General features: G+C 66.1%; 51 protein-coding genes (2 of these 51 running past the window's edge). 26 read left to right on the top strand and 25 right to left on the bottom strand.

What is annotated here, in order from left to right; all coding sequences use genetic code 11:
- From J2T23_RS06790 to J2T23_RS06780, 3 genes are all read right to left on the bottom strand, one after another.
- A protein-coding gene (locus tag J2T23_RS06790) for an IclR family transcriptional regulator (RefSeq protein ID WP_307358337.1) crosses the window boundary here: on the bottom strand, nt 1-80 show its 5' end (the start). It extends 757 nt beyond the left edge of the window; only the first 80 of its 837 coding nucleotides appear in the window; the start codon lies at nt 78-80; its stop codon lies off the left edge, out of view.
- A gap of 73 nt (nt 81-153) precedes the next feature.
- Complete coding sequence (locus tag J2T23_RS06785) at nt 154-1410, bottom strand: aminopeptidase P family protein (RefSeq protein WP_141182509.1); 1257 nt, start codon at nt 1408-1410, stop codon at nt 154-156.
- Nucleotides 1411-1516: 106 nt separating this feature from the next.
- A complete protein-coding gene (locus tag J2T23_RS06780) occupies nt 1517-2887 on the bottom strand; it encodes an MFS transporter (protein ID WP_141159274.1) in 1371 nt (456 codons plus the stop codon).
- 346 nt (nt 2888-3233) lie between these two features.
- Between J2T23_RS06780 and J2T23_RS06775 the strand changes: the two genes are divergently transcribed.
- From J2T23_RS06775 to J2T23_RS06760, 4 genes are all read left to right on the top strand, one after another.
- The gene (locus tag J2T23_RS06775) at nt 3234-3713 is read left to right on the top strand and encodes an LpqB family beta-propeller domain-containing protein (protein ID WP_141159273.1); all 480 of its coding nucleotides are present in this window, start codon (nt 3234-3236) and stop codon (nt 3711-3713) included.
- Nucleotides 3710-5461, top strand: coding sequence for a DUF5671 domain-containing protein (locus J2T23_RS06770; protein WP_307358334.1), 1752 nt, complete (start codon nt 3710-3712; stop codon nt 5459-5461). The genes J2T23_RS06775 and J2T23_RS06770 overlap by 4 nt, the downstream gene beginning before the upstream one ends.
- A 50-nt stretch (nt 5462-5511) precedes the next feature.
- On the top strand, nt 5512-6960 hold the full coding sequence (locus tag J2T23_RS06765) for a hypothetical protein (RefSeq protein ID WP_307358332.1): 1449 nt from the start codon (nt 5512-5514) through the stop codon (nt 6958-6960).
- Between the two features lie 132 nt (nt 6961-7092).
- A complete protein-coding gene (locus J2T23_RS06760) occupies nt 7093-7257 on the top strand; it encodes a hypothetical protein (protein WP_307358330.1) in 165 nt (54 codons plus the stop codon).
- Nucleotides 7258-7278: 21 nt separating this feature from the next.
- Here J2T23_RS06760 and J2T23_RS06755 read toward each other — a convergent pair whose 3' ends face one another.
- From J2T23_RS06755 to J2T23_RS06740, 4 genes are all read right to left on the bottom strand, one after another.
- Nucleotides 7279-7527, bottom strand: a complete 249-nt coding sequence (locus J2T23_RS06755; protein WP_307358328.1) for a hypothetical protein — start codon at nt 7525-7527, stop codon at nt 7279-7281.
- Between the two features lie 65 nt (nt 7528-7592).
- Nucleotides 7593-9527: an ATP-binding protein gene (locus tag J2T23_RS06750; protein WP_307358326.1), complete on the bottom strand. Its 1935-nt coding sequence runs from the start codon at nt 9525-9527 to the stop codon at nt 7593-7595.
- Between the two features lie 91 nt (nt 9528-9618).
- Nucleotides 9619-10026 (bottom strand): SRPBCC family protein, encoded by a 408-nt coding sequence (locus tag J2T23_RS06745; protein WP_141182514.1) that lies wholly within the window; start codon nt 10024-10026, stop codon nt 9619-9621.
- Complete coding sequence (locus tag J2T23_RS06740) at nt 10019-10336, bottom strand: ArsR/SmtB family transcription factor (RefSeq protein WP_307358323.1); 318 nt, start codon at nt 10334-10336, stop codon at nt 10019-10021. The genes J2T23_RS06745 and J2T23_RS06740 overlap by 8 nt, the downstream gene beginning before the upstream one ends.
- A gap of 164 nt (nt 10337-10500) precedes the next feature.
- Here J2T23_RS06740 and J2T23_RS06735 point away from each other — a divergent pair, with 164 nt between their 5' ends.
- The 4 genes from J2T23_RS06735 to J2T23_RS06720 all read left to right on the top strand — a co-directional run bounded on the left by J2T23_RS06735 (nt 10501) and on the right by J2T23_RS06720 (nt 13371).
- Nucleotides 10501-11337 carry an alcohol dehydrogenase catalytic domain-containing protein gene (locus tag J2T23_RS06735; RefSeq protein WP_307358320.1) on the top strand — a complete coding sequence of 279 codons (837 nt, stop codon included), beginning with the start codon at nt 10501-10503 and terminating at the stop codon, nt 11335-11337.
- Nucleotides 11334-11456 carry a hypothetical protein gene (locus tag J2T23_RS06730; protein ID WP_307358317.1) on the top strand — a complete coding sequence of 41 codons (123 nt, stop codon included), beginning with the start codon at nt 11334-11336 and terminating at the stop codon, nt 11454-11456. Before J2T23_RS06735 ends, J2T23_RS06730 begins: the two co-directional genes overlap by 4 nt.
- A 166-nt stretch (nt 11457-11622) precedes the next feature.
- The gene (locus J2T23_RS06725) at nt 11623-11982 is read left to right on the top strand and encodes a VOC family protein (RefSeq protein WP_307358314.1); all 360 of its coding nucleotides are present in this window, start codon (nt 11623-11625) and stop codon (nt 11980-11982) included.
- A 153-nt stretch (nt 11983-12135) separates the two neighbouring features.
- Nucleotides 12136-13371: an NYN domain-containing protein gene (locus tag J2T23_RS06720; RefSeq protein WP_307358311.1), complete on the top strand. Its 1236-nt coding sequence runs from the start codon at nt 12136-12138 to the stop codon at nt 13369-13371.
- An 88-nt stretch (nt 13372-13459) separates the two neighbouring features.
- Here J2T23_RS06720 and J2T23_RS06715 read toward each other — a convergent pair whose 3' ends face one another.
- Entirely contained in the window at nt 13460-13804 is a 345-nt protein-coding gene (locus J2T23_RS06715) for a hypothetical protein (RefSeq protein WP_141182518.1), read from the bottom strand.
- Between the two features lie 194 nt (nt 13805-13998).
- Between J2T23_RS06715 and J2T23_RS06710 the strand changes: the two genes are divergently transcribed.
- Nucleotides 13999-14316 (top strand): hypothetical protein, encoded by a 318-nt coding sequence (locus J2T23_RS06710; RefSeq protein WP_307358309.1) that lies wholly within the window; start codon nt 13999-14001, stop codon nt 14314-14316.
- Here the strand turns inward: J2T23_RS06710 and J2T23_RS06705 are convergent.
- Nucleotides 14300-15223 (bottom strand): patatin-like phospholipase family protein, encoded by a 924-nt coding sequence (locus J2T23_RS06705; RefSeq protein ID WP_307358306.1) that lies wholly within the window; start codon nt 15221-15223, stop codon nt 14300-14302. The genes J2T23_RS06710 and J2T23_RS06705 overlap by 17 nt on opposite strands.
- A gap of 191 nt (nt 15224-15414) precedes the next feature.
- Here J2T23_RS06705 and J2T23_RS06700 point away from each other — a divergent pair, with 191 nt between their 5' ends.
- The gene (locus J2T23_RS06700; RefSeq protein WP_141182520.1) at nt 15415-15888 is read left to right on the top strand and encodes a GNAT family N-acetyltransferase; all 474 of its coding nucleotides are present in this window, start codon (nt 15415-15417) and stop codon (nt 15886-15888) included.
- A 64-nt stretch (nt 15889-15952) separates the two neighbouring features.
- On the opposite strand, the gene J2T23_RS06695 is transcribed toward J2T23_RS06700, so the two are convergent.
- The 3 genes from J2T23_RS06695 to J2T23_RS06685 all read right to left on the bottom strand — a co-directional run bounded on the left by J2T23_RS06695 (nt 15953) and on the right by J2T23_RS06685 (nt 19563).
- A complete protein-coding gene (locus tag J2T23_RS06695) occupies nt 15953-17008 on the bottom strand; it encodes a hypothetical protein (RefSeq protein WP_307358302.1) in 1056 nt (351 codons plus the stop codon).
- A gap of 38 nt (nt 17009-17046) precedes the next feature.
- On the bottom strand, nt 17047-17913 hold the full coding sequence (locus J2T23_RS06690; protein ID WP_307358299.1) for a phosphatidylinositol-specific phospholipase C/glycerophosphodiester phosphodiesterase family protein: 867 nt from the start codon (nt 17911-17913) through the stop codon (nt 17047-17049).
- A 210-nt stretch (nt 17914-18123) separates the two neighbouring features.
- Nucleotides 18124-19563, bottom strand: a complete 1440-nt coding sequence (locus J2T23_RS06685; RefSeq protein WP_307358296.1) for an HNH endonuclease signature motif containing protein — start codon at nt 19561-19563, stop codon at nt 18124-18126.
- A gap of 228 nt (nt 19564-19791) precedes the next feature.
- Here J2T23_RS06685 and J2T23_RS06680 point away from each other — a divergent pair, with 228 nt between their 5' ends.
- Entirely contained in the window at nt 19792-20883 is a 1092-nt protein-coding gene (locus tag J2T23_RS06680) for a type I restriction endonuclease (RefSeq protein ID WP_307358293.1), read from the top strand.
- Nucleotides 20884-21004: 121 nt separating this feature from the next.
- Here J2T23_RS06680 and J2T23_RS06675 read toward each other — a convergent pair whose 3' ends face one another.
- Together J2T23_RS06675 and J2T23_RS06670 are read right to left on the bottom strand one after the other, a co-directional pair.
- The gene (locus J2T23_RS06675) at nt 21005-23032 is read right to left on the bottom strand and encodes an ABC transporter ATP-binding protein (protein ID WP_141182525.1); all 2028 of its coding nucleotides are present in this window, start codon (nt 23030-23032) and stop codon (nt 21005-21007) included.
- Nucleotides 23029-24762, bottom strand: coding sequence for an ABC transporter ATP-binding protein (locus J2T23_RS06670; protein ID WP_307358290.1), 1734 nt, complete (start codon nt 24760-24762; stop codon nt 23029-23031). The genes J2T23_RS06675 and J2T23_RS06670 overlap by 4 nt, the downstream gene beginning before the upstream one ends.
- Before the next feature lie 231 nt (nt 24763-24993).
- On the opposite strand from J2T23_RS06670, the gene J2T23_RS06665 reads away from it, so the two are divergent.
- Nucleotides 24994-26229, top strand: coding sequence for an MFS transporter (locus tag J2T23_RS06665; RefSeq protein WP_307358287.1), 1236 nt, complete (start codon nt 24994-24996; stop codon nt 26227-26229).
- Here J2T23_RS06665 and J2T23_RS06660 read toward each other — a convergent pair.
- Entirely contained in the window at nt 26183-27286 is a 1104-nt protein-coding gene (locus tag J2T23_RS06660) for an SDR family oxidoreductase (RefSeq protein WP_307358284.1), read from the bottom strand. The genes J2T23_RS06665 and J2T23_RS06660 overlap by 47 nt on opposite strands.
- A gap of 328 nt (nt 27287-27614) precedes the next feature.
- Between J2T23_RS06660 and katG the strand changes: the two genes are divergently transcribed.
- Complete coding sequence (gene katG / locus J2T23_RS06655) at nt 27615-29909, top strand: catalase/peroxidase HPI (RefSeq protein ID WP_307358282.1); 2295 nt, start codon at nt 27615-27617, stop codon at nt 29907-29909.
- Nucleotides 29910-29980: 71 nt separating this feature from the next.
- On the opposite strand, the gene J2T23_RS06650 is transcribed toward katG, so the two are convergent.
- Nucleotides 29981-31219, bottom strand: a complete 1239-nt coding sequence (locus tag J2T23_RS06650; RefSeq protein ID WP_307358280.1) for a GAF domain-containing sensor histidine kinase — start codon at nt 31217-31219, stop codon at nt 29981-29983.
- A gap of 140 nt (nt 31220-31359) precedes the next feature.
- Here J2T23_RS06650 and J2T23_RS06645 point away from each other — a divergent pair, with 140 nt between their 5' ends.
- Complete coding sequence (locus J2T23_RS06645) at nt 31360-31878, top strand: GNAT family N-acetyltransferase (protein WP_307358278.1); 519 nt, start codon at nt 31360-31362, stop codon at nt 31876-31878.
- 307 nt (nt 31879-32185) lie between these two features.
- Here the strand turns inward: J2T23_RS06645 and J2T23_RS06640 are convergent, their stop codons facing one another.
- The 3 genes from J2T23_RS06640 to J2T23_RS06630 form a co-directional block, all read right to left on the bottom strand.
- On the bottom strand, nt 32186-33799 hold the full coding sequence (locus tag J2T23_RS06640; protein WP_307358276.1) for an AMP-binding protein: 1614 nt from the start codon (nt 33797-33799) through the stop codon (nt 32186-32188).
- A gap of 117 nt (nt 33800-33916) precedes the next feature.
- Nucleotides 33917-34576: a response regulator gene (locus tag J2T23_RS06635; RefSeq protein ID WP_307358275.1), complete on the bottom strand. Its 660-nt coding sequence runs from the start codon at nt 34574-34576 to the stop codon at nt 33917-33919.
- On the bottom strand, nt 34573-35883 hold the full coding sequence (locus tag J2T23_RS06630) for a sensor histidine kinase (RefSeq protein ID WP_307358272.1): 1311 nt from the start codon (nt 35881-35883) through the stop codon (nt 34573-34575). Before J2T23_RS06630 ends, J2T23_RS06635 begins: the two co-directional genes overlap by 4 nt.
- A 166-nt stretch (nt 35884-36049) precedes the next feature.
- Here J2T23_RS06630 and J2T23_RS06625 point away from each other — a divergent pair, with 166 nt between their 5' ends.
- Together J2T23_RS06625 and J2T23_RS06620 are read left to right on the top strand one after the other, a co-directional pair.
- The gene (locus J2T23_RS06625; protein WP_307358269.1) at nt 36050-37153 is read left to right on the top strand and encodes an ABC transporter permease; all 1104 of its coding nucleotides are present in this window, start codon (nt 36050-36052) and stop codon (nt 37151-37153) included.
- A 32-nt stretch (nt 37154-37185) separates the two neighbouring features.
- Nucleotides 37186-37884 (top strand): ABC transporter ATP-binding protein, encoded by a 699-nt coding sequence (locus J2T23_RS06620; protein ID WP_141159244.1) that lies wholly within the window; start codon nt 37186-37188, stop codon nt 37882-37884.
- Between the two features lie 30 nt (nt 37885-37914).
- Here J2T23_RS06620 and J2T23_RS06615 read toward each other — a convergent pair whose 3' ends face one another.
- Together J2T23_RS06615 and J2T23_RS06610 are read right to left on the bottom strand one after the other, a co-directional pair.
- Nucleotides 37915-38913, bottom strand: a complete 999-nt coding sequence (locus J2T23_RS06615; protein WP_307358266.1) for a GDSL-type esterase/lipase family protein — start codon at nt 38911-38913, stop codon at nt 37915-37917.
- 5 nt (nt 38914-38918) lie between these two features.
- A complete protein-coding gene (locus tag J2T23_RS06610) occupies nt 38919-41840 on the bottom strand; it encodes an exo-alpha-sialidase (RefSeq protein WP_307358264.1) in 2922 nt (973 codons plus the stop codon).
- 176 nt (nt 41841-42016) lie between these two features.
- On the opposite strand from J2T23_RS06610, the gene J2T23_RS06605 reads away from it, so the two are divergent.
- The gene (locus J2T23_RS06605) at nt 42017-43723 is read left to right on the top strand and encodes a sialidase family protein (protein ID WP_307358262.1); all 1707 of its coding nucleotides are present in this window, start codon (nt 42017-42019) and stop codon (nt 43721-43723) included.
- On the opposite strand, the gene J2T23_RS06600 is transcribed toward J2T23_RS06605, so the two are convergent.
- Nucleotides 43680-44585 (bottom strand): DUF4862 family protein, encoded by a 906-nt coding sequence (locus J2T23_RS06600; RefSeq protein ID WP_307358260.1) that lies wholly within the window; start codon nt 44583-44585, stop codon nt 43680-43682. The two genes, J2T23_RS06605 and J2T23_RS06600, sit on opposite strands and share 44 nt — an antisense overlap.
- 148 nt (nt 44586-44733) lie before the next feature.
- Between J2T23_RS06600 and J2T23_RS06595 the strand changes: the two genes are divergently transcribed.
- From J2T23_RS06595 to J2T23_RS06560, 8 genes are read left to right on the top strand one after another with little or no spacing between them, the layout of a single operon-like run.
- Complete coding sequence (locus J2T23_RS06595; RefSeq protein WP_307358258.1) at nt 44734-46374, top strand: ABC transporter substrate-binding protein; 1641 nt, start codon at nt 44734-44736, stop codon at nt 46372-46374.
- 21 nt (nt 46375-46395) lie between these two features.
- A complete protein-coding gene (locus J2T23_RS06590; RefSeq protein WP_141159229.1) occupies nt 46396-47352 on the top strand; it encodes an ABC transporter permease in 957 nt (318 codons plus the stop codon).
- 3 nt (nt 47353-47355) lie between these two features.
- Complete coding sequence (locus tag J2T23_RS06585; protein ID WP_307358255.1) at nt 47356-49494, top strand: dipeptide/oligopeptide/nickel ABC transporter permease/ATP-binding protein; 2139 nt, start codon at nt 47356-47358, stop codon at nt 49492-49494.
- Nucleotides 49491-50297, top strand: coding sequence for an ATP-binding cassette domain-containing protein (locus J2T23_RS06580; protein ID WP_141159227.1), 807 nt, complete (start codon nt 49491-49493; stop codon nt 50295-50297). The genes J2T23_RS06585 and J2T23_RS06580 overlap by 4 nt, the downstream gene beginning before the upstream one ends.
- 46 nt (nt 50298-50343) lie before the next feature.
- Nucleotides 50344-51273: a dihydrodipicolinate synthase family protein gene (locus tag J2T23_RS06575; protein ID WP_307358252.1), complete on the top strand. Its 930-nt coding sequence runs from the start codon at nt 50344-50346 to the stop codon at nt 51271-51273.
- 8 nt (nt 51274-51281) lie between these two features.
- On the top strand, nt 51282-52229 hold the full coding sequence (locus J2T23_RS06570; protein ID WP_307358250.1) for an ROK family protein: 948 nt from the start codon (nt 51282-51284) through the stop codon (nt 52227-52229).
- Nucleotides 52230-52280: 51 nt separating this feature from the next.
- Nucleotides 52281-52964, top strand: a complete 684-nt coding sequence (locus J2T23_RS06565; protein WP_307358247.1) for an N-acetylmannosamine-6-phosphate 2-epimerase — start codon at nt 52281-52283, stop codon at nt 52962-52964.
- On the top strand, nt 52961-54172 hold the full coding sequence (locus J2T23_RS06560; protein ID WP_307358244.1) for an N-acetylglucosamine-6-phosphate deacetylase: 1212 nt from the start codon (nt 52961-52963) through the stop codon (nt 54170-54172). Before J2T23_RS06565 ends, J2T23_RS06560 begins: the two co-directional genes overlap by 4 nt.
- Before the next feature lie 26 nt (nt 54173-54198).
- Here the strand turns inward: J2T23_RS06560 and J2T23_RS06555 are convergent, their stop codons facing one another.
- The 3 genes from J2T23_RS06555 to J2T23_RS06545 form a co-directional block, all read right to left on the bottom strand.
- Complete coding sequence (locus J2T23_RS06555; RefSeq protein WP_307358241.1) at nt 54199-54723, bottom strand: YbhB/YbcL family Raf kinase inhibitor-like protein; 525 nt, start codon at nt 54721-54723, stop codon at nt 54199-54201.
- A gap of 230 nt (nt 54724-54953) precedes the next feature.
- Entirely contained in the window at nt 54954-55721 is a 768-nt protein-coding gene (locus tag J2T23_RS06550; RefSeq protein ID WP_307358239.1) for a glucosamine-6-phosphate deaminase, read from the bottom strand.
- A gap of 115 nt (nt 55722-55836) precedes the next feature.
- On the bottom strand, nt 55837-56568 hold the full coding sequence (locus tag J2T23_RS06545; protein WP_141159220.1) for a FadR/GntR family transcriptional regulator: 732 nt from the start codon (nt 56566-56568) through the stop codon (nt 55837-55839).
- Between the two features lie 260 nt (nt 56569-56828).
- On the opposite strand from J2T23_RS06545, the gene J2T23_RS06540 reads away from it, so the two are divergent.
- Nucleotides 56829-56938 carry the start of a sensor histidine kinase gene (locus J2T23_RS06540; protein WP_141159219.1) on the top strand. Its footprint extends 367 nt past the window's final position, so 110 of the gene's 477 nt are visible here — the first part of the coding sequence; it begins with the start codon at nt 56829-56831; its stop codon lies off the right edge, out of view.

Below are 56938 nucleotides of genomic sequence, written 5' to 3'. Positions count from 1 at the left end.
TTGGCATCAGTCCCGCCATTGGTGCCGGCTCCGCTGGCGCTGGTGTCGGAGGTTTGTGCAGGAGTCATGGTGGAGACCATCTTTCCCTATCGTTGGCGGCAGACGCCGAAAGCGGCGCCGTGAAACACGGCGCCGCTTCGGCTGTTCAGTGGGTTATGCCTCGATGATGTTCTTCTCCGGGCCGAACGGGAACTTGGTGATGTTCTCCACCGAGTTGTCCTCGCCGATGACCAGGATGTCGTGCTCGCGGTAGCCGCCGGCTCCGGGCTGGCCGTCAGCCACGGTGATCATGGGCTCCATGGAGACCACCATGCCCGGCTCCAGGACGGTATCGATGTCCTCGCGCAGCTCCAGGCCGGCTTCGCGGCCGTAGTAGTGGCTGAGGACGCCGAAGGAGTGGCCGTAGCCGAAGGTGCGGTTGGCCAGCAGCCCGTTGCTGATGTAGATCTCGTTCAGTTCGGCGGCGATGTCCTTGCACACGGCGCCGGGCTTGATGAGTTCCAGGCCGCGCTTGTGCACCTCGACGTTGATGTTCCACAGCTCGAGGGAGCGTTCGTCCGGCTGGCCCAGGAAGAGGGTGCGCTCCAGGGCGGTGTAGTATCCGGAGGTCATGGGGAAGCAGTTGAGCGAGAGGATGTCGCCCTGCTGCAGCTTGCGGGTGGTGGCCCAGTTGTGGGCGCCGTCGGTGTTGATGCCGGACTGGAACCATACCCAGGTGTCGCGGACTTCCCGGTCCGGGAAGGTCTTGGCGATCTCGTGGACCATGGCTTCGGTGCCGATCAGGGCAACTTCGTACTCGGAGATGCCTTCACGGATGGCGTTGCGGATGGCTTCGCCGCCGAGGTCGCCGATGCGGGCACCGTGCTTGATGACTTCGATTTCCTCGGCGGACTTGATCATGCGCTGGCGCATGGCGTCCTGGGAGACGTCCAGCAGCTGGGCGCCGGGGAAGGCGGCGGCGATCTTCTCGCGGGTCAGGCCCGGGAGGAAGTCGTCCTCGACACCCAGCCGCGTGGCTTTGACGCCGCGCTGGCGCAGGGCTTCCTGGAGGCCGAAGAAGAAGTTGTCACGGCGCCAGTCGGTGTAGACGATATTCTCGCCGTAGGAGGTGCGCCACGGCATGCCGGCGTCGATGTTGGCGGTAACGGTGACCGAGTCGTCGGCGGTGACGACCAGGGCGTAGTTGCGGCCGAACGTGGTGTACAGGAAGTCGGAGTAGTACTTGATGCCGTGGTAGCTGGTGAGGATGACCGCATCCAGCTCCTTGGCGGCCATGATCTTGCGGAGGCCGCCGAGGCGGCGCTCGAATTCCGCGTCGGAGAACGTGAGCTTGCCCTTGGTGCCGTTGTGCAGGACCTTGAGGCGCTCGAGTTCGGCGATGGAGGAGGCGTTGTCGGCAGTGATAGTCACGGGTGGTGCCTTTCTAGTGGGTGCCAGCTGCTGTTGGTGCAGCTGGTGTTGGTGTGCGTAGTGAGGTTGGTCTGTGTACCCGGATGGGTTGCGGGCCCCTGGTTGGTCAGAGGTGCTTGAGGGGTTTCCGCGAGGTTTCGGCGGCAAACAGCACGGCCGTGAGGGACACGGCAGCTGCGGCCACGAGATACCAGCCGGGTGCCAGCTTGCTCTGCGTCAAGCCGATGAGCAGGGTGGCCATGAATGGTGCAGTGCCGCCGAACAGCGCGTTGGAAAGGTTGAAGCTGACGGCGAAGCCGCTGTACCGGACTTTGGTGGGGAAGAGTTCAGCCAGGAAGCTGGGCAGCGTTCCGTCGTTCAGGGTGAGCATGCCGCCCAGCAGGATCTGGACCAGGACAATCACCAGGAAGTTGCCGGTGTCCAGCAGCATGAAGGCCGGAACAGTCAGGAGCATGAACAGTACGGAAGCCGTGATCAGCATGCGCTTGCGACCGAACCGGTCCGAGGCGAGACCGGTCAGGAAGATGAAACCGATGTAGCTGGCGAGGGCGATGGTTGTCGCCAGGAAGGACTCAGTGGGACCGAAGCCCAGTTCCTCAGACAAGTAGGTGGGCATGTAGCTGAGGATGACGTAGAAACCGACGGCGTTGAGCAGCACGGCACCGCACGCGATCACCAGCTGTTTGCGGTAGGTCCGGAACATGTCCAGCGCAGGGGCCTTGGGAGCGGATTCCTCCTGGTCGGCCAGTGCACGGAAGGCCGGGGTGTCCTCCAGCTTGGTGCGGATGTAGCGCCCGATCAGTCCCATCGGGGCGGCCAGCAGGAACGGCAACCGCCATCCCCACTCGTGCAGTTGGTCGGTGCTGAGTACCGAGCTGAGGAGCGCCGCGATCAGTGAGCCGAGGAGCAAGCCTGCGGCGGTGCTGGCAGGCACGACGGCGGCATAGAGACCGCGTCGGTTGGCCGGGGCATATTCCACCAGGAAGGCTGATGCTCCGGCGTATTCGCCGGCTGCCGAGAAGCCTTGGACCACACGGACCAGCAGGAGCAGGACCGGGGCCAGCATGCCGATGGTTCCGTAGCCGGGAATGAGGGCGATGCAGAACGTGGAGACGGACATGATGACGATCGAGAGGGAGAGTGCCTTGCGCCTGCCCAGCTTGTCGCCGATGTGGCCCCAGAAGAAGCCGCCCAGGGGACGGACGAAGAAGGAGATCGCGAAGACGGCAAAGGTGGCCAGCAGCGCGGTCTGCCGGTCCGCTTCGGGGAAGAACACCGACGAGATGACGGCTGCGAGGTAGCCGTACACGGCGTAGTCGAACCACTCGACAAAGTTGCCGATGAAGCTCGCCGTGACCACCCGGCGTCGAACGCTCTTACCGGCGACGGCGTTGTCCATGCCGCCGCCAGCCCCGGCGGGAGCGTTGGCGTCAGCGGCAACCACTCCTGCCCGGGGTGAGTTTTGTTGGGTACTCATAAAACCACCAATGATGTTGGAGTTGCATTCCTTGCAACCTGGTTGTTTCAAGATAGGCCGTGATGTGAAGCACAGTCAAGGGGTATACGCAGCATTAATTTGAGGAAGCTCTACGTTGCTCCTGGCCCTGGTCCGCAGAGCACGCCTCTCCATCAGGAAAACTGTACGTTGCATTCAAAACAACACTGTTGCCTCAAAGCCTGCCTTTGCGACCGGAACGCGGCTTCGCGGGAATGACCGGTCCTTGAGCCGCTGCACTTACCGCTTCGCCGGAATCTGCCCAGACACGTCAAAGGCGGGCCCAAAGACTCGGGCGGAACGGCCTGCCCGGCCCCATACTTGCGTCATGGACGACACTGCCAGGGACCGCACTGCGCGAAGACCGGACCGTATCCTGCTCACCCTGGTAGGCGTTGTGGTTGTCCTGGTGGTGGTGGCACTGGCGGTGGTCTTCACCCGCGGCGAGCCTGCACCCCTGGATGGGGAAAGCCCCGCCGGAGTGGTCCAGCGGTACAGCAAGGCAGTGATCGACGGCGACAGCACCACGGCCCAGTCCTACCTCACGGACGCTGCCAAGAGCCGGTGCCGCGGCGCCTACTACGGCGAGCCGGCGCCCGCCCGCGTTGTCCTGGTCTCGACGACGGAACGCCCCGATTCAGCCACCGTGAAGGTTTCGATTGTCCGGTCGTCCCAGGGCGGACCCTTCGGGCCTTCGGAGTATGAGATGGAGGACTCCTTCGCGCTGCTCAAGGTGGCCGGGACATGGAAGATTGACCAGCCGCCGTATCCCCTGATGGCCTGCACCGACGTCCCGGTGAAGCAATGACGGACCCGGCAGCCCCGGTGGTCGCCGCTCCCTCGAGCGGCCTGGCAACCCTCCGCCGGCTGATCATGTACGTCCTGTTGTTTGCCCTGGTACTGATCTCGGCATCCGGTCTCCAGGGACTCCTGGAGCGGCTCTTCCGGACCGCATCCACCCTGGTGTCCGGTGATGTCGCAGGACTGGCCCTGTCCCTTGCCTTCACCCTGATCGGTGGCCCGCTCGCACTGCTGCTGTGGTGGTTTGTGTGGAGGCGCCTGGACGACGAATCCGAACGCAGGGCGCCCGGGTGGGGCCTCTACCTGACCGGGATGTATGCGGTCTCGCTGATCATCAGCACCACGTCGCTGCTGAACCTTGCCACCTCCTTCCTTGACACGCAGGAGAGCCAGTGGCCGTCGCCGCTGGCCAACGGCATCGTGTGGTCAGCCATTTGGTGGTGGCACCGGTGGATGTGGAGGCACCCCCGCAAACCGTCATCGCATCTCGAGGACGTTCGGGCCGTCGTCGGCTCCGTGTTTGGACTCCTCCTTGGCGCCGGCGCCGCCATTGCGGCGCTGGGCAGCCTGCTGGACGTGGCAATCCGCGGTTTCGCGGCAGCGGCTTCCTTTGAGCCGTGGTGGCTGCCCATCCTGAGGTCCGTGGTATGGGCTGCGGGCGGTGCGGCGGTGTGGTGGTGGCACTGGTTCCGGGATGGGGGCAGACGCTTCCAGACGGGACTGGTGGACGTCACCATCATTGCCGTGGGCATCTTCGTCGCCGGTATCACGGCGCTGGGTGGCCTGGGCGTCATCCTGTTTGTCCTCCTGCGGCTGGCGTTTGACCGGAGCGACCCCCTGGGCAACCTGCTCGAACCGCTCGCCCCGGCCATCGCAGCCGCAGCCATAGGCGCCCTGGTGTGGCGCTACCACCGCACCGCTTCCGTCGCGCGTTCCACCCGCACACGCCGGGCCAGCCTCCTGGTGACGTCCGCCGTGGCGCTTGCCGCGGCGGCGTCCGGCATCGGCGTCGTGGTCAACGCGCTGCTTGCCACAGCCGTGTCTCCGCTCGCCGGCGGGGCTACCCGCACGCTGCTCCTGGGCGGCCTGAGTTCCCTACTGGTGGGGGCACCGGTCTGGTGGCTGGCATGGAAACCGAGGCACCAGCCGGGCACCGCTGCGGACATTCCGCCCGGCCGGCGCGTCTACCTGGTGGCATTCTTCGGCGTCAGTGCCGTGGTGGCCCTCATCACGCTGCTGGTGATTGGCTACCGGCTCTTCGAGTTCCTGCTGGGCGACGTCACCGGCGGAGGCCTCCTGGACCGCATCCGCGCACCGCTGGGCCTCCTGGTGGCAGCCGGGCTCGTGGCCGGCTACCACTTCGCGCTGTGGCGTCATGACCGGGTCCTGTTTGCCGCCGCGGCACCCGCGCACAAGCACATGATCGAGCGGATCACACTCGTCAGCGGCTATCCACCCGCTTCCCCGGATTCCCAGGCATTGGCACGCGGCATCGCTGAAGCCACGGGAGGTGCCAAGGTGGCCACCTGGCTGAGGGCGGACGACGGCGGCGCGGTAGTTCCGCCGTCGTCCACCCCCGCTCCGGGGGTTGGGGAGGCCGTGCGACTGGTGGCAGCGGCCCTGGAGGGCGTCACGGCCCAGCACGTCCTGGTGATTGCGGGGCCGGACGACCGGCTGGAAGTGATTCCAATTGCTGCCGTCGGAAGCACTCCTGGCCTTGGGAGCACGGTGACTGATCGGGTCCTCCGGCCCTAGCGGGTCCGGCCGCCGGTCCCTAGCGTAGGAGCTGGCAAAGGAGGCCGGACATGGCTGCAGGGGGAAGCGCGAAGCCCGGTAGTGGTGCACCGGGACGAAGCAGCAGCCGCCGGGCCGGTGCCCTCGCCGCAGTCCTGCTCGCGTTGGCCGGGTGTTCCCCAGGCGGCACCCCTCCGGCCAGCAGCCCGCCAGCTCCTTCCCCCGCCTCCAGTTCCGCAACAGCGACCGCCACAGGGTCAGGGTCCGGCCCCTTCTCGGATGCGGAGCTCGCAGCCATCATCAACGGGGTGGGCAAGAGCCGCAACCTGCCTTACCCAGCAGGTGAGGATTCAACCCGCCTGCGCTCGGGCGCCGCCAGCGGGTCCTTCCCGCAAGCCCAGACGGTTACCACGCCGGGAGACTGCATAGCCCTGGTTCCCCAGGACCCGTTCACCCGCTGGGCAGACAAGGACATCTTTTTTGCGGAGGGCGGCATGCCTCCGGCAGGTGGTGAGTCCGGACCCACCACCACCATCTGGATCCTCCTCAGGAGCGCGGACCAGGCCGCAATCGCCGCCGCCGATTTCGGCTATGCGGATGACGTGTTGCAGCGCTGCAACCAGTTCGACCTTGCTTATACGGAGGCGGGCAGGACCTCCACCTCTGCCGTCCAGTTACTGGGCGCACCTTCCATCGGCGATAAACAGCACGCGTTTACCCAGGTCACCAAGCCCAAGGGGCCGGGAGACTTCGGCACCGTCGGGTTACGCGTCCTGCACGGCACCCTGTCCATCACCCTGACCCTTGCCGTTGCCGCACTGAATTCGGAGGCCGATGCCAAGCCGGCCCTGGATTCGATGGCGGAACTGGCGAAGGAGCTCATCAACGAAGCGGGTAAGCCCCAAGCACCAGCGGCACCAAGCGCTCCAAACTCACTCACGCCTGACCAGATGGTGGCGCTGTTCAAGGGGATGACCGGGCCGGCCGGGGAACCGGTACGCCTGCCACAGGCAACCGTGCTCGAGCCGCCTCGTGGCTCAACTCCCACCATTACGTCGCAGCCGCCCGCCACCCAATGCGTTTTCGACGACCAGGCGTACTTCGCGTCATTGGCCGGCTCTGTATACGGGCAGGGTCAGATCCAGGGGGCCGCGAAGATGGACAACGCCGACTTCACAGTCATCAGCATGCCCTCGGCCGCGATCCCGCCCTATCCTTTCGACAGTCGATCCGAACGCCTCCGCGGCTGCGCGACTGTGCAGGAAATCTCGGTGGAAGGCGGCGGCCGCACCTGGTCTACGGTTTCCACCCTGGCTACCACGATTTCCGCTGACGCCAGCTACGCTGTGGCCTACCAGCTCAGCGACGGCACAGGCGCCTGGCAGGTGCGGTGCGGGGCGCGCAGGAGAACATTCTCCATCGAGGCTTCCAGCACCGTATCGTCGCAGCCAGACACCCAGGCTAAAGCCGATTCCCTATCCGCCATTTTCACCGCTGTTTTGGCACGCGCAGGACAGTAAATGTGCCGCCGGCCCTCCCCGCCGGCAGCCTTCCTCAAGATTTGCGCAGTTTATCCGGCTGCTGGATTAACTCTCTTCCCTTGGCATCCGGCGGTGCCTAGTGTGGGCACACACGCGTTACTAGGGGGATAAGTGAACAGCTCAGTTGAAGATCTTCAAGACGCCACCAACCAGGATCCGCAGCAGGTCGCAGCGGCAGATCCGCTGGATGTCCAGCACAGGGTAGCGGAATGGACGTCGGACTGCCTTCTGACCCTGCCCAGTCCCGTCCGGTTCGCCCGCGCAGACTGGCCCTAGGGCCGGCCAGCGTCCGGGTCGCTAGCTGGACGCGTCCCGCTCTATTTCTTCAGCCAGGTCGTCCACTTCTTCGGGGCGGGCGTCGATGCCCGCGTCCTCGAACCGCTCCTGAAGGACGTGCGCTACGTCGTCCTGGACCTGGCCCAGCTGGATGTCATGGCGGACGTCATCGGCAATACTCTCGGGTGTCTCGGCATGCGCTGGCCCGGCTACGATGCCGTCATTGCCGTCGAAGGGATCGTTGGCGCCACCCGCTCCGGAATCAGTCATAATCCAGGGTTACCCATTCGAAGCCGCTGGTAAACGCCCGGCCCCGACGGTCCTGCCAACTGGCCTCAGCCCAGGAAGGTGCGGTGTACCTCGCTGCCGTAGCGGCCAATGATGGCCCGTTTGGCGTTCCGGAACGCTTCGAGGTCACCTCCCTGGCCATGCTGATCCACGCTGCGCCGTGCCAGCTCGTCCGAGATGACGTCAAGGAAGAGCTCGGCGAGCAGGAGCCGGGCGGAGTCGCGGAACCGCCCCCGGCCGTCGACGTAGAGCTGGACGGTGGGGGCTGCGGTGTTGATGATGACCTTCCGCTCCGCTTCGGAGTACACGGCACGGTCCGTGGTGTTGTGGAGGTTCCTGAAGTCGTAGCCGGTAAAAAGGTCCACGCCGTGGTCCCGGCTCGCGCGGTGGGCCTGGCGGCGCGGGGCCGGCAATGTTCCGGTGGCCCCGCGGTGCGGCGGCTGGTCTGCGGTGCGGCGGGAAGCGTGGTCGGCGATGACCACCTCGCAGAGCGCCCAGTAGTTCCCCGCCCGTGCGGTAATCTGCCCCTGGTCGCCGGCCTGCTCCCCCGCCGCAGTCCACTCAAGCCGTAAAGTCTCCGCGAGCGCGCCGACCGGAACAGGTGCAGGCAGCGGGTCCAGCCGGATCGTGGGCGGCAGGTCCAGATCGAACTCCAACATTTCCCCCCGGGGCAGCTGGTGTGGATCCAGCAGCAGGGCTACATGGAACGGATGCACGGGCGGACGGTAGTAGAAGGGCGTTGTGAACCGCAGCGCCGCCGCCAGTGGCGCCTCCGGTAGCTCCGCGCCGTTCCCATTCCGGCCCTCAGGTGCTGTTTCCAGGCCCAGGTCCCGGACGGCGGCCTCACTCATATGCTGCAGCAGGTGTTCGATCATCCCGGCCGTCCGGCCCGAGGTGGTGGCACGTTCCAAATGGGTGAGCTTTTCCTTTTCCGCCTGGACGGGTGCCGCGATCATCCGGCTTACCGCGTGCGAGAATGCTGCAACGAACGGGTCCTTGGTGTTCAGGCCCTCACGCTCGTCACTGATGATGGCTACGCCCCTGCCCAGCATGTCGGTCAGCGCCGGGCACCGGACCATTCCAAAGAGGTATTCGGTGCCCACCTGGTTCTCGAACTCGAACATCTGGCAGTCGAGCACGGCCATGCCGGACTCCACCACCAGGCCGGCGGTGCGCTCGTCGCCCTTCAGTGTCAGCTCGACACCCTCGGCCCGCTTCAGCGTGACGGTGAACGCATACTCGGTTCCGCCGACACTGAAGCTGCCGGGCGCATCAGGGCCAACAAGTGTTGCCGCCGGCGGCTCCCGGAAGCGGATGATGTCGCTGCCGTCGTCCCCGTTTCCGGGGTGTCCGTGCAGCAGTTCCACCGTGCGCCGGTCCAGCACTTCCCGCAGGTAGATGTTGTCCGCGAGGAGTTGAAGCAGCGTTGACTGCTGCGTGATGGTGGCGTGCGGGTTGTCGACGACGATGGTGACCTTGGTGCCGCTGCCACCGTAGGGTATCCCGAGCCGGGCGTAGTCCGCGGGGAATGCCTGCCTGTCAGCGCCGTCGTCGTCATACAAGTAGCCGCCATTGCTGCTGCGGAAGATATCGATCCGGGTAAGCCGGCCGGCCTGGATGGTTTCGATCCAGCCGTGGCCCAGGCCGAAGATGGCCTGCTTGAGTCCGCGGCCGAAGTAGCCGCGGCCTGCGCCCTCGCCGCGCGCCAGCGGGCTGTGGGCGCCGCCGTAGCTGAGGATGCGGCCGGCTTGCTGGAAGGACATGCCCTCTGCCTGGTCACTGACCGTCAGCACCGCACCGGAGTGGTGCCGCTCGTAGCCGACCAGGATCCTGCCCGTCACGTTGCCGCCCGCTCTTTCCACCCGCGCGTAACTGTCGTCGCTGTTGGTGATGAGCTCCACGAGCGCCTTCTCAACAGAGGCGAAGCGCCGGGAATCGATCCCGATCACGCGCTGGTCCACCTGGATCTGGGCAACCGTCATGGGTGCTTCCTTCGCTCAACATCCAAAGCTGATTCCCGGCCCTAAGCACAACGGCCGCCCGGCTACGTGGAGCGTAGCAGGAGGCTGGGAGTCAGGACACCCCGGCAAGGACCCCATCGATACGGGCCAGCAGGCCGGGCCAGCCGTTGCCCATGCCTTCGATGGCGTGGCGTCCCATAGGAGTGTCGAGCTGGAACCCGGCGTGCTCGAAGTGGAGGATGGTGCCGCCGTCCACCGGCTCAAGGCGCCAGGTGATGGTGGTATCCAGCTGGCCTTCGGAGAAGAGGAAGCTGATGGACGCGCCGGGGTCAACGGTGAGGACTTCACACTGCTGCCGGCCCCAGGCGTCCATGTCCATGGTGAAACGGTGGCCGACCACGGGTGCGATGTTGCCCTGGGCCCACCAACGGGCCAGGAGTTCCGGCGTCGTCAGCGCGGCCCACACAGCAGCGGCGGGGTGGGGGTAATGGCGTTCAAGCCTGATGGCATTTTCAGTCATTTGGTTTCTCCTCGTCCAGAAGGTCTGCCAGGGCGTCCAACCGCTGGTTCCAGTAGTGCTCGAAGTGCTTCACCCAGCCGCCGATCTCGGCGAGGCGGGCAGGCTGCAGGTGGTACACCCTGTTCCGTCCCTGCCGTTCCTCACGGACCAGCCCTGCGTCCCGGAGCACGGCCAAGTGTTCGGATGCCGCCGGACGGCTAAGGTCCAGCAGGCCGGTAAGTTCGCCGGCCGTCCTGGACCCTTGTCGCAGTTCGTCGAGGATGACGCGCCGCGCCGGGTTGGATACGGCGGCGAAAACATCGGGAAGCACCGCCTCAGTATATGTCGGAAATATCCGACGCATAGAACTCGGGGAACAAAATGTGCGGCATGTTCCCCGCATCACATCCGGGGCTACGCTCGGCCAAAACAGGCGTAGGCTGTAATTACATGCATATGCATGAACTTATCCAACGGATCCGAAGGAGATGCCCCGTGAAGGCATGGCAGTTCACCGGCACCAACAACCCCCTTACGCTGAACGAAGTGGCTGAACCCAGTGCAGGTCCGGGCCAGGTAGTGGTCAGCGTCAAGGCCGCCGGGGTGTGCCACTCCGACGTCACCGCCATCGACGACGCCGGTTGGATGCCGCTGTTCCCCGAGCTCCCGCGGACCATGGGTCACGAAAATGCGGGCGTCATCACCGAAGTGGGCGCTGGCATGGAGCACTGGAAGGTCGGCGACCGGGTTGGCCTCTCCCCCGTCATGAAGGACGGCGATGCGTTGGGTTATGGCAAGTGGGACGGCGGCTTCGGGCCCCAACTCCTCGCCACCGACGACAACCTGGTGAAGCTGCCGGACGAGGTCTCCTTCGAGCTGGGCGCGATGGCCACCGACGCAGGGCTGACCGCCTACCACGCGATCATGGCCGTGGGCGGGGCGAAACCGGGCATGAAGGTAGGCGTGATTGGCCTGGGCGGCCTGGGCTACATCGGCGCCCGGGTGGCAGCACTGTCAGGTGCGGAGGTCTATGGCGCCGAGGTAAACCCCGAGACGCAAAAGCTCGCCGGTGAGATCGGCCTCGCCGGAGTGGCCGAGTCCATTACGGCGTTCAGGGACAAGAACCTGGACCTCATCGTGGACTACGCCGGGTTCGGCACCACCACCTCCGCTGCGCTCGAGACCCTCGCCGAGTTCGGCACGCTGGTCCAGGTGGGCATGGGACGCCTCGAAGCGACCATCAACACCTACCCGCTGATCATCAACCAGCTGTCCATCAAGGGATCCAAGTCGGGCACCAAGGAAGACCTCGAAAACCTTATGCCCTCATGAAGTCCGGCGAGCTGAACCCGCCGATGAACCTCATCAAGCAGGCGGATATCCCCGGCGCCATCGACAAGCTGCGCAAGGGCGGCGTAGTGGGCCGTTTCATCGCGGTCTACGAGGACTAAGTCCGCCAGGCACCTTCCCAAGCGGACGACGGCGGGCGTGTGCCGGCGTCGTCCGCTTGCCGGAGCAGCGCGCCTACCTCCAGCCTTTGCTCCACTGCCGGCAGGATTGGACCGCCGGGCGGCAGGGCACCTACCCGGCCCGGCACTTCGGGTCTAGGCTGGCCGGATGTTGACTATCGGAACCATTGTCCTCGGCGTCAACGACGTCAACGCCGCCACGAAGTTCTGGAACGATGCCCTCGGCTATGTCCCCCGGGAGGCCGGTGACGATACGTGGGTGACCCTAGTGCCGTCGTCGGGCCCTGGCGCGGAACTGTCCCTCATGTTCAGCGAAACCCCGGTCCAGGACCACCCGCGGATCCACCTGGACCTGTATGCGGACGACCAGTCCGCGGAGGTGGAGCGGCTGGTCTCGCTCGGCGCGCGGCGCGTGGACTGGGACTCGTACCCGGAGGATCCGGACTTCGTCGTGCTGGAGGATCCGGACGGGAACCTGTTCTGCGTTATCGACCGGAGCCCGCGGTAGGACGTCCCGGAACGGGAACGCCGCGCGTGCCCAGGCGGCGGAAGCAGCGCCTGGTTCAGGCGGACGACGGCGGGTGCGCACCCGCCGTCGTCCGCTCGCGTGTCGCGGCAGTAACGCCGCCCCGGACCCCGGCGCGGCTGGCACACTTAGCCAATGAACAAGGCACCTGAACCTGCGCGCCGGCCTGGCATCCGTGCAGCGATGTTTGTCGATTTCGACAATGTTTTCACCGGCCTGCAGGCCTTGGACCCGGCCGCGGCGAGGCGCTTTGCCGAGGATCCCAGGCAGTGGGCCGATGCCCTGTCAGATGGCGGAGCCGCTGACGACTCCCGGAGGTTCCTGATCCGCAACTGCTACTTGAACCCCATGGTGTACTCCAAGTACCGCCCCTACTGGACGCGGGCTGGATTTCGCGTGATCGACTGCCCGTCGCTGACGCAGCGCGGAAAGAGCAGCACGGATATCAACCTGGTGCTCGATGCCATGGATGCGCTCTCCGGAAGCGTAGCCATCGAGGAGTTCTTCATCGCCTCGGCCGACGCCGATTTCACCTCCCTGATCCAGCGGTTCCGCGCAGCTGACCGGATGACCACCGTGATCGCCGCCGGCGCCGTTGCCTTCGCTTACCGGGAAATGGCGGACCACGTGGTCGAGTCACATGACTTCGTGGCCATTCTCAACGGCACCACCGCCGAACCCATCAATGCCGTGGCTTCGGCGAAGCTGCCGCCCGGCCCCGCAACAGCAAAGGCAAAGCCAAAAACGGGTTCCCCCGCGGTGGCTGAGGTACTGAAGTTTGTCCGGTCCGCGTCCGGCCCGGTGAAAGGAGCCTTGGTGGCGCACCGGGCCCTGAGTGCGGAGCCGTCCTTGAAGACGGACTGGGCCGGCCTTGGGCGGTTCGGAGCGTGGGTGGCCCAGATCGGCAAGGACATCGAATACTCACCGGCCAAGGGCGGCTGGGTGTGGGACGCCAAGCGCTTCTCCGCTGAGGACCTTCCCGCTCCCGCCGAAGTTCAGCCCGGCGTCGAGGAGCGGGTCACCCGGGTGACGGACGTCCCTGCCTTGTCGGCGGCCCAGTTTCGGCAGATCTTCACCTCCATGGAGGCCCGCCTCCGGGAACATCAGCTCAACCGGAATGAGCTGGCCCGGCAGGTGCGGGATGACTGTGTCAGTGCCGGCGAACCCGTCTCCCGCAATGCCGTGAACTTTGTGCTGCAGGGCTTGGCATACGCCGATTTCCAGCTGCGGGACGATGCGACCGCGGCCGAGATTGCTGCCGCATGGACGGCCAATGTGGAGGAACTCTGCCGGGTGGCGCTGCTGGAGTTCGATGCGTCTGAAAAGCTGGCGGTCCGGCGGTGGGCGAGCGGCGGGTTGCTGGAAAAGTAAGCAGGGCGGACGGCCGCGGATATTCATCCGCCGCCGTCCGCTCCCCCCAACAGTGTGGCCCGGCACGCGTCATCGAGCGCCGGACCGGCTACGCTGCGAGCGGCAGGTCGAACAGCTGCTCGGCGAGTCTGATGAGGTGGCGGGGAGCGTCACACTCGCCGTCCACCCTGTCGCGCCCCAGGAACAGGGCAGTCCCCTGGATGGTCCCGTCGAGTTCGATGCCGGCCTCGCGGATGAGCACTTCGGCGCGCGGATTCGTGGTTGGGCTGGCGGCAGAGCTGTCCAGATAGACGTGCCAGTCAGTGCCGGCGAGGAGGCCGACGCCGCCTGACGCGATTTTCTGCAAGGCCGTCTCGTCCAGGTCGATCGGCCGGATGTGCACCGGCTGGGTGAGCCGGGTGGGAACGACGAGGGCGTTGCGGGAGGTCATCATGGTGGTGTCCTTTGGCTGATCCCCCGGCTATGGGTGCGGTGGGGCTTGCCGGGGTGGTGCGGGCGGCCGCGGGCTAGGAGTCCCGGGCGGCCGCCCGCTGGCATGGTCAGCGCTGGTTTTTGCGCGGTTTTATAAAACTGAGCTCACTGTTTTCGCTTTTAGCTCTCTTTTCGGCACGTTTCTCCAGGATTGACTTGCCGACCTTTTTAGCGGCGCCGCTTTTGGGGGATTTTCCGGACATCGGAATCACGCCTTTCTTTGCTTTGCGTTACCGGATACCATACCTGCTTTTATTTTTTTATCCAGTTCTGCAGGGGCGCAGCGCGAGGCGCCTGATGCCCCGCCGGCGGTGCGGGAAGGCCGCGGCCAAGGCCGCCGGGATAATTTTTGAAATTGGTTGCATCGCCAAGGTTTCCGTTTCTTTTATTTTGTCCAACAAAAGCCGCCGGAAACTCCGTCCAGGCCAAGAAAACGACCCTAAATTCGCATTTTCCACTACTGCCAGAATTTAGTTAGTTTCCCGGCGAGGTCTTTGCCCTGGTTGTATCCGGCGTGAGCCGCGGCCGGACGGAGTGAGGGGTCCATGGCGTTGGCGCCGAACATGTGCTCGGCCCCGCTGCCAGGGGAGATCACTTCGACTCTGCTGCCATGCGCTTGGAGCTCCTCCACCTGCGCGGCGAGCTGCATGCCCCACTCAAGCGGCATGCGCGTCCTGCCACCGAAGGGTGACAGGACCAGGACCCTGCCACACCCGGTGGCCAGGTCGGCGTTTTCATTTCGCCGGTAGCCGCCGTCGATGTAGCTCCTGTCTCCAATCCGGTAGGCGGAGCCGCTGGAACAACTGGCGGCGACCGCGTCGACCAGGTCGATGCCGCCGGACCGGTCGAACACTGCCGGTTCACCGGTACTGGCATCCACCGCTGGGATCAGCAGTTCATGCTCCGGCCATTCCTGTGTCGTCAGCCGGGCCGCCACGGTGGCCCGCCACCGTCCGGAATGGTCGTAGTCCTCCGCCATGTCGATGGCGGCCGCGCCCATCCTCCGACGCATGTCCGCCGCAGTTGCGGAACGGGCGATGATCCTGCCGGTCCGCTCCAGGTGGTTGGGGACCGGACTGCCGGCCGACGAAGTTCCGGCGGCCCGCAGCCGCTGTGGAAGCGGCGCGTCCATGACGGCGGCGTACAGCTCCGCCGGACTGGCGCCGGCGATCTGCGCAGCGGCCGTGGATCCCGCCGATGTTCCGATGACCCGGTGGGCGCCGGTCACGTCCAGCCCGGCGTCTGCCAGTCCGGCGAGAACGCCGATCAGCCAAGCGTTTCCTGTGGAGCCCCCGCCACCGAGGACCAGGGCGCGCCCGGAAGTAACCGAGGGAACGGGGTGCGGGACGGGGTGCGGGATGGGAGAAGGTGTTGTGTTCATGGGAGTCGCCTTTCGCGAATTTGCCTGTGCGGCGCTCCCTGTGGACGGCTGGGTCAGCCGCGGATCGTGGGCTGCGGGGGAGCACCCATTACGGATACAGCGTTCATGGGTCTCACCTCCTGGAGTCGGTTCACGATCAGGGGAATCTTGGCATACGGGTACCGCTGTGCGCAACGGGTAAGTTTGAGGCGATGATTTCGATAGACCGGGACAGCCCCGCGCGCGACGACGTCCACCTGCTCCTCAGCGAGCACCTCGCCGACATGTTCGCCACCTCGCCGGCCGAGAGCGTGCACGCCCTGGACCATTCGGCCCTGTCCGCCCCGTCCGTCACGTTCTGGACGGCCCGCGAGGACGGCAACCTTTTGGGGTGCGGCGCTCTTAAGCTTCTGGACTCCCCCGCCGGTCCGCAGAGGCATGGCGAGATCAAGTCCATGCGCACCACGGCAACCGCCCGGGGCCGGGGCGTGGCCGCCCTCATACTGGGACATATCCTTGATGACGCCCGTACGCGGAACCTTGAGCGGGTCTATCTGGAGACCGGAACCGAGGACTACTTCGCGGCCGCGCGGCGGCTGTACGCCCGGCACGGTTTCACGGTGTGCGAGCCCTTCGCCGCCTACGTGTTGGACCCCCACAGCGTCTTCATGGAGCTCCGACTGTAGCTCCCACAGGGAAAGCGGACGACGGCGGGTGGGCGCCCGCCGTCGTCCGCTCTCCTTTGCGCTGCTACTTGCTGAAGGGGACCTTTTCCCAACTCAGCACGTCGGCGCCTTTGGCGCTGTTTCCGGCCACCGTGAAGCGGACGTAGTCCACGGCGTTGTTGGCGCCGTCCACCGTGATGCGCTGCAGGTTGTCGGCGGCGGGTGAGCCGTAGATGTCCAGCCAAGGTGAGCCCGCGGCAAGGGGCTGGTTCTCAGCGAAGACGTGGCTGTCGCCGTTGACCAGGTAGACAGGAGCGTCGAAGTTGTTGGTCTCCTCCACCATGGCCTGGACGACCTCGCGGAAGCCGGATACCGTTGCCGGGTTTGCGGTGGCGTCGGCCAGCAGCGACGGGTCGAACATGTCGGCCTGCTGCATGAGCACCACGGCGCGGTCGTTACTGCGCCTGGCTTCGGCGAAGGTCTGGTGGATCTGGGCGATCACGGCGTCCGTACGGTGTTCCACCTCGGCGAGCTGCTCCGGCGTGGGTTCAGTCTTGCCCAGCCCGCTCCACGGCAGGAGGGAGTTGTTGCTGCCCTGGACGTTCAGGACGGAGAAAGCCACCCGGTTCTTTTCGAAGCGGACGTCCTCCGGCAAACCCAGGCTCTCCTGCGACTTCACCGGCATGGTGGCGCCCAGGGTCTTGCCGGGCTGGTTGAAGAAGACCTCCCGGATCTTGTCCAGGCGCTCCAGGGGGTTGTAGGCCCCGTTGTTGGTGCGGTGGCAGTCCACCCACTCGTTGTCGCCGGGCGTGTAGACCAGCGGGTGCGTGAAGGTGTCGAACTGTGTGCGGATGTAAGAGAAGTACTCGTCTGAGCAGACGGAGGAGCCGTTCTTTATGTCGCCCACGTGTGCTACAAACTTCAGTTCCTTGTCCGCGTTGAGATCCTGGACGCGGGACGGGAACTTGGCGATCTCGGCGGCACCGTAGGGGATGTCACCGATGGCAGCGAAGGTGAAGGCTTGGTTGCCGTCGCTGGTGCTGTCCGCCTCTGCTGTTTCGGCGAAAGCGGGCTGGGACGCCAGGAGGCCGAATGCCAAGGTGAGCGCCGCCGTCGTGATTGTCAAAGTCTTTGAAAGCATGGGGTGGTCCTGTTTCTGTTGTTGGCCTGAGTGGGGGCTCAGGCGCCGCGGGCGGTGAGGAATTGCTGGAGGCCGGCGAGGTCGTCGGTGTTGATGTGGTCCACGCCGGCATCGGCAAGTTCGGTCCAGACGGCGTCGCGGGCGCTACCGGGCTGGTCCGGGGTGGCCCAGAAGCGGACGCGGTAGCCGTTGGCGTGTGCGGTGGCCACGAAGGCGCCCAGCTTGGCGCGCTCGGCCTCCGGCATGGGGCCGACGCCCTGCCAGGTGAAGAGCTTGGTCCAGTTGTCGCTGACCAGCGGCATCAGGGCAGCGGGCAGGCCGGAGGTGAGGTCGGTGGAGCGTCCGTCGTAGAAGCTGAAGCGCTTGTCCTGGGCCTGCATGGTGGCCAGCGGACGGTTGCCGCTGATGACGGCGGTGACCGGGCCGGTCTTGACGTTGCCGTTGGTGTAGCGGCTCATGATGTCGCGGTGCTCGGCCAGTTCCTGCTCGATGGCGGCGTAGGTGGCCTCGCCATCGCTCTTGATGTCGATCAGGAGCTGCAGGCTGCCGTCCCACTTGGGGTAGACGCTGTGGCCGGGGGTGCTGCGGACCAGGTCCTGGAGTGGGTCGAGGTAAAGGCTTTCGAGCGTGACGCCCTGTTTGGCGTCAGCGAGGTCGTGGGCCACGCGCAGCTCACCGTCAACCAGCCATACGTCCGCTTCGACGCTGGTGAAACCGTGCCCCAGTGCGTCGAACAGGGGACGGTCATGCTCATAGTCGTTGTGGGCATGGGTGCCGGCGAGGGGTTGGCCGACGACGACGGGCGCCGGATTGGGTGCCTCGGCCCCGGCTTGGGCAGGGGCTACGGCTGTCCCGGCCAGTGAGGCGAGGACGGCGACGGCGGCGAGGGTGCTTTTCACGAACACGGGAGTACTCCTGGTACCTCGGGGATGTCCGCCCGGTGATGGGGTGTTCCGGGCTTGAGGGTGCTTGAAAAGCCTGCTGGGCCTGGCGAAACGATTCAGGGCGCCTTGGTTGCATCATGGTGAACGTCGGGGAACATCAACATCGGGGGATGAGTTCTCAGCCGTGAAGGGGCAGGCGGGTGTGTCCTCCGCGCAGCCAACTAACGCTGGTTACGAGATCGCGAGATAATCCACTATCAGTACCTCCAGCGCGCTGGCCTCTCCCGGCAGGCAGCCCGGTGGCCAGATTGTCGGTTCCCGGTCCGGTTGTTCGGCGTTGTAGTGGCGACCGCTGGGAGAAGTCCAGCCCGGTGGCTCATTCTTGGAAGCCGTACCCGGACTCCAGCCGGTCCGATGTTTGAGCCGGTGGTGCTTGGGGCACAACTGTCCCAGGTTGCTGATTCCGGTGGCGCCTCCATGCTCCCAGGCCGTGAGGTGGTCAGCCTCGTTGTCCTGGCTGTGGTTGCTGCACGCCGGGAAAGTGCATTTCCCATCCCGCATCCTCAACCACCGTTTGAGTGACTCCGTGAGCCGGTAGTTGGTGCGGCCAAGTTCCAGCGGGGCTCCGTCGCGGGGGTCCACCAAAACCCGATAGAAAGAGCCGGCACCTTCCGTGACGAGTCTGCGTGCCATGGACGCGGGGATGGGCCCGTAGTTGTCCAGGTCTGCTGGCTCGTCCGTAGCACCGAGGAGGGAAAGGATTGGCACCGTGACCAGCACATCGGCTTTGAGCGACGGCCCGGGTCCGGCCAGGTCCGTGGCGCCACCGAGGAGCAATTTGGCGGCAAGGTCTGCCTTGAGCTGGGGAAGGGTCCTCGCCTCGTCCGGTCCTTGCAGTCCACGTGCCAGGGCGGAGGTCCTGTTCCAGATGGCACAGGCCTTATCAGCAGCCAGGTAGACCGAAACCCAGGCCATGCCGTCCCGGTCCGGCGAGTATTCCATCCGTCGATCCGACACGGACTTAACGTGCCGGGTTTCCAGGGACTCGGGATGATGGCGTTCCCGCCAGGCACGTGCCTTCCGCCGGAAACGGCCCGGCACAAGCTCTCCGGCAGATGCACCCCGGGCCGCGTTAGGCGCCTCCGGGTCCAGGAAGTGGGCTTCCAAGGCTGCTGCGGCTGCCGAGTCCAGGCCGCTGGTTTCATCGACCATAATCTGGGCATGCCGCCAAGAAATGGCTCCAGCCTCCATGGCCTTGAGCGTAGCCGGAAGAGAGGTGGTGAGCGCATGGGCGTCCTGCAACAGCGCGGACGCGGCTCCCTCGCCGATGGTGAGCGTGCAGGCGACTTCGGCGACGATACTCATCTCCCTGGCCGCCGACTCGAAGGCGCTTTCCGCCGGCGCTTCCATGGCGGCTGCGGCCTCCGAATGTTCTGCGAGCAGCCGGACTTTCACCGCTGCAGTAGCAGCTTCGACCCGGGCCACAATGCCCAGGCTGTCCAGGCAGGACTCTGAAAGTTCATGCAGTGGGTCGTGACCATCCGTGCGGCCCACAGCCTCGGCAGAGGTGTTCACAACTCCCGCTAGCTCGTCCACCAACCCGGTAAGGGATGCGACGGCACCGGCCAGTCCAGCCATGCCTTTCGCATCCACAACCGCTCCGCTTTCCATAAGCAAAGACTGTCACGGGGGTCTGACATTCTGAGTTGCCTTCGGCACACACTGTCTTGGCGGAAGCTTTGCTCACCGGATTTCGGCGCAGCGGATGGCAACATAACGGCAGCATCAACCGGTTGCGTGTAAATGTCACCCGTGCCATGTAAGTTTTTGCTTCATCAGCTTGAAACTGCCACCGGACACGAAGCTGTGTCCGGGTAAGAGCATTACTGGGGGTAAGACATGGAATTTGCGGAGAAACTTTCAGCGCTGGCAACGAAAGTGCGGCAGCAGAGGGGTGTAATTCAGACCGAGGAGGCAACGAAGAACGCGTTCGTCATGCCGTTCATTTCGACGATTCTTGGCTACGACGTCTTCAATCCTTTGGAGGTGGTCCCGGAGTTCATCGCGGATGTAGGGCTCAAAAAGGGCGAGAAGATCGACTACGCGATCGTCAAGGACGGTGAGGTCCAGATTCTGATCGAGTGCAAGAAGTCGACAGAGCCTGTGAAAATCGAGCACGCCTCTCAGCTCTTCCGCTACTTTGCCGTCACAAACGCTCGTATAGCGATCCTGACCAACGGTGAGGTCTACCAGTTCTTCACAGACCTGGATGCACCGAACCGCATGGATGCCAAGCCGTTCCTCGTGCTCGACCTGAACGACATTGACCAGATGCTGATCCCCGAGTTACAGAAGTTGTCCAAGGATGTCTTTGACTTGGATTCAATCATCAGCGCGGCCGGCGAATTGAAGTACATCGGCGAGTTGAAGAGAACACTGGCTGCACAGTTCAGGGAGCCTGAAGACGAATGGGTCAAGTTCCTGACAGCCAGGGTTTACTCCGGGCCGTATACACAGAAGGTACGGGATCAATTCACCACGCTGGTTGGGAAGGCCACAAAACAATTCCTCAATGACCAGGTCAACGAACGGCTGAAGAAAGCTCTGGGGAATCCTGGATTCCCGCAATCGGAGGACACGACTGTACCCACCGCTGTCACCAGTGCGCCCGTCGCGGAGGCAGACCTCGCCGAAGCTGACGGCCTGGAGACGACGCTTGAAGAAATCGAGGGCTACCAGATTGTGCGTGCAATCGTCTGCAGCGAGGTCAAGCCGATTCGCGTCGCCCAACGCGATGCAAAGTCCTACTTTGCCGTACTGCTTGATGACAACAACCGCAAGCCTATTGCTCGGCTGCACTTCAACCGAACCCAGAAGTACATCGGCATCTTCAACGACAGCAAAGAAGAAACGCGTGTGGCCATCAACTCGCTTGAGGAGATTTACGAACACACCGAGGCCCTCCGGGCGACCGTCAAGAGCTACCTGTGACCCCTGTTAGCAATCGAATGGCGATCATTCAGCGAGGATAGACGGCGTCGCGACAAAGATCGCGATGCCGTCTGCCTGGGACAACTCAGGACGCCGAGCGATATCCTCCAGGATGGCCTCCCTACACCTCCGCCACCGGTGCCGCGAACTGGGCCTCGTACAGCCGCGCGTAGGCCCCACCGGCAGCCAGCAGGGACGCGTGCGTCCCCTGTTCCACAATCTGGCCGGCCTCCATCACCAGGATGAGGTCGGCGTCGCGGATCGTGGACAGCCGGTGCGCGATCACAAAGGACGTCCGGTCGGACCGCAGCGCACTCATGGCCTTCTGCACCAGCACCTCGGTCCGGGTATCCACGGACGAGGTCGCCTCATCCAGGATCAACACAGAAGGCGAAGCCAGGAATGCCCGGGCAATGGTCAGCAGCTGCTTCTCGCCGGCGGACACGTTGGAGCCTTCATCGTCCAGCACGGTGTCGTACCCCTCGGGCAACGAGCGCACGAACCGGTCCACATACGTTGCCCGTGCCGCCTCCAAAACCTCAGAAGAAGACGCAGCAGGCCGCCCGTACGCGATGTTGTCGCGAATGGTGCCGCCGAACAGCCACGTATCCTGCAGCACCATCCCCATCCGGGAGCGCAGGTCGTGCCGGCTCATGGTGGTGATGTCCACCCCGTCCAAGGTGATCCGCCCGCCGTCGAGCTCGTAGAACCGCATCATCAGGTTCACCAGCGTGGTCTTGCCCGCCCCCGTCGGCCCCACAATGGCCACCGTCTGGCCCGGCTCCGCCACCAGGGACAACCCATGGATCAGCGGCTTGTCCGGCGAGTAGGAGAAGGAGACGTCCTCAAACACCAGCCGCCCGCGCGCAGCACCATCAGGGCTCTGCAAGGCAGCCCCCACAGGATCGGCGGACTGCTCCTCCGTATCAAGCAGCTCAAACACCCGCTCGGCAGACGCCACACCGGACTGCAGCAGGTTGGCCATGGAGCCGAGCTGCGCCAATGGCTGGGTGAACTGCCGCGAGTACTGGATGAACGCCTGAACATCGCCCAGCTGCATCGCCCCGGACGCCACCTGCAGGCCACCCACCACGGCAATGCCCACGTACACCAGGTTCCCGATGAACGTCATGGCCGGCATGATCAGACCGGAAATGAACTGCGCCCCGAAGCTCGCCTCATACAGTTCGGCGTTCTTCTGCCGGAACCGCTCCCCCACCTCGCGCTGCCGGCCGAACACCTTCACCAGCGCATGCCCGGTGTAGGTCTCCTCGATCTGCCCGTTCAGCTCGCCCGTGTTCTTCCACTGCTGGACGAACAGCTTCTGCGACCGCTTGGCAATCAGCGCCGTGATCCCCAGCGTCAGCGGAATGGTCACCAGGGCGATCAGCGCCAGCGTGGGCGACAGGATAAACATCATCACCAGCACGCCCAGCACCGTCAGCACGGACGTCACGGCCTGGCTGATGGACTGCTGCAGGCTCTGCGAAATGTTGTCCACGTCGTTGGTCACCCGGCTGAGCAATTCACCGCGCTGGATCGAATCGAAATACCGCAGCGGCAGCCGGTTGATTTTGGCCTCGATCTGCTCGCGGAGCCCGAACACCGTCCGCTGTACCACGCCGTTCAGCACATACGCCTGCCCCCACATGAAGGCCGACCCCAGAACATACAGCACCAGCGCCCACGTCAGCACGTTGGCAAGCGCGCCGAAGTCGATCCCGGCACCCGGGGTCAGCGTCATGGCGCTGAGCATGTCCGCCTTCTGGTTGTCCCCGGCCGCCCGCAGCGCCGCTATCAGCTGCGCCTGCGTCATCCCCGGCGGCAACTGCTTGGACACCACGCCGGAGAAGATCAGGTTGGTGCCCTCGCCCAGCAGCCGGGGCCCGATCACCTGCAGCACCACGCCGGCCACGGCCATGGCCAACACCAGTACCAGCCAGAGCCGTTCCGGCCGGAGCGTGCCCAGCAGGCGTTTGGCGGAGCCGGCGAAGTTCATCGCCTTCTCCGCCGGCACGTTCATCCCGGCGAAGGGTCCGCCACGTCCGGGTCCGCCGGCGGGACGGGGAATGCGTACGACGTCGGCCTGGCCGGGTCCCGAAGCGGAGGCACCTTTTGTGCCGCGTGCGGATGTGGGTCCCTGGCTCATACCGTCTCCTCCGCTGCCAGCTGGGACGAGACGATCTCGCGGTACGTATCCGAAGTCTCCAGCAACTCTTGGTGCGTGCCCTGCGCAACGATCCTGCCGTCGTCGAGCACCAGGATCTGGTCCGCATCAACAATGCTGGACACGCGCTGGGCGATGATCACCATGGTGGCCCCCGCAATGTTGCGCTTCAGCGCCTGGCGCAGCCGGGCATCGGTCCCGGTATCAAGGGATGAGAACGAATCGTCGAAAATGTACAGTTCGGGCCGCTTCACCAGTGCCCGGGCGATCGCCAACCGCTGCCGCTGCCCGCCGGAGACATTGGTGCCGCCCTGCGAGATGGGCGCGTCCAGCGTTTCGTCCATCTGCTCCACGAAATCCCGCGCCTGGGCGATCTCCAGCGCGCTCCAGAGCTCGTCCTCGGTGGCGTCCGGGTTGCCGTACAGCAGGTTGCTGCGCACCGTGCCGGAAAAGAGGTAGGGCTTCTGCGGCACCAGCCCGATGTGCCCCCACAACAGGTCCGGGTCCAGGTCCCTGACGTCCACGCCGTCCATCAGCACCGCCCCGGAGGTGGCGTCGAACAGCCGCGGCATCAGGTTCACCAGGGTTGTCTTGCCCGAGCCGGTGCTGCCGATGATCGCCGTGGTCTGCCCCGCACGCGCCGTAAAGCTGATCCCGGAAAGGACAGGCTGGTCGGCACCCGGGTAGGCGAACCCGACGTCGCGCATTTCCAGCTCACCGCGCCGAACCGCGCTGGTGGCCGGCTGCTCCGGCGGCAGGACGCTGGAATTGGTGCCCAGCACCTCACCGATCCGGTCCGCGGACACCGACGCACGCGGAATCATCACCGCCATGAACGTGGCCATCATGACTGACATCAGGATCTGCATCAGGTAGCTCAGGAACGCGATCAGGGTGCCCACCTGCATGGACCCGTCCTCGATCCGGAACGCACCGAACCAGATCACCGCCACGCTGGAAACGTTCAGGACCAGCATCACCACGGGGAACATCAGGGCCATCAGCCGTCCGGCACGGAGCGCAACATCGGTAACGTCCGCGTTGGCACCGGCGAACCGTTCCGTTTCCATGTCCTCGCGCACGAACGCCCGCACCACCCGGATGCCGGTGAGCTGCTCGCGGAGCACCCGGTTCACGGTGTCGATCCGTGCCTGCATCTTGCGGAACAGCGGCACCATCCGGGTGACGATCAGTCCGACGGCGATCAGCAGCACCGGGACGCAGACGGCAATCAGCCAGGACAGTTGGGCGTCCTGCCGGATGGCCATGATCACGCCGCCAATGCTGAGCATGGGCGCGGCCACCATGAGCGTGGCGGACATCAGCACCAGCTGCTGGACCTGCTGGACATCGTTGGTGGAGCGGGTGATGAGGCTGGGCGCACCGAACTTGGTGACTTCCTGTTCGGAGAACTCACCCACCCGTTCGAAGATGGCGCCGCGCAGGTCCCGGCCCAGGCCCATCGCCGCCTTGGCGCCGAAGTACACGGCGATGACGGCACACACGATCTGCACCAGCGTGATGAGCAGCATGAAGCTGCCGGTGGACAGGATGTAGCCGGTATCGCCCCGCGCCACGCCCTGGTCAATGATGTCTGCGTTCAGCGTGGGCAGGTACAGCGACGCGATGGACTGCGCCAGCTGGAAAACCACGACGGCGGCCAGCAGCGGCCGGTGCGGCCGCAGGTATTCGACGAGCAACTTCCAGAGCATACGAAATAGGCCCTCACCTGACGGAGTGTCCACAAAACGTGGTGCGAAGGTCAGTGTACGTCCGTGGAGAGCGGATGATCCTCACAGTTGGCTGGGAAAATGGCAGGTTCTCCCACGGCGTATTCGCCGGACGCGCCGGGGATCCGGCAGCACCGGTGGGTACTTCAGTATGAGAGAACTGGATGGGCGCCATAAGCCCGCCACCCCGCCAAAGGATGGAAGAAACAACGAATGCTTGCCGGCACACGGAACCCTTCCCAGCGCACTGCCAGGTTCGGAGCTGCCTTCATCGGCGTCCTGCTCATCGCAGTCAACCTTCGGGTGTCCTTTGTCAGCGTCGGACCGGTGCTGGTCAACATCAGCAGCGACTTGGGATTGTCCAGTGCCGCAGCGGGATTCCTCACCGGCCTCCCGCTCATCGCCTTCGCAGTCTTCTCACCCCTGGCCCCCGGATTTGCTGCCCGGCTGAGCCTGGACCGGGCACTGTGGATGTCCTTGCTGATCCTCGGATCGGGCATCGTGCTCCGCTCACTGCCGGTGCCCGGCTTCATCTGGGCCGGGACGGTACTGATCGGCGTGGCCATCGCGTTCCTCAATGTCCTGGTTCCCTCCCTCGTGAAGCGGGACTTCCCTTTGCGGGTCAGCCAGGTCACCGGCAGCTACACCGCCGCCCAGGCTGCGTTCGCAGCGGTGGGGGCCGCCGTCGTCGTTCCCGTGGCGCAGACCTCCCCGGCGGGGTGGCGGCTGGCCCTGGGAGCCTGGGTGGGGCTGGCCCTCATTGCCATGGCCGTGCTCCTGTCCTGGCTGCGCCGGCACGGGACAAGCGCCGTGCACGCCAAAAAGCAGGAACCGGCACACCGGTCGCCCTGGGGCTCAGCGCTGGGCTGGCAGGTGACTGCGTTCATGGGGCTGCAATCGATCGCCTTCTACGTCCTGATGGCGTGGCTGCCCACCATTGAGCAAAGCCGCGGGGTCCCCGCCGCCACTGCCGGCGTGCACCTGTCCGCCTTCCTGTTGATCAGCGTGTTCGCTAGCCTGGGGGCAGGCGCAGTCCTGCACCGGGGACCGGACCAGCGGCTGGTGTCCTTCACAAGCGGTGCGTTGGTGTTCGTCACCTTCCTGGGCCTGGCGCTCGCGCCTGACCTCATCCTCCTGTGGGTCCTGCTGGGCGCCGTCGGATGCGGAAGCCTCATTGTCATCGCCCTGTCGTTGTTCAGCCTCCGGACCGTGAACCATCCGCAGGCAGCATCGCTGTCCGGCATGGCCCAGTCCGTGGGCTACGGCCTGGCCGCGGTGGGCCCGGTGGCCTTTGGTGCACTCCGGGATGCCAGCGGGGACTGGACCCTTCCGCTGCTCGGCACCGCCGGAGCCATGGCCATCCTGGCGCTGGCGGGTCTGTTCGCCGGACGCGACCGCGTCATTACGGAATCAGCCGGTCGGCCCGGTATCGGTCAAAGAGCAAGGTAAAGGCATCCAGCGTCCGGCGATACCCCGTAAAGCCCGCATCCCGGCTCTTGCCCATGTCCGTCACTACCTCGATGCCGCGCCCCAGGTCTCCGTCCGTGTGCCACCAGCTCGCCACGCGGCCCAGGTCGGGTTCGCTGAGGTTGTTCTCCGCGGCGATCCGCCGCCACTGGTCCTCCCGGCCTGCCATGGACTGCCCAAGGGGACGCGGCGCGTCCTGGTAGCCCTCCCATTCCACACCGAAGTACGCGGCAAGCTTCGGCCACATCCAGCGCCAGCGGAACACATCGCCGTTGACGATGTTGAAGGGCTCGTTGGCGGCTGCAGGGGTAGTTGAAGCCCAGAGCATGTGCTCGGCCAACAGGCCGGCGTCTGTCATGTCGGTGAGGCCGTCCCACTGCGTTTTGGATCCGGGAAAGACAAACGGTTCCCCGCTGTCCCGGCAGAGGGTGGCCTGCGCCGCGAGTGTGAGGCCCATGTTCATGGCGTTGCCAACGGCGTGCCCAATAACCGTGTGGGCGCGGTGTACGGACCAGGTGAACCCCTGCTCGCCCGCCGCGGCCCACAGTTCGTCTTCCTGTGCGTAATAGAAGTTCCGCACCGGCAGGCGGGGCTCCTCCTCATGGAACGGCGTGTCCGGCATTTCCCCGGCGGCGTAGGCCTCAAACGGTCCCAGGTAGTGCTTGAGCCCGGTCATCAGGGCAACATGTGCCACCCCTTTGCCCCGCAGTGCCCCAAGCAGGTCGCGCACCATGCCCGCGTTGACGGCGATGTTCTCTTCCTCGGTGTCCCGGCGGGACCAGGCAGTAAAGAACACGTGGGAGGGATTTTCCGGAGCAAGCGCGGCGGCCAGCGACTCAGCGGAGGTCAAGTCTGCGGAAAGCCATCTGACGCCTGGCCGCCCGGGACCGGGCCTGCGGGACAAGGCAAGGACTTCCCAGCCTTCGCCGGCCAAGGTATCCACGAGCGCGGAGCCTGCAATGCCGGTGGCCCCTGCCACCAGGGCGGTCCGTCCGTTGCCCGCTGCTGTTCCTGATGCTGTTCCTGATCCGATGGTCATAGCGCTCCTCTTGGTAGGTGCTTGGTTTGCATCCGCGCCTCAGCGCGGCCTCACGCGTGGGCGGAGGCCCGCGCGCTGCGGTACGCCGGGACAATGGGCCACCATGGACCCTCTGGCGACAAGTCGGAGCGTCAGTCAGATATTCCAGCGCCGGCAAGCGGCGGACAGGAGGTGCCGAACAAATTGCGAGGGACGGGGCAATGACAGGCCGGGTTTCACCCATGGCCCGGGCGGGTCTCCAGCAGTCCCCGGTCCATGTTCAAATAGGAGGGTTGCACCGGCTGCCCGAGTCCAACCGCGGCCTCGGCCCAACGGAAGGAATAAGCACATGACCGATCCCCAAGACCATCCCCCGGTCCCCACTCCCGGGAGCGCACAGGGCCTGGACCAGAAGGTTGAGGGCGGGTGCCCGGTGGCCCATGGCAGTGCCACCGCCCAGGGCAGTGAAAGCGAAAACCCTGCGATCGATTCGCCGGCCCCCAAGGGACACCGGCCGCGAACCAACCAGGACTGGTGGCCCAACCAGCTGGACCTCTCCGTGCTGCACACGCACGGCCAGGCGAGCAACCCGCTTGGCCCGTCCTTCAGCTACCGCGAGGAATTCCAGAAGCTCGACGTCGAAGCCCTCAAGCAGGACATCAGCCAGGTCCTGACCACTTCCCAGGACTGGTGGCCGGCGGACTTCGGCCACTACGGCGGACTGATGATCCGCCTGAGCTGGCACGCTGCCGGCACCTACCGCGTCCACGACGGCCGCGGCGGCGCGGGCGACGGCAGCCAGCGGTTCGCCCCGCTGAACAGCTGGCCGGACAACGCCAACCTGGACAAGGCCCGCCGCCTGCTGTGGCCCGTGAAGCAGAAGTACGGCCAGAAGCTGTCCTGGGCGGACCTCCTGGTCCTCGCCGGCAACGTGGCCCTTGAGTCCATGGGCTTCAAGACCTTCGGCTTCGCCTTTGGCCGCGAGGACGTCTGGGAGCCCGAACAGATCTTCTGGGGTCCCGAGGACGCCTGGCTCGGAGATGAGCGGTACACCGGTGAGGGAACCATGGCGGACAACGTCGGTTCCACCGAAATGGGCCTCATCTACGTCAACCCCGAAGGCCCCATGGGCAACCCGGATCCCGTGGCTGCTGCCGCGTTTATCCGTGAGACCTTCAAGCGCATGGCCATGAACGACGAAGAGACCTTCGCACTGATCGCCGGCGGCCACACATTCGGCAAGACCCACGGTGCCGGCCCCGCAGACGCACACGTTGGCCCGGAACCGGAGGGTGCAGACCTTGAGGCGCAGGGCCTTGGCTGGCTCAGCACCTACGGCAGCGGCAAGGGCGGCGACACCATCACCTCCGGCCTTGAAGTCACTTGGACGGACAAGCCTACGCAGTGGAGCAACCGCTTCCTGGAGATCCTCTTCGAGTACGAGTGGGAACTCGTCAAGAGCCCCGGGGGCGCCCACCAGTGGATCGCCAAGGACGCTCCAGAGATCATCCCGGACGCGCACGACCCCAACAAGAAGCACCGGCCCACCATGCTGACCACGGACCTGTCGCTGCGCTTCGACCCCACCTACGAGCAGATCGGCCGGCGGTTCCTGGAGAACCCGGACCAGTTCGCCTTGGCCTTCGCCAAGGCCTGGTACAAGCTGCTGCACCGCGACATGGGACCGGTGGGCCCGCACATGCTGGGCCCGTGGGTTCCGGAGGCACAGCTGTGGCAGGATCCGGTCCCCGCCGTCGACCATGAACTGATCGATGAGCAGGACATCGCCGGGCTCAAGGCCAAACTCCTTGACGCCGGACTGACCATCCCGCAACTGGCGGGCACGGCCTGGGCGTCGGCTGCAACGTACCGCAAGACGGACCGGCGCGGTGGGGCCAACGGCGCCCGGATCCGGCTGGAGCCGCAGCGCGGCTGGGAAGCCCACGAACCGGAGCAGCTCGATACCGTGCTTCCCGTCCTTGAGCGCGTGCAGGAGGAGTTCAACTCGGCACAGTCCGGCGGCAAGAAGGTCTCGCTCGCGGACCTGATCGTCCTGGGCGGCGCCGCCGCGGTGGAGAAGGCAGCAGCCGACGCCGGGTTCCCCGTCACAGTGCCGTTCCGTCCGGGCCGGACGGACGCCTCACAGGAACAGACCGACGTCGAATCCTTCCAGTACCTGGAGCCGCGGGCCGACGGCTTCCGCAACTACCTGCGCCCCGGTGCGAAGATCCAGCCCGAGACCCTCCTGCTGGACAAGGCGTACATGCTGGACCTCTCCGCGCCGGAGATGACGGCGCTCTTGGGCGGCATGCGGGCCCTGGGCACCAACGTGGGCGGTTCCGGCCACGGTGTGCTGACGGACAAGCCGCAGGTCCTGACGAACGACTTCTTCGTCAACCTGCTCTCGCCGGGCACCAAATGGAAGGCCTCCGAGGCCGAGGAAAACGTCTACGAAATCACCGACGTTGCCACCGGCGAGCTGAAGTGGACGGCCACCCCGGTGGATCTGGTCTTCGGCTCGAACTCGCAGCTGCGGGCGCTGTCCGAGGTCTACGCGAGCGAGGACGCCAAGGAGAAGTTCGTGCACGACTTCGTAGCCGCCTGGGCGAAGGTCATGGAACTGGACCGCTTCGACCTGAACTGACCGGGATGACCTGACCCGGGGGTCCGGGCCGGCTGCATCACGCAGCCGGCCCGGACCTGCCTGAGAGCGGCCTACTGATCGGTCGGGAAGCTGATGACTGCCGTGGTTCCGCCGCCGGGTGACTCTTTCAGGCTCAATTCGCCGCCGTGCGCCTCGGCAATGCGGCGGCAGATGGCCAGCCCAAGGCCGGAACCGTGCCCGTCCCCCTGTCGGTGCAGCCGGACCAGTGGTTCAAGCACGCGCTGCCGGTCCGCCTGCGCAATGCCCTTGCCGTTGTCCGCCACCAGCACAGTGATGCCGTGGTAATTCGAAATGCCGCTGATCCGCACGTTGAGGTCCCGTTCCGGGCTCCGGTAGTTCATGGCATTGGCCACCAGGTTCTGCAGCAGGGTTCGCAACTGCCCCGGGTCCACGTCGAGCTTCATCTCCTCGCTGTCCAGGACGGCTCCGGGCCCGAAGGACAGGCCCAAATCCCTCGCCACCTCGGCCGCCACTTCCTGGAGGGATACGCGCTGCCGCTGGAGGACTCCGCCCATCCGTGAGTAGGTCAGGACGTCCTCGAGCATGGCCAGCATCCGGTGGCCGCTGGCGCTGATGATCTGCAGGTACTCGGCCGCCGGGTGGTCGCCCTCCACTTCGTCTTCCGCCATCTCCACGTAGCCCAGCGTGGTGGTGAGCGGCCCGCGCAGGTCGTGGCTGACGCGCCCGGCAAACTCCGCCAGCTTGGCATTGCTTTCCCGCACCTCGGTGAGGGCGCGGTTCAGCTGCAGCGTGCGCCGCTGCAGTTCGAGCAGCTGCACGGCCTGGCGGGACAGGATTTCCAGCATGTCCAGCTGGCCGGCATCCGGAGCCGCCGGTGAATCCGAGAAGACGCACAGTGACCCCAGCACGAACCCTGACGACATTTCCAGGGGCACGGAGGCGTAGAACCGGACGGCGGCGATCTCCCCTGTCACGAACGGGTTGGTCGCAAAACGCGGATCCAGCGAGGCGTCCCGGACAACGGTCATTTCCCCGGAGTGGAAGACTTTCGAGCACATGGAGTCCTCGCGGGAACAGACGCCGGCGTCAATCCCCACGGCAGCCACCTGGCGTTGCTCATCGGAGGTGAGGACGTTAATGACCCCGAACGGGACTCCACAGAGTTTGGCGGCCAGCTCCACCAGATTCTCGAGCGGCTCGGTGGACAGCTCGGCCTCGGTGGCCGAAGCGCCGTTCCCGGCGGGGAAGGCGAACCCGTACTCCTGCAGCAATTCGTCCCTGCCCAGCGGATCGCTGGGCGCTGCGGCCGTCGAGTGAGCACCAGCCATTACCGTCCCCTTCCAGACCGCAAAAGGGTCCCCGGGGAGATAGTACAGGGCAGCAGCGGCGTCCCGGGAATACGTCTCCCCGCTCCCCTGCCGCGGGCCGGGATCCCGCATTGCTCCGGCAGGCGGCATAGGATCCAGTCATGGCCCAACTCATCGTCCCGGACCCAACCCTCCACTCTTCCTGGCTGGAAGGAACTGCGGAGTTCCAAGGTGCCCACCTGGACGGTGCAGGCGCGGAGGGCTGGTCGCTGGACGATCTCCGGGACCCCGCCGTCTTTGGCCGCTTCGTCGATATCCTCATCAAAGACGCGCTGCCGGAGACGGTGCGAAAGCCTGGCTACGTGCCCTGCACCTACCTGTGGATTGCCGACGGCGGCACGTTCCTTGGGTCCTTGGCCATCAGGCACGGGTTGAACGACTACCTCCTCAACGAAGGTGGGCATATCGGCTACAGCGTCCGGCCCTCCGCAAGGCGCCGCGGCCATGCCGCGAAAGCACTTGCCGATGCGCTGCCCCTGGCACGGGCGCTCCGAATCGCGCGGGTTCTCCTGACGTGCGACGAGGACAACGCTGGCTCGCGTGCAACCATCGAGAAGAACGGCGGCCAATACGAGGACACGCGTAACGGCAAGCGCCGCTACTGGATCGACACCGAATAGCCGGCGAACGCGTGCGTGGGGTTCCGGGGCTCACCCATGTACCAGCAGTGGCGTTCCCGGCGGCCCCGTTTCTGCGAGCGTTTCCGGTAGTGGAACACTTCCACCCGGTGGAGCGAACGGAATAGGACTCCGTGGCTTGGGGAAAGCCCCCGCGCGAGTCTCGCTCCAGCGCGGGGGCTCCTTGCTTCCTGCCGGGGAACTGGCGATGGAAACAGTTATAAATTACCGGCCGGTAGTTTGTGCCAATCACAAATTGCCGCGGCTTTGGCCAATCTTGATCGAACTTTGAGGGTGGCTTCCCTGCGCCCTAATCGACGGGGATCCCTGCCCGCTGCTGCCTCAGGATGTAGCGCTGCAGCTTTCCCGACGGCGTCTTGGGCAGGTCCGCGACGAAGTGGATGCGGCGCGGGTAGGCGTGGGCGGCGAACTGCGTCTTGACCATGGTCTGGAGTTCAACCACCAGGTCATCACTGGCGGCGGTGCCCTCGGCCAGGACCACGTAGGCCTCGAGGACTTCACCGCGCAGTTCGTCGGGAGCGCCCACCACGGCACTTTCCAGCACCGCCGGATGCGTGGCCAGGACGCTTTCCACGTCGAACGGGCCAATCCGGTAGCCGGCCATGATGATCACGTCGTCATCCCGGGAGGAGAAGAAGTAGTAACCGTCCTGGTCCACCATGCCCGCGTCACCGGTCAGGTACCACTTGCCGTCCGCGCTGAACCTTTCCGCGGTCTTCTCCGGCGCATCCTGGTACCCGGTGAACCACATCATGGGACTTTCCGCCACGTTGACGGCGACGCGGCCCAGTTCGCCGGGGGCGGCCGGCCCGTCAGCGTTGTCCTTAAGGACCGCGCAGCTCCAGCCCGGCAGGGGGCGGCCCATGGAACCGGGCCTGAGCTCCGTCCTCACGTCGTCATGCCAGGCGTTGATGATCATCATCCCGTGTTCGGTCTGTCCGTAGTGGTCCCGCACCGGGACGCCCAGCACCTCCCGGGCCCAGCTGATCACCTCCGGGGTCAGCGGTTCGCCGGCGGAGGAGGCGCGCCGAAGTCGAAAGGGTCCAGTGCCGGCGTCGGCCTTGGCGCGCATGGTGCGGTAGACCGTGGGAGCTGCCGCGAAGTTGGTAACGGCAAGTGCCTCCAACACCTTGAAGCTGAGTTCCGGGGAGAACCCGGGGCGCAGCAGCAGGTTCCGCCGTCCCGCCGCCATGGGGCCGAGAATCCCGTAGTACAGTCCGTAGGCCCAGCCGGGGTCCGCGGCGTTCCAGAAGACGTCCTCTTCACTGACGTCCAGGCCAAGTTCGATGTACTGGCGGAACGCGGCCAATGCCCGGAGGGGCACCGGTACGCCTTTGGGCGCGCCCGTGGTTCCGGACGTGAAGATCAGCACCAGGGCACCGTCACCGCCTACGACCTCTGAAACGATCCCCGGCTGCTGCCTGGCCAGGAGGGGCGTGAGTGCCAGGTCCGGCTGGGAAGCTTCCGCGCCGGCGACGAGCACGGCGGCAGAGGTCTGCTGGATCTTCACCCGCTGGTCGGGATCCGTGATGACGGCCTTTGCCCCGGAGGCAGTCAGCCGTAATTCGATAGCCGGCCATGCGAAGGCCGTGAACAGTGGCACATGGACCGCTCCGCGCCGCCAGATGGCCAGGAGCATGACCACCAGGTCTGCCGACTTGCCCATCAGGGTGGCCACGGCATCTCCAGGACCAATGCCCAGCTCCGCGAGGGCGGCGGCTCCCCGCTCCGAGCGTTCCCGGAGCTCGCCATAGGTGATGTCCTCCGCGGAAAGATCAGCTGCCACCACTGTGAAGGCAACAGCGTTGGGATCGTGACTGTCGCACAGGAGACCGGCCGCGCAGGCATCGGCCGCACCGTAGGTGGCAAGAAGGGCATCAACCGAGGGAACCGGACGGGACATTCGTTCTCCTTCGAACAACGTGGCCTGGAAACAACGGCACCTGTAAACACCGTGGAACAAACCTACTGCACCGGAATGACCGGGACGTGGCAGGTTTCGCGATCCTGCGCCGACAGGTCAGCCCTTGGCGCCGGGCGGCCGGATGATCCGCCGCTGTGTGGCGGCAGCGATCGCTGCCGTGCGGTTATCCACGCCGAGCTTGCCGTAGATGTGCACCAGGTGCGTCTTCACGGTCGCTTCCGAAATGAACACCTGCTTGGCGATGGCGCGGTTGGACAGGCCCGTGGCCAGCAGTTCCAGCAACTGCACTTCGCGCGGGGTCAGCGAGGTGCCCGGGTTGCTGATCCGGTCCATCAGCAGTGCCGCGGCCCGGGGCGCCAGGACCGTGCCGCCCGCGGCCGCCTGCAGTACCGCCTGCCGCAACTGCTCCGGCGGAGCGTCCTTCAGCATGTAGCCGCTGGCCCCCGCCTCCACCGCGGCGAGGATATCCGCGTCCGTGTCGTAGGTGGTGAGGATGAGTACCGGCGGCGGTGCGTCGAGTTTCCGGATCTCGGCGGTGGCCGTAACGCCGTCCATTCCTTCCCCCATCTGCAAATCCATCAGGACCACATCGGGTGCCTCGTTCAAGGCAGTAAGCCGCGCCAGTTCCCTCAGCGCCGCCTTGCCGTCAGAAGCCTCGGCGGCAATGGCGATGCCCTCGGACCCGGTGAGCATGGCACGCAGCCCGGCGCGGACCACCGGATGGTCGTCAACCAACAGGACGCGGACCCCACTCACGGTTCCTCCACCGGGAGCCGGATGGCCACAACCGTGCCCTCGCCCGGCGCCGATTCCACCGCCAGGGTCCCGTTCAGGGCGGCCACGCGTTCCCGCAGCGAGCGCAGCCCGAAGCCGCTGCCGTCCGCTGCGCCCGCGGCACCACCCGCAGCCCCGGGATCGAAGCCCCGGCCGTCGTCGTACACGTCCATGGTCACCTCGTTGCCCAGGAAGGCAACGCTGACGACGGCGGTACTTGCCCGGGCGTGTTCGCGGACGTTCGCAAGGCTCGCCTGCGCGGCGCGCAGCAGGGCCACGCGGGCAGGCTGGGGCAGGTCCTGCGGTTCCCCATCCACCTCCAGCCGACAGCGCAGGGATACCCCCGCAGCCGCAGCGTCGGTCTCGGTCCTGCCGCACAACCTGTCCAGGGCCTCCACCAGCGTGGTCCCCTCCAGCTGGGGTGAAGACAGTCCACGGACAAAGCTGCGGGCCTCGGAGAGGTTGTCCGCCGCGGTCTGCTGCACCAATGCCAGCCGGGCGGCAGCAGTGGCGGAGTCACCTTCCGCCAGCGACTGCCCGGCGGCCCGCCCCAGCAGCACGATGCTGGATAGGCCCTGCGCCAGCGTGTCGTGGATTTCCCGGGCCAGCCGCTCCCGCTCGGCGAGGACCCCGGCCTCGTGCTGGGACCGGGCCAGCTCCTCACGCGTCCGCCGCAGTTCATCGGCTGCGCGCCGCTGGTTTTCGGCCTCGCGGTAAAGGGCCGCGTAAGCCAGGCCGGTAATCACGGAAAAAATTGCACCCAGGACAGGCCCCACCACCGCCGCCGCGTGTGGAACCGGGGAGCCGCTGGCGGCCCATTGGGAGCCGATCACCGCCGCCGTCATCAGCCCGATGGCCAGGAGTGCGCCACGCCGCGGGAGCAAATGAAGGTGCAGGAAAAAGATGGGGAAAGCAAGCCAGGCGAAGTCGGCGCTGCCGGCGAGCAGGAACGCCCACAAGGCCGTCACAAGGCCGAGCCACAGCACGCTGTACCGGCGGGGATCCACCACGGTCCGTCCCTCGGCATGGCGCTTTTCCAGGACCGTGCCGGCCAGGTAGAGGGCAGCAAGAACGACGGCGGCGGCGGCCCACACCCAGCGAAGGGCGCCTCCCGACATCAGCATCCGGACCAGGCCGACGGCCAGCAGCAGCGCGAACCCCGTGTGTAGTGTGACCCGCAGGACCCGCAGGATTGCCGCCGACGACGCGTTTTCCAGGGCGTTCAATGGCCCACGTTTGGGGATACCGCCGCGCACTTCCGGTGGTTGCGGCAGGGGCGTGGCAGGCATTTCACCAGCTTATGCCGGGAACCCGTGCCGGGAATCAACCAAAAGGTTGACTCCCGTATCAACCGTTCCATTCCCGCAGATCAACCATCCCCGCGATTCCCATGCAGGCTCCGGCCGGGAGAGTGGAACTACAGAACAATCCACCCCTGCAGAGAGAAGAACCAACGTGTTCCTGGCAATCCGCGATATCCGCTTCGCCAAAGGCCGGTTCGCCATGATGGGCGGCGTCGTAGCCCTGATCACCCTGTTGCTGGTCATGCTGTCCGGCCTGACGGCCGGGCTCGCCGAGCAATCCACCTCCGCCATCGCCAGGCTGGGGGCAACTGCCGCGAGGCCGGTGGACGCCATCGCCTTCGGCGCCCCCGGTTCAGGCTCACCCAAGGCGTCCTATACCGAGAGCTCCGTGACCGCCGCCCAGGTGGACAGCTGGCAAAGCCGGCCGGGTGTCCAGTCCGCCGAGCCGCTGGGCATTACGCAGACAAGGGCGCAGGCCGCGGACGGCTCGGGAACCGCAAATGTAGCGGTGTTCGGCGTCTCGCCGGGCAGCCCGCTGGCGCCCGTGGACGTATCTGCCGGGACGGCCGCCGTGGGCGCCTCAGTGGCGGAAGCCCTGGCGGTGGGCCAGGGGGACAAGGTGTCCCTGGGCGGCGTGGAGCTGTCCGTCGCCGCCGTGGTGCCGGACCAGTGGTACGCGCACACCAGCGTGGTGTGGACGGCCCTGCCGGCATGGGGCAAGGCTGCGCACGTGTCCGACGCCGGACAGTTGGCCACGGTCGTCGCCGTCACCTACGCGGACGGGGCCACGGTGGATGAGGCCGCGGCGAACGGCGCGGCACACACGGTGAGCGAATCCCGCACGGGATCTTTCCAGGCCCTGGGCTCCTTCAAGAGCGAGAACGGTTCGCTGACGCTGATGCAGGCATTCCTGTACGGCATCTCGGCACTGGTGATCGTGGCCTTTCTGAGCGTCTGGACCATCCAGCGCACCAGGGACATCGCTGTGCTGAAAGCCATGGGCGCACCCAGTTCCTACATCCTTCGCGACGCCATGACCCAGGCCGCCATCGTGCTGCTGGCAGGCGCCGGAGTCGGCGGAGCCGTGGGTGTTGGCGCCGGCTTGTTCGCTGCCCAGGCAGCCCCCTTCCAGCTGAACCTGGCCACCTCGGTGGTTCCCGTCGTCGGGATCGTTGCCCTGGGCCTGGCAGGTGCGGCACTGGCCGTCCGGCGCGTCACCAAGGTCGATGCGCTCCTGGCGCTCGGCGGAAACTAATCCCTTCTTCCCTCCTTTGAAAGGAACCCATCATGACCACAACCGCTCCCCTGACCCTGGTCAACGTCACCCTCGAATATCCCGACGGCGGCGGCACCACCACCGCCCTGGACCGTGTCAGCCTCACCGCGGAAGCCGGCCAACTCGTGGCACTCGTGGGCCCCTCGGGGTCCGGTAAGTCCAGCCTGCTGGCCGCCGCCGCCACCCTGGTCCGCCCCACAAGCGGCCAAGTCATTATCGACGGCACCGACACCATGGGCCTGGGGGACAAGGAACTGACAGCCCTGCGGCGCGGGAAAGTGGGCATCATCTTCCAGCAGCCCAACCTGCTCCCGTCGCTCACCGCCGTCGAACAGCTCGTCATCAGCGACCACCTGCGCGGAAAGTCCGCCAAAGCCGCCACGGCGCGGGCCGCCGAACTGCTGGACGTCGTCGGGCTGTCCGCCAGTGCGGGGAAACTTCCGCACCAGCTCTCCGGCGGCCAGCGCCAGCGCGTGAACATCGCGCGGGCGCTGATGGGCAGCCCCAGGGTGCTGCTGGTGGACGAGCCGACGGCGGCACTGGACCACGAACGGAGCGCCTCCATCATCGCCCTCCTGCGGCAGGTGACCAACGAATTCTCGGTGGCAACGGTGATGGTCACCCATGACACCGAGTTCGTGCCGCTGACCGACGTGGTGGCCACCATGCGGGACGGCAAACTGACAACCCCGGTCCTGGCAGGCGCCTAGGAGGCCACGACGCCGGCCGGGACCGGTTGTCTAGTCCTTCGGACCGTTGGCTGCCGCGGCGGCAAGGCGCGGGCCCAGCCTTTCGGCCATAAGCCGGTACCCTGCATTGTCCGGATGGAGGGTGTCCGGCATGTGGGCCAGCGCCTCGGCTTCCGTCAGCACCGCCCCGCCGTCCACCAGGTGGATCCGTGCTTCCCCGGACTGCCGCTGCAGGTGGGCGACCACTCCGGCTGTGGCCTCCCGGTAGTCGGCCAGGGTGGCACCGACCGCATTGGGTGTAGCTTCACGCGGAAGCGACAGGACGGGCGTGATCACCACCAGTGGAACGTCCGGATGGGCGGTCAGGATGTTCGAGATGAACCCCAGCACCTGGCTGGCATAGCTCCGCAACGAGAACGCCGCTGCGTTGTAGGAGTTGATGCCCAAGCACAGGGAGATGACATCCGCAGGGAGTCGCTGAATGGTCCTTGCTGCAGCCGGGTCCAGCTGGCATTCGCCGGCAAAACCCAGCGACTGCAGTTCCCACCCGAGCTTCCGGGCCACCAGCGCCGGCCAGGTCTCGGAAGGACCGGCCGCCTCCCGGCAGTGGGTGATGGAGCTTCCGTAGGCCAGCCACCGCTTGCCTGACTCTTGCACCGACTGGACATCCTCGCCTTGCAGGGATGCGTGGAGCACCCTGACCCGGCCGAACTGTGGGAGCCACAGTTGCACCTTGGCGCCGGCCGGCAGCGTTCCCAACTCCAGCGTGTGGCTCAGCCGACCGGCAGCGGCGATCCGGTGGGCCAGTTGGCCGTCAACCAGCACATCAATGGGAGAGCAGTCCGCGGTACCTTCCGCCTTGAGGGTCAGCCTGCCGGACGAAGCCGTCCACGTGGCCCGGACACCGGCCGTCATCTGTGCCATGTCCGCAAGCCCGTCAGTGAAGGGCGGCATCAGCAGTTCTGTGTCAAGCCGCCTGAACTCCTGCCAGCCCTCCACGTCCTGGACGACGTCGAAAGCCCCCGCCCAGTGCGCGTGCACTGATTCCACTTTCGTCATCCCTTCGGTGTCACCTGCAAACGGTCAAAGGCCACCTGTTTGCCGTCCCTGTCCAGTACCACCACGTCATCGCGGCCGTTCTGCACGTCCGCTGGGAGGATGAATTCCACCGTGTTACCAGTGGTGGGAAAAATCCAGCCAATCCGGTAGCTGCGCTTGTTGAGGTACACGTAATACCACTGTCCGTAGTCGAGGCCCCCGAGGACCACCTTCTGGCCGTTGCGGTACTTGTCCGCGGTGCCGAGGTCCCACGGAGGTGTCAGGCCCTCAAAGTCCTGGACTGTGAGCGCCGGAACGGATTCGGGCTGCGCGGGCTGCAGGTTGAGCCGGATGCCCCCGCCGGCCACCGACGCCGTGATGCGCTTGGCACCGTTGTCCGCGGTGGCCTCGAAGCTGACTGGTGCCAACTGGCCGGCCGCAATGTCCGCGGCACTCAGCACGTGGGCGCGGGTGGCGGTCACGTTACTGCCGGCAGCCAACAACTGTTCGCTGATGCCCGCGTCCGGGGCGGAAACCGCTGTCAGGTCCACGTTTCCTGCGTTGCCCAGGGTGTAGGTGTATGTGATGGTGTCGCCTGCGGAGGCGTAGCGGTCTCCGTCCAGGTCCGTCCATTCCGCGGCGACGGTGCCTTCCATCCTGGCATCGCGGACCTTCAGGTCCACCTCGCCGCCGTTCACGGCGTAGGTCCGGGTGGTCTGGCCGGTGGCGCTGACCTCCCAGGAGGTCTCGGGGACGAAGAAGCCTTGGCCCGCTTCCACGGCGGTGACAGTGTGGCGTGGCGTGGCACACGTGTAGGACTGGCCGGCGGGCAGCACGCTGTACCGGCAGTTCCCGGGGCCGTCCGGCATAAACGGGCTGAAATTGCCGGCCGTGGGGACCACTTTCTCCACCAGCGGGCTGGTGTTGGTCACGTCGAACTTGTAGGGGAACGCCTCCCCTGCGCCGTACGGCTGCGCAGCCAGGTCCCGGCCGGCGTCGCTGCGGCTGCCCGTGATGGTGGCGGCCACCAGGCCATCGCGCAGTGCCACGGCCGCGCCGGTGAAGGAAACCGTCCTGGTGAGCGACGGCGTCGCGCTGGCCGTGATGCTGAAGGTTGCCTGCGGCATGAAGTAGCCGCGGGAGATGTCCTCGGCCGTCAGAGTGTGCTTAGCCGTGGCGCAGGTGTAGGAGGCGCCCGCTGCCAGGTTGTTGTACCGGCAGTTGGGGGCCGACGGCGGCAGGAACCCGGCGTCGAAGGTTCCGGCGAGCGGCACTGAGTTGGCGGTGACGTTGGCCGTGCTCTTGATGGTGAACGTGTAGCTGAGCACGTCGCCGGCCTGGTACGGGCTGGCCGCGACGTCGCGGTCCGGCGCGGAGCCGGTGACGCTGAGGCCCACCTGCGGAGCCGCCGGGACCGTGGCGGTGAAGGTGGCCTGCGAGACCCGGCCGTCCGCCGTCGTGAACGCCGCGTTGAGGTTCTGCGGGCCGCTGGCATTGGACGGAGCGGTCAGGTCCACGGTGACGGTGGCGGAGGCACCGGGTGCGACGTCGGGCACAGCCACCGTGGTGGCGGACCAGCCGCTGGGGGTGTACACGGTGGCGGTGGCGCCGGAGAGCGTGGCGGTTTCCTGGTTGGTGACGGTCACGGCAACCTGTTTGGTGGCGCCGGGTGCGGTGGTGACGGCGGGGACGGACAGGGGTGCGCAGGCGTAGTTGAGCCAGGCGTCGTCGAAGGTGGAGAACTGCATGTTGTCCGTGTAGTTCCCTTCGTACAGGACGCCGAACCTGCCATCCTCCAGCCGGGTCACCGTGGAGTAGGCGGAGAACCCGGGACGGATGGTTCGCACCCCGGGCCAGGTGGCGCCGTCGTCGCACGAGACCCGGGCGGAGACGTTCTCGCGCGCGGTCTTGGAATTTGCGTTGGTGAAGACCAGTTTCCTGGCGTCCGCCGAGCCCGGGGCAGCGTTGGGGAACATGCGGGCGATGGAGCCGTTGTTGGCCGGATCCGGCAGCTCCGTGTCCTGGGTGACGGGACCGTAGGTGGCCCCGCCGTCGCTGGAAACCGCAACCTTCCGGTAGCCCTGGTTGGCGTTGTCCCGGGAGTTCAGCAGGACCTTGCCGTCGGAAAGCTCAACGGTCTTGTTCTCATCCATCCGGTCACCCACGCTGGCGCCCTTGTGCCAGGTGGCACCGTGGTCATCCGAATAGACGCTGTAGGCCTGAATGCGGTTGGTGCCGTCCGCCTGGCGGACATCGCCGGCGTACTGCTGGATCAGCCGGCCCTTGTAGGGTCCGTACTTGAGCTGGATACCTTCGCCGGAAGATGCGAAGTTGGACCGTACATCGCCCGCAACCGGGTTGGTGGCGCTGGTGCCCGGCTTGGTGACGCCGGTGATGAGACGGGGCTGGCTCCAGGTGGCGCCGCCGTCGGACGATTCAATCACGGCGGAGGAAATGACGTTGCGGTCCGCGTCATCGTTACCGAACCCGCTGCCGCCGAAGCCCTGGTCCTTGGAGTAGACAAAGAACGCGAAGACCTTTCCGGCCTCGGCGTCGTAGATATAGGACGGGTCGCTGTAGCCGTACTTCGGTCCAGTGGCATCCGCAACATGGCCGGCTGCAATAACCTGCACCGGTCCCCAGGTCCTTCCGCCGTCAGTGCTGCGGCGCTGCACGATGGAATTGGGGTTGGGGGCGTCGGCAGCACTGCCGGGCCGGCCGTCCCAGGCGGCGAGGACCACGCCGCTGCCGAGGTAGGTCAGCGCGGGGATCCGGTAGAAGAAGTTGGCGGCCGTTCTGTCCGCTGCGAGATTCACTTCCTGGAAGCTGCCCGGCGGAGCGGTAGGGCTGGTGGAGGGGGTGGGGGCCGCCTGCGCCGGCAGCCCGCTCCCGGCCAGCAGGGCCAGGGCCAGTGCGCCCGTGCCCGCGGCCTTCCCCATTGATCGTTTCTTGGTTCTTTTGGTGGTAATTCGCAAACCCATGTCCTTTCTGGACGCCGCGCTGCGGCTCGAATGGAAGTGACGACGCCGTCGAGGCTGCACACAAATGTGATTCTTGCTACATACGACGTCCTACCACCCTAAGGTGGAGCCACGTGGAAAGCTAGACTAAACATGTGACGTCCTACCTTTTTACTGAATGGCCCATTGCCGTGCCGGCTGTGGAGCGTATCCTCGCCACCCGCGGCCGTGGTGGATACCGCCAGTACCGCATCCCTGCGCTCGCCGTCACCACCAGGGGAACGCTCCTGGCCGCCTACGACGGCAGGCCGAACCTGGACGACCTGCCGAGCCCCATCGATCTGCTGCTCCGCCGCAGCAACGACAACGGTGAGACGTGGAGTGCGCAGGAAGTGGTGCGCCGCGGCACCGGCCTGGAAGGTTTCGGCGACCCCAGCCTGCTGGTCGACGCCGGGACCGGGCGGATCTTCCTTTTCCACGCCGCCGGAACACGCGCCGGGTTCTTCGAATCGACAGCAGGAATGGCCGCGGAGGACGAGTCCGTCCAGCACTGCGACCTGAGCTGGTCCGACGATGACGGCGTGACCTGGCAGCACCGGCGCCTCACCGCCGAGTTGAAGGGCAGCACCCCCGCAGGCCAGGACATCACAGGCATGTTCGCCGCGGCCGGCCAGGGAATCCAAGTCCATACGGGGCCGTTCCAGGGCCGGCTGGTGCAGCAGTTCGTGGTCCTGTGCGACGGCGCGATCATGGCAGCCTCGGCCTACAGCGACAACCACGGAGACAACTGGACGTTCGGGGAGCTCATCGGCGCCACTACCCATGGCGCCGCCCCGAACGAGAACAAGGTGGCAGCCCGGGGCGACGGAAGCCTGCTCCTGCACAGCCGCGCCACGCCGCGGCGGCTGGCTGCCACGTCCAGCAACGGCGGCCAGAGCTGGAGCACCCTGGTTCCAGTCGAGGACCTCCCGGACCCGAGCGATAACGGCTCCCTAACCCGCTTTGACGGCCTCCCTTCCGTGCCCCACCTTGCCACGCCGGAGACGGATCCTTGGCTGCTGGCCACCAACAACCAGGACACCAGCCTGCGGCGGAACACGGTCTTGAGCCTCTCGCCGGACAACGGCCGGACCTGGCCGGCACGGCTGGTCCTGTGCGCGGGCAGTTCCGCCTACTCCACCGCCACCCGGCTGCCGGACGGCAACATCGGTGTCCTGTACGAGCGCCAGGGGTACCGGGAGATTGTGTTCGCCTCCATCCCGGCAGGGCAACTGACGGACCAGTTGCCGGCGTCCCAGACCCCACCCGGCAGCAAGGAACTGAACCCTGGCCTCACTTTCAACATGGAACTGCGGTCCGTCACACCGGGCCTGCCGTCCGAGTGGCGGAACCTTGGCGAATTCCATGTCTTGGCGGCCGATTGCGGCGACTGGGGCCCGGCGTCCAAGGAGATCGGCCAGGGCTACTCCGCCGGGCAGGCCCAGGTCCTGGGCACCCGGGAGGCGCAGGACCTCAACTACGGCCCCATCATTCCCGGGTACAAGGCCGGGGACATCCTTGCTTTCACGGGCAGGGCAAGGAACGACGGCGACACAACGGTCACGCAGGTCCGTCTCGCCGGGCCCGGAGCCGGTGATTTTCCGGCCATCGACCTGCCGCCGGGCGGGGAGGCGCTCTACTTCACGCCCTCATACACCGTGACGGCAGAGGATGCCGGGCGGGACATCCTGGAACTCGAGTTTTCGGTTGAAGGGATGTGCGCTGCCTCGCCGGTACGGCGACGCAGGACGTTCCGGTTCGATATCACCACCGGCTGCGTCAGCCCGGAAGATCCCCTTCAACCAGCGCACACATCTGCCTGAGCCGCTCCACCCTTTCCTCGACGGAGAGCCCCTGGCGGGGCAGGCCGATCTTGAACCCATGCATGGGTACGTTCCCTGCGGCCTTGTTGCAGCGGCTAATTTCCGCGCGGTTCAGCAGGGAGCTGGACGGCGCCCCTTCAACTTCCACAGGCGGGAGGTGGGCATCGATCCAGGGATAACCAAATTCCGTCTCCTCCGGGGAACACCCGGAGAAGATCAGGCCCGCCAGAACCCCTGCCTCGCGGGCGTGCGCGATGTGCTCCACGGCGGTGCCCCGGTCCCGGGTTTCGATGACCGACCGTGCCCAGTTGATAACGAGTCCCACCCGGCCGCCCGCCTGTTCCCGGAGCGAGCGGAGCACGTCCACTTCCTCGCCGAACGGCAGGAAACCCTTCTCGGGCGTGCCTTCGGGCCGGGGCGCATCACAGTGCTCCACCAGCAGCCTGGTGGCTCCCCACTCCCATTCGAGGACCTGCTTCAGGGACTCCGCGAACCTTGACGGGTCAGCGCCGGGATACGGGGCGGAGTGCAGCTCGACGGCCTCCACCTCCCGGCCCTCCTTCTTCAACTGGAGCACCAACGCGTGGATCCCCGCGACGAAGTGCAGCGCTTCCGTCCTGCCCGCGGCATCGCCGGACGCAAGTCCGAACGTTGGCGACGCCTTGAGCCGCTGCATGGTGCCGGGAATGGCGGTAACTACAGCGGACCAGTTGCCCGGAGCGCCGGCGGGCCAGCGGACTCCACCGTATGGCCCATAGGGAAGTTCCAATCCGCGGACGGAAGGTATTCCGGCGAGCGCTTGATAAAACTGCTGCCGCAATTCGTCAGGGTGGGCAGCGTAGGCGCCGACGATCAGGGACATGGAACCTCCAATTGCATTGCCATGCGGGAACCACGGCCACGGCCGCGGGGAAAAGTCCACTTGACGTTGCCTGTGATGGGACTTACAGTTTTTCTTACGAGCTAGGACATCCTACATCCGATAAACATCCTTCTGAACGGTGAGGCACATGAACAACATCAAGAACCTGCCGCTGGTCGATGACGCCAGTCGCCGGAACTTCCTGAAGCTCGGCGGGGCCATGGGCCTGGCCGCAGCCTTCGCCAGCTCCCTGGCCGCGTGCGGCGGACCCGCCGCGACCACCACGGGGGCAGCTGAAAACACGGCGCCGATCAATAAGGACCTCACCATCGAGGCCGGCATCTCCTACGCCCTCTCCACCGGCTTCGACCCCATCTCCTCCTCCGGCGCAACCCCGATGGCCGCGAACCTGCACGTCTTTGAGGGCCTGATCGAGCTGCACCCAGCCACACGGGAGCCCTACAACGCCCTTGCCGCTTCCGATCCCAAGATGGTAAATGCCACTACCTACCAGGTGGCCATCAGGGACGGCGCGGTGTTCCACAACGGCTCCCCCGTTACCGCCGAGGACGTGGTGTTCTCCTTCACCCGGGTAATGGACCCGGCCAACAAGTCGCTGTTCTCGCAGTTCATTCCGTTCATCCAGGAGGTCAAGGCACTCGACGCCAAGACCGTGGAGTTCACCCTGAAGTACGCCTTCCCAGGCTTCGGTCCGCGCATCTCCGTGGTGAAGGTGGTACCCAAGGCACTGACCAACTTCCCGGTGGGCTCGGACCAGCTGAAGTCCTTCGACGCCAAGCCCGTGGGCACCGGACCCTACAAGCTGATCTCCGCAGTCAAAGACGACAAGATCGTCTTCGAGGCCAACCAGGCCTACAACGGACCCATGCCGGCACTGGCTAAGGGCATGACCTGGCTGCTGCTCTCCGATGCCGCCGCCCGTGTCACCGCCATGCAGTCAGGCCGCGTCCAGGCCATTGAGGACGTCCCCTACCTGGACATGCAGGGCCTGAAGTCCGCAGCCACCGTTGAATCGGTGCAGTCCTTCGGCCTGCTGTTCATGATGTTCAACTGCAACGCTGCGCCCTTCAACAACAAGAAGGTCCGCCAGGCCCTGCACTACGGCCTGGACAAGGACTCCATCATCAAGAAAGCCCTGTTTGGCAATGCCAAGCCGGCCAGCTCCTACTTCCAGGAAGGCCACCCGGATTACGTCAAGGCCAAGAATGTGTACGGCTATGACGCCCAGAAGGCAGCGGACCTCCTCAAGGAAGCCGGCGTCACCAACCTGGAGTTCGAACTGCTCACCACGGACACGGCCTGGGTCAAGGACGTGGCGCCCCTGATGCTCGAATCCTGGAATAAGATCCCCGGCGTCAAGGTCACCCTCAAGAACCTGCAGTCCGGCGCCCTTTACACGGACCGCGTGGCCAAGGGCGACTACACAGTTGTTGCCGCACCGGGTGATCCCTCGGTGTTCGGCAACGACGCGGACCTGCTGCTGAGCTGGTTCTACGCCGGCGACACCTGGATGAAGAACCGCGCCTTCTGGGGTGCAACCCCGGAGCGCGCCCAGCTGGTGGACCTGATGTCCAAGGCGGGCCAGGCCACCAAGGAAGACGCCAAGAAGCTGACCGGCCAGATCGTGGACCTGGTGTCCGAAGAGGTTCCGCTGTATCCCCTGTTCCACCGCCAGCTTCCCAGCGCCTGGGATGCAAAGAAACTGAGCGGCTTCAAGCCCCTTCCCACCACCGGAGTGTCCTTCGTTGGTGTGGGCCGCACCGCCTAGCCCTACCCACCGGAGACTACATTGAGCACCATATTGCGACTGCTGGGCCGACGGCTCGCAGCCCTGCCGCTGATGGTCCTGGGCATCACCCTGCTGGTGTTCCTGGTCCTGCAGGCAGCCCCCGGAGACCAGGCAAGCAGCGCCCTGGGCGAGGGTGCCAGCGAGGAAGCCAAGGAACAGTACCGCCAGGCGAACGGCCTTAACGATCCGCTGCTGCTGCAGTATGTGCGGTTCCTGGGCAAGCTCCTCCAGTTTGACCTGGGCGTCACCACGCCCCCGGCCAAATCCGTGGCGAGCATGATCGGCTCGGCGTTCCCCTTGACGCTGCAGCTGACCTTCCTGGGCGTCATCATCGCCGTTGTGGTCTCCTTGGTGTTCGGCATCATCGGCGCCTTGTACCGGGATAAATGGCAGGACCAGCTGGTCCGTGTCTTCTCGATCGCCGCGGTGGCAACGCCGTCGTTCTGGCTGGGCATCCTGCTGATCCAGTGGTTCGCACTGGGACCGGCAGCGATGTTCCCGTCCGGCGGCATTGCCACCCCGGAGTCCGGCTTCGGCGGGTGGCTGAACTCCATGGCACTGCCCGCCCTGGCCCTCGGCATCCCGGTCTCGGCGTCCCTCATCCGGGTGGTCCGCACCTCCATGGTGGAAGAGCTGGACCGGGACTACGTCCGCACGGCCATCGGCAACGGTGTGCCGTACCGCGAGGTGGTCTCCAAGAACGTGCTCCGCAACGCCCTGGTCACTCCGGTGACCGTGCTGGGACTGCGGATCGGCTACCTGCTGGGCGGCGCCGTCGTGATTGAAATGATCTTCGCCTTGCCCGGCATGGGACAGCTGATCCTCAACGGCATCACCAACCTGGACGTAAACCTGGTGCAGGGCGTGGTCCTGACCATCTCCGTCACCTTCGTCCTGGTGAATATCGCCGTGGACCTGCTCTACCTGCTCATCAACCCCCGAATCAGGACCGTGTGACCCATGCGCAGCAAACTCGCTGAACGTCTGAGCGCCCCCGGCCTCCGCCTCAAGGCCCTGCCCTGGGGCTCCCGGCTGGCCCTCGCCTTCCTGGTGGTGATCGCCCTCGCCGCCGTCTTCGCCCCGGTCCTGGCACCGCACGATCCGCTGGAAACCTTCATGCCCGCCACTCCCCCGGGCGCCGAGCACTTCTTTGGCACCGACCGGCTGGGCCGCGACATCTTCTCCCGCCTGCTCTTCGGATCGCAGTCATCGCTCATGATCGGCCTCGGCGCCGTAGGCCTGGCAGTCCTGGCGGGTGCCCTCCTGGGGTCACTGGCGGCCACCTCCAGCAAGGCCGTCAACGAACTTCTCATGCGCCTGATGGACATCCTGATGGCCTTCCCCGGCATCGCCCTGGCCGCGGTGCTGCTGGCGGCCTTCGGCAACTCGGTGCCCACCATCATCATTGCCATCGCCATCATCTACACCCCGCAGCTCGCCCGGGTGGTCCGCGCCAACGTGCTGTCCCAGTACGGCGAGGACTATGTCCGTGCCGAACGGGTCATCGGCGCCGGCCGGTTCTACATCCTGGTCAAGCACATCGTGCGCAACACCGCGGCCCCCGTCCTGGTGTTCGCCACGGTGATGGTGGCGGACGCCATCATCCTCGAGGCCTCTTTGTCCTTCCTGGGCGCCGGCGTCCAGGATCCCGCCCCGTCCTGGGGCAACGTGATCTCCTATGGCCGCAACCTCGTGCTGTCCGGCGGCTGGTGGGCCACCACCTTCGCCGGCCTCACCATCCTCCTCACCGTCCTGGCGCTGAACATCCTCGCTGAGGGACTCACTGACGCCATGGTCAACCCCCGGCTGCGGCGCGCGCCGGCGGTGAAGGACGACGACGGTGCTGCCGCTTCGGTGGCCGGCGCCGCCGTCACCGGCTCCGCGGTGGACACGGAAGTGGCTACCTCAGTCGCCCAGCCGTCGGTCGTGGAACAGCACGAACTCGACGGCGTCCGCGAGGCAACAGCTGCGAATGCGGGCGAGCGCGAGCTGGCCCATTCCGCCCTCCTGACCGACCGCCGCGTGGCGGCGGCCAACCCGCACGCCCTGCTGGACCGTGAGCTGGAACTGCTCGCCGCCGTCGAGGCCACCCGCACGGACCGGCTCCCCCAGGTCTCCGCGGACGCCCGGACCGTCCTCGAGGTCAAGAACCTCTCCATCCGGTTCCCCGGCCGGTTTGGCGAGACCGCCATCGTGGACGACGTCTCCTTCACTGTCCGCGAAGGCGAAACCATGGGCCTGGTGGGCGAATCCGGTTGCGGGAAGTCCATCACGTCGCTGGCCGTCATGGGGCTGCTGCCGAAGACGGCACGGATCACCGGTTCCATCCGTTTCGACGGCAAGGAACTGCTGGACCCGGACGCAAGCCACAGCAACGCCAAGGCCTACCAGGGCCTGCGCGGCGAGCAGATCGCCATGGTCTACCAGGACGCGCTCAGCTCGCTGAACCCGTCCATGAAGATCAAGGACCAGATGCTGCAGCTGACCCGCCGCGGCGGCCGGAAGACCCCGGCCGAGCTGCTGGAAATGGTGAAACTCGATCCCGTCCGCACCCTGGCCAGCTACCCCCACGAGTTGTCCGGCGGGCAGCGGCAGCGCGTGCTGATCGCCATGGCCTTGTCCCGTTCACCCAAGATCGTGGTGGCGGATGAGCCCACCACTGCCCTGGACGTCACCGTCCAGAAGCAGGTGGTGGACCTGCTCAACGAACTGCGCGAGCAGCTGGGATTCGCCATGGTGTTCGTCAGCCACGACCTCGCACTGGTGGCCTCCCTGGCGCACCGCATCACGGTCATGTACGCCGGCCAGGTAGTGGAATCCGCCCAGGCCTCCGAGCTGCTGCGGAACCCGAAGCACGAATACACCCGTGGCCTGCTGGGCGCAGTGTTGTCCATCGAGGCAGACGCCGCCCGCCTGCACCAGATCTCGGGCACAGTGCCGTCGCCGACGGACTTCGCCCCCGGGGACCGATTCGCGCCCCGCTCCCTGCGCAGCGACGCCGACCCCAACCAGCAGCTGGTCCTCACCGCCGTGGCTTCGGCAAACGGCGGCGACTCGGACCACTTCTGGGCCAGCCACCTGAAGGAGGACGCCAAGTGAGCGCATCCACCGGTTCGCCGGTCATCGAACTCAGGGACGTCAAAGTCCACCATCGCACCCGCACAGGCGGGCTGTTCCGTCCCGGGACCGTCAAGGCCGTCAACGGTGTGGATTTCACCATCAGCCGTGGGGAAACCGTGGGCATCGTGGGTGAATCCGGCTGCGGCAAGTCCACCCTCGCGTCGGTACTGGTGGGCCTCCAGGCCCCCACGTCAGGGCAGGTCCTGTTCCACGGCAAGCCCGCCATCAAGCGGAACGCCGCCATGCGGAAGGAGTTCGGCCGCTCCGTGTCCGTGGTGTTCCAGGACCCGGCCACCGCGCTGAACCCGCGAATGACCATCCAGGACATCCTCACCGATCCGCTGCAGGTGCACGGCATCGGCAACGCCGCCAGCCGGGCTGCCAAGGTCCGGGAACTCCTCGCGCTGGTAGGCCTGCCCGCCTCAGCGGCGGAAGTGACGCCGTCGCAGGTGTCCGGTGGGCAGCGGCAGCGCGTGGCGATCGCCAGGGCCCTGGCACTGGATCCGGACATTATCGTCGCGGACGAGCCGACATCGGCCCTGGACGTCTCCGTCCGCGCGCAAGTCCTGAACCTCCTCTCCGACCTGAAGACCCAGCTGGACCTGGGGATGGTGTTTATCTCCCACGACATCCAGACCGTCCGCTACGTTTCCGACCGGATCTGCGTCATGTACTTCGGCGAAATCGTGGAGGAAGGACCCGCAGCCCAAGTGTTCGACAACCCCACCAACGACTACACCCGCAAGCTCCTCGGCGCAGCCCCCAGCCTGCTGCACACCTAGACCACCCATCCTTCTCTTCTACCAACCCAGTTATCGGAGTTTTCCCGTGTCTTCCCAGTTCTCCGGCGTCATCCCGCCCGTCGTCACCCCCCGCCACGCAGACGGCAGCATCGACACCGCGTCCCTGCACAACCTCACCAACCACCTGCTCGACGGCGGCGTGTCAGGGCTGTTCGTCCTCGGTTCCTCCGCCGAGGTGCCCTACATGACCAACGCCGAGCGCGACCTGGTTGTCAGCACCATCGCCGAAGCCAACGCCGCAGCCGGCGCCAAGGCAGTTCCGCTGATCGTGGGCGCCAACGAGCAGACCACCAACCGGGTCATCGACGAGGCCAAGCGCGTGATCGACCTCGGGGCCGACGCCATCGTGGCCACCTCCATGTACTACGCAATTGGCAACGCCGATGAGACCGAGACCCACTTCCGCAGCATCCACGCTGCCGTCGACGTTCCGGTTTTCGCCTACGACGTGCCGGTCCGCACCCACTACAAGCTGCCCACCGATCTTCTGGTTCGGCTGGGCCGCGAGGGCGTCATCGCGGGCGTCAAAGACTCTTCCGGTGACGACGTTGCCTTCCGCCAGCTCCTGCTCGCAGCCCGGGACATCGACAACTTCGACATCTTCACCGGCCACGAGGTAGTGGTGGACGGTGCGCTCCTGGGCGGCGCCCAGGGTGTAGTTCCCGGCCTGGGCAACGTCGACCCAGCAGGCTACCGCAAGCTGGTGGATGCGGCCGAAGCCGGGGACTGGGCAAAGGCCGCGGCCGAACAGGACCGCCTGGCGGACCTCTTCGAGATCGTCTACACCCCCAACGGACGAGTCTCCGGAGGGGCGGCCGGGTTGGGTGCCTTCAAGACGGCGCTGCAGATCATGGGCGTCATTGAAACCAACACCATGAGCGCACCCATGCAGGCGTTGAACGAAGAAGAGACCACCGCGATCAAGGTCATCCTCGAACGCAACGGCCTCGTCTAGGCATCCCGATGATGTATGCAGTTGGTGTTGACCTTGGGGGTACCAAGACCGCTGCCGGAGTGGTTTCGGCCGACGGGGAGGTGCTGTTTTCGGACACGGTTCCCACACTGAGCCGCGACGGCGGGGAGGCCATTCTCGACGCTACGGCCAAACTTGCCGCCGGACTGATCAAGAAGGCGGCCGACGACGGGATCACCGTTGAGCGCGTAGGCGTCGGTTCCGCCGGGGTCATCGATGCCGGGCGCGGCGTGGTGGTGTCCGCCACCGATGCCATCCGCGGCTGGGCCGGGACGGCACTCACCGCGGGCCTGGCCACACGGCTGGGCCTGCCGGCGTCGTCCGTCCGGGCGGTGAACGATGTCCACGCCCACGCACTTGGCGAGGCGTGGGCTGGAGCCGCGGCGGGAACCGCAAGCTCACTCCTGGTGGCCTTCGGCACGGGCGTGGGCGGCAGTTTCGTGCTCGGCGGACGCCCGCTGTTGGGGCAGCGCCATGCGGGAGGACACGTGGGTCATTTCGCGTCGCCCTACGCGTTCCACGAGGGCACCGCCATCCCGTGCGTCTGCGGCGGAGCCGGGCACGTCGAGGCCGTTGCCTCGGGACCCGCCATCCGCGAGGCGTACCTGCGGCTGGGCGGCACGGAGCCTGTCACGGACGCCCGTGCCGTCTTTGCCCTCGCCGGCCGAAGCGATGCCGCCGCCATCCGGGCCGTAGGAATCGGCGCCGGAGCTGCCGGGCAGGCCATGGGCGGCCTGGCCAACATCCTGGACCCCGAGGTGGTAGTTGTCACGGGCGGACTTTCCGACGCCGGCGCCCCCTGGTGGCGGCCGATGGAACGGGCCCTCCGCGCCGAACTCCTGCCTGCCCTGGCCGGGCTCCCCGTCCTTCCGGCTACACTCGGCAGCGCAGCCGCTCTGGTGGGCGCGGCACGGCTGGTCCTCCTTCCGCCCGCCTGAAACGTCCTCACACGTACCCGCCCAACCGCCACACTTCCAGAGGAACCCGTTATGCTCCTGACCCCCGAAGCCCTCGAATCCCTGCGCGGACGGCTCATCGTGTCCTGCCAGGCGTATCCGGGTGAGCCGATGCGTGATCCCCGGACCACAGCGCAGGTGGCCGCTTCAGCAGTGGTTGGCGGCGCAGCGGCAGTCCGGGTGCAAGGCCTCGCCGATGTGCAACACACCCGCTCCGCCGTCGAGGTGCCGCTCATCGGGCTCTGGAAGGACGGGCACGACGGCGTGTTCATCACCCCAACGCTCCGGCACGCTGTGGCGGTGGCCAACTCCGGGGCCCATGTAGTGGCAATCGATGGAACCCGCCGGGACCGGCCGGACGGCCTTACCCTGGCGCAGACGGTAGCCGGCATCCATGCAGAGTCCCACGCCCTTGTCATGGCCGACTGCGGCTCGTTCCAGGACGCAGCTGCCGCCGTCGAGGCCGGGGCCAACCTGGTGGGCACGACGCTGGCCGGGTACACCGGTGAGCGGCCCAAAACCTCCGGCCCGGACCTGGACCTGCTGGAGGAGATCGCCGCGGCCGGCTTTGGTGTCCCCCTGATTGCCGAGGGCCGCATCCATTCCCCCGCCCAGGCCCGGCTGGCTTTGGACGCCGGCGCTTTCGCCGTGGTGGTGGGAACGGCGATCACCCACCCCGCCACCATTGCCGGCTGGTTTGTGGACGCGCTGGCATGACGGCTCCTGACGGGCTGCTGCTCACCGGAACGCTCCTGACGGATGGCACCACCGTGCCGGACGCCGCCGTCGCGGTTGTAAATGGACGGATCGCTTATGCGGGTCCGCGGACCGGACTTGCCACTGCGTCGCTGCCATCGTTGCCTGAACGTGCGCTGCCTTCCGGGAACATGATCCTCCCGGGACTGATCGATCTGCACTGCCACGGAGCGGCCGGCGGGGACTTCCCCGGCGGTGAACTCGATGCCGCCCGTGCTGCCGCAGAATTCCTCCACCGGAGCGGCACCACCACGCTGCTGGCAAGCCTGGTCACGGCTTCCCGGGAGGACCTGTTGCGGGGCGCGGCAACGCTGCGCGTCCTCGCCGAGGAGGGCATCGTCGCCGGGATCCACGCCGAAGGCCCTTTCCTGTCGCACGCCCGTTGTGGGGCCCAGGACCCACGCTTCCTGCTGGAGCCGAGCCTCGGGTTGCTTGATGAGCTGGTCGGGGCGGCCGGCGGGCACTTGCGCACCATGACGTACGCGCCGGAACTGGCTGGGGCAGCCGACCTTGTGCAGGCCCTCGTGGCGCACGGCGTTGTTCCGTCGCTGGGGCACACGGACGCAGATGCGCGAACGACGGCGGACTCGCTCATCCTGGCAGCAGGGCTGATGGCGGCTGGACGCACCACTGGCGCGCGGCCCACGGTCACGCATCTGTTCAACGGCATGCCTCCGCTGCACCACCGGAGCCCCGGCCCGGTCGCGGCGTGCCTCCGCCTTGCCGCAGCCGGCACGGTGGCGGTGGAGTTGGTGGCCGATGCGGTGCACCTGGACCCGGAGACTGTCGGCATGGTGTTAGCCCTGGTGGGCGCAGGCAACGTGGTCCTGGTGACCGATTCCATGGCCGCCACCGGGTTGCCGGACGGCGACTACGACCTCGGACCTGCAGCCGTCCGGGTCACAAGCGGCGAGGCGCGGCTCCGCGGCAACGGCTCCCTGGCCGGCGGAACCGCAACCCTGCTGGACGTAGTACGCCGGACCATCGCCGCAGGCGTGGACGCGGCAGGGGCCGTTCTGTCCGCTACCGCCGTGCCTGCCCGGATCCTGGGACTTTCAGATGAAGTGGGCAGTCTCCGTACCGGGCTGCGCGCCGACGTCGTAGTGGTCGATGCCGGCTTCAATCCCGCGCTGGTTATTCGTCACGGAAAAGTCCTGGCGCCACAGTGAGTCTTCGAGGAAACTGATGCGGCGTTTTACGGCACCTCGAATGTGGCGGTAAGCCTGGCCCGTCCTATCGCATGGCTGAAAAGCTGGAAGCCCAGGTAGGCGGGGCTTGCATCGGCAGGGATGTCGAGTTCGTCCACATCCACTGCGTGGACCACGACGTGGTAGTGGTGGGGACCGTGCCCCGCAGGCGGAGCCGCGCCGACAAATCCCCGGAAACCGGCATCGTTCGCCAGTTGCACCGCTGGCTTGGGCAGGCCGTCCTCGGCGGCACCCGAAGGAAGCGATGTGGTGGACGCAGGCAGGTTGAAGGCTGCCCAATGCCAAAACCCACTGCCAGTGGGAGCGTCCGGGTCCAGAACCGTCACGGCAAAACTCTTTGTCTCCGGCGGGAAGCCCTCCCAGGACAGTTGTGGAGACCTGTCTTCTCCGCCGTCGATTCCCATCTTCCCGCTAGCCTGGGCAACGGGAAACGGCTGCCCGTCCCGGATGTCGGTGCTGGTCAAGGAGAACTCGGGAAGCTGGGGAAGGGCGGCGTACGGATCGTGCGACATCTCTTTGGTACCTTTCCTAGACAACGGGATTCGAATTACCGGCAAACACGATGGAAACAGGTTTACTGGTGCACACTCTAACGCCGGTTTCGGTGGATAAGCCGAAATAATCAAGTGGAAACCGGTTCAGCCCAGAACGCATGCCGGCTGTGTGGCCGGGTCCGGTACCTCCACCTGGATGTCCCGGCACACCAGGGGCCCAGAACAGCGTAAACAGTGCAGGCGGAACGTCAGACGCTGATGGCGGGGCCGGCCACGCGCACTCTAACACCGGCCTTTTCGGGCGCAAGCTGCGAGGCTGCTGATTCGTCTGCCACCACGGTGACATGCGGATGGCGCTGCAGGACTGACGCCGGGCACTCAGCGGATACAGGACCACTCAGTGCCTCGGCCAGGATCGCTGCCTTGTCCTGCCCGTGGACCACCAGGAGAAGGTGCCTGGCTTCCATGATGGTCCCCAGGCCCTGGGTGATGCACCGCTCAGGGACCTCCGACAGGGAACCAAAGTAGCGGGCGTTGGCCTCCCGGGTACGGGCGGCCAACGTCTCGACACGGGTACGGGAGTCGAGCGCTGACCCCGGCTCGTTGAAGGCGATATGTCCGTTGTGGCCAATGCCCAGCAACTGCAGGTCGATGCCGCCGGCGGCACGGATTGAAGTGTCGTACTCGACAGCTGCGCGCTCAGGGTCCTCCGCACCGCCGGCAGGCACCCGCACGTGCCCGGGGTCCAGGCCCAGGCGTTCGGTGACCTCACGACGGACAACCTCGCCGTAGCTTTCCGGATGCCCGGCCGGCAGCCCCACGTATTCGTCAAGGGCAAAGGCCCTCACGCGCGACAAATCGAGCCGGTGGCCGGCGAGGGCTGCGTAGACAGGCAGCGGGGAGCCTCCTGTGGCAACACCGAGGACCGCGTCCGGCTTGCTGCGGACGACAGCGGCAATGATCCCGGCAGCGACAGCACCAATGGCGGCGGCATCAGGGACGACGAAGATTTCCAAGGCGGGGCCTCTTTCTGGGGGTTGGACTGCAGCAGGGCATGCAGCGGCCGGGCCGGGACGGGCCAGCCCTTCATGGACATAGTGGTGGTGGCCGAAACGCCACCTCACGTGGCCGTTAGGCGGATGCCACGTCCTTGAGCTTTTGGCGGATACCGTCAAAGTGTCGCTGGAGCCGCTCGGCAGCGAGGGCTTTGTCCCTGCTGGCAACGGATTCGTAGATATCCCAATGGATACGGACCTGCTCATCAAGGTTGACCGGCCCATGGCCCAGGGCTTCATGGATCTGCCGGTATACCTGCCAAAACACGTCCATGAGGTTAATGAGGAGTTCGTTGTTCAGCGGCGCGTAGAGCTTGCGGTGGAATTCCGCATCATGCTCAGCCAAGGGCTCACCCTTCGCGGCAGCCTCCTGCATGGCCTCCATCGTCCGCCGGAGATCGGACAGGTGCTCTTCCGTCAGCAAATCGATGGCGGAGCCGATCAGACCGGACTCGAGCGCCTGGCGTACATCGATCAGCTCCATGGCTTCTTCGCCCTTGTGCCGAAGGGACAGCCGGCCGCGGAATGTCAGTCCCGACACCAGGGCGCTGAAGTTGTTCGGGGCAACGAACATGCCAAAGCCATGGCGGATTTCAATGACACCAAGGGCCTGGAGGACTTTGAGGGACTCCCGGACGGTGTTTCGTCCCACGCCGAGTTCGCCGGACAGCTCGCTCTCTGTAGGGAGGGCGTCCCCGACGTCCAGCCCGCGCTCAAGAATGAGCTCCATGATTCTGTTCTGGAGGGCGTGGGAGCGGATTTGCGCGCTGAATCTTGCGGGGGGAACCGCTGCTGATGCTACTGTCACGTCATCTCCTTCGACCGCGCCCGGCGGCGGCCTCTCGTCTGGGTTCAGTGTACAGGAGATGGGACGTCCTTCATCCGGTCATTGGTAATGAATCTTCAGGGGTTGGGTCGCAGTCCCTGGGCGCGCTGCTTCATCCTTCGGAGACCGACGCCCCCACCGCGCAGAATTGATGCGATCTTGAGGCAAACCTTGCCATCCCTAGACGTTGCAGGTCCACGCTGGAGCCAAGAGAGCAACCAGCTTGTGGGGAGCAGGAAGTCATGGCAAGCAGAGCAGCACTGGACACCGACGTCACAACCGTGGGAGGCGTGCTGACCGACCAGCAGCCCCTCGACTTCCACACGCTGGGGCTCGCCGGCTGCATTGACCG

This window comes from Pseudarthrobacter niigatensis, assembly GCF_030812615.1.
Lineage (GTDB): Bacteria > Actinomycetota > Actinomycetes > Actinomycetales > Micrococcaceae > Arthrobacter > Arthrobacter niigatensis.
The sequence above is the reverse complement of the archived record's forward strand: the minus strand, read 5'-3'. Positions and strand labels throughout refer to the sequence as shown.

Bases quoted from the DNA above. Each gene is read 5' to 3' on its own strand.
- J2T23_RS06780 (WP_141159274.1), bottom strand. From the start codon at position 2,887: ATGAGTACCCAACAAAACTCACCCCGGGCAGGAGTGGTTGCCGCTGAC.
- J2T23_RS06775 (WP_141159273.1), top strand. From the start codon at position 3,234: ATGGACGACACTGCCAGGGACCGCACTGCGCGAAGACCGGACCGTATC.
- J2T23_RS06770 (WP_307358334.1), top strand. From the start codon at position 3,710: ATGACGGACCCGGCAGCCCCGGTGGTCGCCGCTCCCTCGAGCGGCCTG.
- J2T23_RS06765 (WP_307358332.1), top strand. From the start codon at position 5,512: ATGGCTGCAGGGGGAAGCGCGAAGCCCGGTAGTGGTGCACCGGGACGA.
- J2T23_RS06755 (WP_307358328.1), bottom strand. From the start codon at position 7,527: ATGACTGATTCCGGAGCGGGTGGCGCCAACGATCCCTTCGACGGCAAT.
- J2T23_RS06750 (WP_307358326.1), bottom strand. From the start codon at position 9,527: ATGACGGTTGCCCAGATCCAGGTGGACCAGCGCGTGATCGGGATCGAT.
- J2T23_RS06745 (WP_141182514.1), bottom strand. From the start codon at position 10,026: ATGACTGAAAATGCCATCAGGCTTGAACGCCATTACCCCCACCCCGCC.
- J2T23_RS06730 (WP_307358317.1), top strand. From the start codon at position 11,334: ATGAAGTCCGGCGAGCTGAACCCGCCGATGAACCTCATCAAGCAGGCG.
- J2T23_RS06725 (WP_307358314.1), top strand. From the start codon at position 11,623: ATGTTGACTATCGGAACCATTGTCCTCGGCGTCAACGACGTCAACGCC.
- J2T23_RS06720 (WP_307358311.1), top strand. From the start codon at position 12,136: ATGAACAAGGCACCTGAACCTGCGCGCCGGCCTGGCATCCGTGCAGCG.
- J2T23_RS06715 (WP_141182518.1), bottom strand. From the start codon at position 13,804: ATGATGACCTCCCGCAACGCCCTCGTCGTTCCCACCCGGCTCACCCAG.
- J2T23_RS06705 (WP_307358306.1), bottom strand. From the start codon at position 15,223: ATGAACACAACACCTTCTCCCATCCCGCACCCCGTCCCGCACCCCGTT.
- J2T23_RS06700 (WP_141182520.1), top strand. From the start codon at position 15,415: ATGATTTCGATAGACCGGGACAGCCCCGCGCGCGACGACGTCCACCTG.
- J2T23_RS06695 (WP_307358302.1), bottom strand. From the start codon at position 17,008: ATGCTTTCAAAGACTTTGACAATCACGACGGCGGCGCTCACCTTGGCA.
- J2T23_RS06685 (WP_307358296.1), bottom strand. From the start codon at position 19,563: ATGGAAAGCGGAGCGGTTGTGGATGCGAAAGGCATGGCTGGACTGGCC.
- J2T23_RS06680 (WP_307358293.1), top strand. From the start codon at position 19,792: ATGGAATTTGCGGAGAAACTTTCAGCGCTGGCAACGAAAGTGCGGCAG.
- J2T23_RS06675 (WP_141182525.1), bottom strand. From the start codon at position 23,032: ATGAGCCAGGGACCCACATCCGCACGCGGCACAAAAGGTGCCTCCGCT.
- J2T23_RS06670 (WP_307358290.1), bottom strand. From the start codon at position 24,762: ATGCTCTGGAAGTTGCTCGTCGAATACCTGCGGCCGCACCGGCCGCTG.
- J2T23_RS06665 (WP_307358287.1), top strand. From the start codon at position 24,994: ATGCTTGCCGGCACACGGAACCCTTCCCAGCGCACTGCCAGGTTCGGA.
- J2T23_RS06660 (WP_307358284.1), bottom strand. From the start codon at position 27,286: ATGACCATCGGATCAGGAACAGCATCAGGAACAGCAGCGGGCAACGGA.
- katG (WP_307358282.1), top strand. From the start codon at position 27,615: ATGACCGATCCCCAAGACCATCCCCCGGTCCCCACTCCCGGGAGCGCA.
- J2T23_RS06650 (WP_307358280.1), bottom strand. From the start codon at position 31,219: ATGGCTGGTGCTCACTCGACGGCCGCAGCGCCCAGCGATCCGCTGGGC.
- J2T23_RS06645 (WP_307358278.1), top strand. From the start codon at position 31,360: ATGGCCCAACTCATCGTCCCGGACCCAACCCTCCACTCTTCCTGGCTG.
- J2T23_RS06640 (WP_307358276.1), bottom strand. From the start codon at position 33,799: ATGTCCCGTCCGGTTCCCTCGGTTGATGCCCTTCTTGCCACCTACGGT.
- J2T23_RS06630 (WP_307358272.1), bottom strand. From the start codon at position 35,883: ATGCCTGCCACGCCCCTGCCGCAACCACCGGAAGTGCGCGGCGGTATC.
- J2T23_RS06620 (WP_141159244.1), top strand. From the start codon at position 37,186: ATGACCACAACCGCTCCCCTGACCCTGGTCAACGTCACCCTCGAATAT.
- J2T23_RS06610 (WP_307358264.1), bottom strand. From the start codon at position 41,840: ATGGGGAAGGCCGCGGGCACGGGCGCACTGGCCCTGGCCCTGCTGGCC.
- J2T23_RS06600 (WP_307358260.1), bottom strand. From the start codon at position 44,585: ATGTCCCTGATCGTCGGCGCCTACGCTGCCCACCCTGACGAATTGCGG.
- J2T23_RS06595 (WP_307358258.1), top strand. From the start codon at position 44,734: ATGAACAACATCAAGAACCTGCCGCTGGTCGATGACGCCAGTCGCCGG.
- J2T23_RS06585 (WP_307358255.1), top strand. From the start codon at position 47,356: ATGCGCAGCAAACTCGCTGAACGTCTGAGCGCCCCCGGCCTCCGCCTC.
- J2T23_RS06570 (WP_307358250.1), top strand. From the start codon at position 51,282: ATGATGTATGCAGTTGGTGTTGACCTTGGGGGTACCAAGACCGCTGCC.
- J2T23_RS06565 (WP_307358247.1), top strand. From the start codon at position 52,281: ATGCTCCTGACCCCCGAAGCCCTCGAATCCCTGCGCGGACGGCTCATC.
- J2T23_RS06560 (WP_307358244.1), top strand. From the start codon at position 52,961: ATGACGGCTCCTGACGGGCTGCTGCTCACCGGAACGCTCCTGACGGAT.
- J2T23_RS06555 (WP_307358241.1), bottom strand. From the start codon at position 54,723: ATGTCGCACGATCCGTACGCCGCCCTTCCCCAGCTTCCCGAGTTCTCC.